This window comes from Cupriavidus sp. 2KB_3 (assembly GCF_052115685.1).
GTDB classification, from domain to species: domain Bacteria; phylum Pseudomonadota; class Gammaproteobacteria; order Burkholderiales; family Burkholderiaceae; genus Cupriavidus; species Cupriavidus campinensis.
Map to the genome: position 1 here is coordinate 112,981 of NZ_JBFRHD010000006.1, position 55,314 is coordinate 168,294.

Sequence of the window (55,314 nt, forward strand, 5' to 3'; positions counted from 1 at the left end):
GTTCTTCCCGCAGTTCCTGCATCCCGAGCAGGGCTCCGTGCTGTGGCAGAGCCTGCAACTGGGCGCGGTGCAGATCGGCGTCAGCGGTGCGGTGAACTTCCTGCTGGTGATGGGGGCGTCCGGGATTACCGCGTTCCTGTCGCGCAGCGAGCGATGGCTGCGCGCGCAGCGCTATGTGATGGGAACGGTACTCGGCGCGCTGGCCATGCGCATCGCGCTGACGGACCGGAAGTAACCCGGCTCAGCGCGTGGCGTAGGGAAAGTGATGCTGCGCCGCCATCTGGGACAGATGGTCGCGCAGATGGCCCAGCTCGGCCGACAGCTGCAGGGTCAGGAACGCAAACGAACTATGGCCGATGGACGGATCGTCCGGGTGCGGCGCTGGCAGGGTGATGTTCTGGCGGACCATGGTCTCGTCGCCGGCTTCCAGCGCGCTGGCCATCTCCAGCAGCAGGTCGCGGATGCAGTGCTCCTCTCCGCAGGCATCCATGCTCTCGGGCGGAATCGTCGCCAGCATCTCCAGCGCGCTGATGCACACCCGCGCGCAGTGCTGGACTTCCTCCAGATCCGCCGGCGGCGTGCCGGTTTCCTTCGCCACCGAGGGGATCAGGCTGCGCAGCTGCACCAGCGGCGGGCCCAGCTTCATCATGGCCTGCTGGCGCTCGCTCTCATCCGCAAAACCCCGTTCGATCTTGGCGTGGACGGCCGCGCAGGCGCGTAGCAGCCCGGCGAGCTTGAAACGCCACGAATACGACGCATAGGCCGGCAGCGCGAACGAGAAGACCAGCGCGATGGCCGTGCCGATCATGACATCGACGGTGCGCCAGAGCGCGTCATAGACGTTCTGGTCGCCGTGGCCGGCCGTGATGACCACCGTAATGCCGGCCAGCAGCGCGATATATCCCCCCTTGCCGACCGCATGGTAGGCCGCATACCCGCACGCCACGGCGATCAGCAGGTAGGTCAGCAGCGGAATACGGAAGTAGCTTTCCTGGAGGATCAGGAACAGGCCAACGAAGGCGCCGATCAGCGTGCCCACCCCGCGCTCGGCGGCGCGGCGGCGGATATTGCCGTGGTGCTGGAGCCCGCCAATGACCACGAGCACCGTGATCGAGGCCCATTCGCCATGCGGCACGTTGATGCCGGTGGTCAGCGCGATGGAGACCAGCAGGGCCAGCGCCACGCGCGTGGCGTGGAAGATGCGGGCCTGGCGGAATCGGCGATCGGGGTCGAACAGCGCGCTTGTTGTATTTCGCAGGGCCTCGAGCATGGGGGCGATCACCTTCGTGGGGCCGGAACCACTCTAGTGTATAGACCCCGGCGCACGATCCGCAACATTCACCGCCTGAGCCGCCGAGCCGCCCAGTGCCGGCTGTCATCTCATTTCATTCAGATCTCATTTAAGTTTGTCTTGGCGCACTTTCGAATTCGTCATATTCGGTACGCGCGCCGATCGCCGCATCGTGTGGGTTCGCGGCATCTGAGCCGATGATTGCAGCCGCCTTGCCTGCCTCCTGTATCGACGTGCTCGACTATGCGTGTTCCCTCGCCATTGCCGTCCCGTACCGTTTCTGTCCGATGTGCCGGTCTGCCCACGCTGATGGGCGCACCGGCACTGGTGTTTTCGCGGTTGTCCGGCACGGAACGGCTGTGCGAGCTGTTCGAATACGAAGTTGAACTGAAAACCCCCGACGCGCGGCATGCGCCGACCGGGCCGGCGGCGAACCTCGACACGCAGGCGCTGCGCGGCCAGGAACTGACGGTTGCGATTGAACTCGACGGCAGCGGCGCCGGGCCAACGCGTCGCACCGGCGCGGGCACGCGGGAGATCACGGGGCTGATTACCGACGTGCGCGGCCCGATCCCGCAGGGCCGGCAGATCGCTTACTGCCTGACGCTGCGCCCGTGGCTCTGGCTGGCCACGCTGACCACGGACTACCGCGTCTTTCAGCAACAAACCGTGGTCGAGATCCTCGACGCGCTGCTCTGCGCCTACGCCTTCCCCGTGGAATGGCGCGTCGACGCGGCGCGCTATCCCAGCCGTGAATACCAGGTGCAGTACGGCGAGAGCGACTTCGATTTATTCCAGCGCCTGACCCAGGAATGGGGCATCTCCTGGCACATCGCGCACAGCGATGGCAAGCACCGGCTGATACTGACCGATGCCAACAGTGCGTTCGCGCCGTACAGCAGCCCCGCCTACCACACCATTCGCTGGCAGCGCAGCGCGGACCGCATCGACGAGGAATGCCTGCACGCATTCGTGCTGCACGACCGCCTCGTGTCCGGCCAATGGGCCAGCTCCGACTACGATTTCGTCAAGCCAGGCGCGGATCTCGCGGTGCGCTCGGCGGCGCCGCTCGATACCGCGCACGCCGAGGCAGAAGGCTATGAGTATCCAGGCGACCATGGCCAGCCCGCCACCGACAACGACCCGTGGCGCGAAGGCGGCCATGTGGCCCGGCTGCGGATGGAGGCCCTCCGCCAGCACGGCAGCCGGGCGAGCGGACGCGGCCACGTGCGCGCCATGGTGCCGGGCTGCACGTTCAGGCTGAGCCATTTCGTCCAGGACAGGGCAAATCGCGAGTACCTGATCCTCGGCGCCGATCTGGAGGTCGAAGATGTGCCCGAAGCGTCGGGCATCGGCCAGCAGTGGCGTTGCGAGGTCGCCTTCACGGCGCAGCCGACGAACGTGCTGTTCCGGGCCGAGCGGACCCAGCCCAAGCCGCGCACCAGCGGCCCGCAGACCGCCACGGTGGTGGGACCGGAGGGCGAGGAGACGTGGACCGACGCGTACGGGCGTATCCGTATCCAGATGCATTGGGACCGGATCGGCCAGCGCAACGCCAACAGCTCATGCTGGGTGCGGGTGTCCTCAGCGTGGCAGGGGGATCGCTTCGGGGCGGTGCACGTGCCGCGCATCGGCCAGGAGGTGGTGGTCGAGCACCTGAATGGCGATCCCGATTGTCCTATCGTCACCGGCCGCGTAGCGAACCGCCTCAATATGCCGCAGTGGCCGCTGCCGGCGCAACACGCGCTGTCCGGCTTTGTCAGCAAGGAATTGCATGGCGAACGCGCCAACGCCTTTGTCCAGGACGATACCCAGGGAGAAATCCAGACCCAGCTGCAGAGCGACCATCAGACCTCATGGCTTGGCCTCGGTTTTTTGACGCGCGTGCTGCACGGCGCCGGGCGCAAGGACAAGCGGGGCGAGGGTTTCGAGCTACGCACGGACGGGCAGGGCGTAGTGCGCGCCCACGGCATGCTGTTGACCACCGAGCGACGTGCCAACGCCAGCGCGCATCACAAGGACCTGGGCGAGACCGTGGAGCGGCTGGCGGTGGCCCGTGCACAGCAGGAAACGCTGGCCGCGCTGGCGCAGCAGCACGCGGCGCAGGACGCGGCCGACCAGGCCGAAGTGGCCAGCGCCATCCAGCAGCAGAACGACGACATCCACGGCACAGGGGTCGCCAACGCGGATGCCGGCAGCTTTCCCGAACTGGCCGCGCCGCACCTTGTGCTTGCCAGCCCGGCCGGCATCGAGGCCACCACGGCGCGCTCCACGCATCTTGCTTCGGGCGAGCATCTGGCGCTCACCAGCGGCGGGCATACCAGCCTGGCCGTGGGCAAGCGGCTGCTGGCCAGCGCGAGCCGGGGCGTGCGGATCTTTATCCAGAGCATGGGGTGGCGGCTGGTGGCGGCCGGCGGCGACATCGACCTGCGCGCGCTGCGCGACAGCATCAACCTGCTGGCCCGGATCGGGATCACGGCCACCGCCGACCGGATCACGCTGTCGGCCCGGCAGCAGCTCGTCATCAGCGGCGGCGGCAGCAGTACCACTTATGACGCGGGCGGCATCACGCATCGCACCGGCGCCGCGTATGTCATTCGCACCGCCAGCTATGCCCTGATCACGGCACAGCGCGGTGCCGCGGCGTTCCCGCCGCCGCGCAAGCCCGGGCAAGGCAATCTCGAACTGTTCAACCACTACGCCAACCGCACCGGCATCGGTGGGGAGTTCCGCGTGGAGGACGCGTTGGGCAAGGCGGTGACCGGCCGCTTGAACGCCAAGGGCTTCGCGGCCGTCGACGGGCTTGCACCGGGCCCTGCCACGGTGCGCTTTGGCAAGGACCCCGCCGATACCTGGGTCGAGGCCAGTCATGTCGGCCAGCCGGCATGGTCGCCGCGCGCGGCAGGGCAGGCGGGCGCCAGCGCGATGGCCGACAGCGCCGCCGGGTTTGTCGCCGGGCAGGTGCTCGCTGCCGCCAGCCGGGCCAGCGAGACCAGCCAGGCACTGCAGATCGCGCAACAGCTCACCACGGCGGTCAAGGGCCTTCCCGATGGGCTCGCGGCATTCGGCCTGTCCGGCGCCCAGGCGCTGCTGGGCCAGGCGATGCCGATCGCGATGCCGACGTTGATGGCGGTGCCGGCGTTGGCCAAGGCCGTATCGCATCCCGCCCGGCCTTCGATGACCACGCCGGGATTTGTCTCCTGATTCCCGCCGAAACCCTCCATCGCCATCACGCCCAGCCATGTCCCAACCGACGCCTTCACCTGCTCCGCGCCCGCCCGAGACAGTAGTGGCCCCGCTCAATACCATCGCCGTGGAGGATGTGGGCCGGGGTGCCGCGCAGGTCGATGCGTGGCTGCGGCAGGCCAGTGGCGGGCTGGTGACGCTGGCGCGCATCCAGGCCGTGGCCGGCGGCTTGCCCGTGGTGGGCAACATCATGGCACTGGTCGATGCGCTCAACGACATCTTCGCGCTGATGCGCAGCCGCTCGCGCGATGTGTTCGACTGGGCCAGCCTGGGGATTAACCTGATCGGCGTCCTGCCGTTGCCACCGGGCATGGCAGCGGCACGCATGAGCCTGCGGCCCACGCTCGCACTGGTTCGTCAGGAACTGCGCCACGCCGCCACGGCTGCTCTCGGAGATGGGTTGATCGAGGTGCTGGTCGGGCATTTGAACGCCACCATCATCGGCGAGCTTGACGATTTTGTGCAGCAGGCGCAGGCGAAGCTGGGCAGCATCCTGGAAGATGCCGGCGCCCTGGGCGAGACGCTGCTGGGCGAAATTGCCGGCGGGATGGAAGCCGTCGCGCTGGGCCGGCTCGACGCCGCCGGCAACGCGCGGTCGGCCCGCACGCAAGCCGGCGTTGCGGCGGAGCAGTTGCTGAACGATCCCCGGGCGGCCATCGGCAATATCTTTGGTGCGGTGTGGGATGCCCACAAGGCGTCGGGCAAGGCGGTGGCCAACACGGCGGTGCGGCTCGCGATGCCCGAGAAGATGCGGCAGCAGGTGGCCGCCAGCGCGGGCGCCCTGCGCGAGATGGGCCCGACACTGCGGGCGCAACTGGCGAAGTTGGCCGACCCGCAAGCCACGCACAGCCTCGGCTGGCTGCTGGCGATACTCAGCCAGGCGGTGGCGCGATGGCGCCAGAAGCGGCGCGCCGGCCAGAGCGCCAATGTCCATCCGAAGTACACCAGCGAGGCACGGCAACGCGCGCAGGATGGCGAACTGGGCGCCATCGGCCGTCAGGCGCCAGCACGGGGCAGCCCCGGCTGCCGAAACTGCCCGGCACCCTCCGGCAGCCGGCGCAGCATCAGCTTCGCCACCGGCGACGAGACGCTGTCGCACACCGATTTCATCCTGCCGGGACAGTTGCCGCTTGCCTGGACGCGTACCTACCGCTCGAGCCTCGCCGCCTACGACACCGGTGTATCGAATCCATGCGGCGCGCGCTGGATCACCCCGTACACCACCCGCTTCGATCAGGTGTCCAAGGGCGTGGTGTATCACGCCGCCGATGGCCGCAGCCATGCATATCCGCTCCCCGAGATTGGCAAGTTCCACCACGATCCGATCGAGAACATCACGCTTGTACGGGTGTCGGAGAACGCGCTGACGCTCGCCCGGGGTTTCGAAGCTGAGGAGACCTACCGCCGCCACGGGCAGCGTTTCCGCCTGACCGGCATCAAGCTGCGCAGCGGCGCGGGCGTGGCGCTGCACTATGACCATCGCGTTCACGGCGACACCGTGCTGTCGGATGTGATCGCCTATCAAGGTACGGCGACGATGGCCCACATCGGCGTCCGCCCCGACGCGGCCGGGCGCATTGCCGAACTGTGGCAGATCGCCGACGGCCAGCTTGTGCGGCAGCTCTCGCGCTATACCTACGACGGCGCGGGCGATCTCGTGATGGCGCAGGACGAGAACGCCGCCCACTGGGACTACACCTACCGGCATCACCTGCTCACGCGCTACACGGACCGCACCGGACGCGGCACGAACCTGCAGTGGCACGGCGACGGCCCCAATGCCCGGGCGGTGCGCGAATGGGCCGATGACGGCAGTTTCGACATCCGCCTGGCGTGGGACCCCGACATCCGCGTGACCTGCGTGACCGACGCGCTCGGCCACGAAACCTCGCATTACTACGACATCCTCGGCTACACCTATCGGATCCGGCATCCCGACGGACGATCCGAATGGTTCTTCCGCGACGACGCCAAGAATGTTGTGCGGCATGTGCGTACGGACGGTGCCGTGGACAGGTTCGCCTACGATGGGCGCGGCAACCTGCTCGAGCACCTGCGCCCGGACGGCAGCGCGGTGCACTACGCCTGGGACGACGGCGACCAGCTCATCGGCATCCGGGATGCCGAGGGCGGGCTGTGGCAGCGCCGCCATGACGACCGCGGCAATCTGATCGAGGAGACTGACCCGCTCGGACACAAGACGGAATATGCCTACAGCCAGACCGGCTTGCTGGTAGAAATACTCGACGCACGGGGCGGGAAGAAGCAGTTGGCCTACACCACCTCGGGGCAACTCGCCAGCTATACCGATTGCTCGGCCAAGACCAGCACCTGGCAGTATGGCGCGCGCGGCGAGCTGGTGACATTCACGAATGCGGCAGGCGAGGCGACCCAGTACCAGTACGAGGCCGGGCAACTGGCCAGCGTCAGCCACCCCGATGGGCGCGCGGAATACTTCGAGCGCGACGCTGAAGGCCGGCTGCTGGCGTACACCGATGCGCTGCACCGGCGTACCACCTGGCACTACAGCGAGGCCGGCCTGATAGCAGGGCGCACCGATGCGGCGGGCCGCACGCTCGGCTACCAGTGGGACAAGCTCGGGCGGCTCATTGCGCTCGTCAACGAGAACGACGCCAGGACCGCGTTCCGCTACGACCCAGTGGGGCGTTTGCTGGAGGAAACCGGCTTCGACGGCAGGACCACGCGCCACTTCCATGAGCCGGCCACGGGCAGGCTGGCACGGAGCGTCGATGCCGGGCAACTGCAAACCACCTACGCCTTCGATGCAGCCGGTCGCCTGATCCGCCGCGAGGCGGGCCAGTTGGATCGACAAGGCCAGGTCAGGCACAGCCAGGCCGAGACGTTCGCCTATGACGGCGACGGCCGCATGATCCTGGCCGAGAACGCGGACAGCCGCCTGCATTGGTTCCATGACGCCGCAGGCAATGTGGTGCGCGAACATCAGCACTACCGGTGCCTTGAGGAGCCGCTGGTGGCGGTCTGGCGGCACGAGTTCGACGCGCTGCACCAGCGCATCGCCACGATCCGTCCGGACGGACACCGCGTGGCCGCGCTGACTTACGGCGCGGGGCACGTGCACGGCGTGATGCTGGATGACCGCGAACTGGTCCATCTGGAGCGCGACGACCTGCACCGGGAGGTGCTTCGCACGCAGGGCAACCGGCTCGCCCATGCGCAGGCCTACGATCCGGCGGGGCGCCTGGTGGAACAGACGCTATCCCACATCGAGGGCGCCCGGGCGGGCCATCGCTTGCTGCACCGCCAGTACCAGTACGACGCGGTCGGGCAGCTATCGGGTATCCGCGACATGCGGCGCGGCACGCTGCGATATCGCTATGACCCAGTGGGCCGGCTGCTCGCTGCGCACAGCGCACTGGGCAGCGAAACGTTCGCCTTCGACCCGGCCGGCAACCTGCTCGACGATCCCGATACGCGCTTGTATGAGGCTACTCCGGCACATGGACGACGGGCCACCGATAGTCGCCTGACCGGCCGCCCGAGGCTGGTGGACAACCTGCTCCGGCAATACGCCGGCACCCAATATCAATGGGACGAACGCGGCAACCTCATCGGACGTCTGGACCATGGCGTGGCGGCCTCCTTCACGTGGGATGCTTTCAATCGGCTGGCCGCCTATCGCCAAGCGGACCTGTCAGTGCAGTACATCTACGACGCGCTCGGGCGTAGGCTCGTCAAGTCGTCCTCCGCCCAGGGCGTCACGCTCTATGGCTGGGACGGCGACCAACTGGCGTGGGAAAGTCGGCCGGACCGGAGCACGCACTATCTGTACGAGCCCGGCACCTTCGTACCGCTGGCCCAGGCGGTACGCCATGACGCCATCGCCCTGCATCGCCAGCCCGACTACGCGGGCGACTACGATATCGACGACGATCCGCTCTGGACCGAGGACATCGCCCCGCAGCCGTTCGACGCCATCGCGTGGTACCAATGCGATCACCTCGGCACACCGCAGGAGCTGACCGACGAGACCGGCGAGATTGCATGGTCTGCGCAGTACAAGGCCTGGGGCGCCGCGCGAGAGGTCATCACCGACGCGGCGCGCAAGGCAGGCATTGCCAACCCACTGCGCTTCCAGGGCCAGTATCACGACCAGGAAACCGGGCTCCATTACAACCGGCACCGGTACTATGATCCGGTAAGCGGGCGGTTTGTGAGCCGGGATCCGATTGGGCTTCGGGGAGGGCTGAACGGGTATGGGTATGCGCCCAATCCAGTGGAATATATTGATCCGCTGGGATTATCAGCTGATGAAAGTACGACGACTTTTTATCATGCAGGAAACATCAAGGGACCGATCGATCCGTCTGAAGGGCGTCCCAATCTGGATTTTAATCCTGCAGGTAAAGGTGGATTTTATGTGACGACAGAGCGGGCGCAGGCGGAGGAGTGGCGATCTCGCAAGCGTCCGAAGATCACGGTATTTTCCGTTCCAGACTCGGAGTTGGCTATGCTTGATATTAAGGTATTCAAGTCTGCTGATGAAGAGTGGGCGGACTTTGTGACGCGCGGGCGAAAAGGCGTGCTTTCACACGGATATGACGCCGTAAGCGGACCCATGGTTGAAAATCCCGGAGACGTAAGACGGAAAGGAGCGTCGCCAAAGCCTATTGGATGCCAGCTGGCGGTTTTCTCCACAAAGGGAGCCTCAGTGTTCGATCGATCCAAGAAGGAAGAGTGCTAGCAGTGTATCTTGACCGAAAGTGCGTGATTTGTGACTAAAAGGATATCAGTAGTGATGGACGAAAGCAAAATAGTTGATGGTATTCTGATTGTTGATGATAATGATCCAAGGCGGTGCGTAATTTTCAATTTCCGAACCTGGGTGGAAATAATCAAGGGGTTGATGGTTCAATACGCCGGAAAAACAGAGAAAGAAGCCGCCTCGATTCTTCTGAACTCGCCTTTGGTGGAGAATGCGTTGCGCAGCTATATGGCAGTTGGTTTGCGTGCCCATGAACTGGATTACCATTGGGCAATGCTTCTGGCACATGGTGAGGGATATTGGCGGAAAGGTATCGATACGGAGGAGCCAGATGGTTATGAAGAGTGGGACGAGCGATACAGGAAAGAGCACGACTTGGAAGAAAGAAATTTCATTTTCTATGATCAAAACTGAATTCTGCATGCCATAGCAAGAAGTGTTCAGTGAGGCTCTCGCCCTACGCCGGCTAGCGAAGGCTTTTGGGATTGGGAAAAGAAATTCAGGAAAGAGCATCGTCTGAAAGACAGGAGATTCGTCTCCAGTGATGAATTGCCGAGGTAGCGTGATAAGCACGCGTATGACTCAAAAGATTATCGGGCGTGATAGAGGAAAGCAAAATCGTAGATGGTATCGTCATCGTTAACGACCGCGACCCCAGAGAAAGTGTGGTTTTTAATTTTCGTACCTGGGTGGCAATAATCCAGGCCATTATGGTGAAGTACGGTGACCTGGGTGACGATCAGGCAAACGCCGTCCTCCTCGCTTCCTCCTTGGTGGAAAATGCGCTGGACGGATATTTGGACGTAGGCCTACGCGCCCACGAACTTGACTATCATTGGGCGATGCTGCTGACTCATGGCGAGCAGTATTGGCGGAGAGGTATTGATTCGGACCCGCCTGAAGGTTTTTGGGCTTGGGAAAAGCAATACAAAAAAGAGCACAACTTGGAAGACAAAAGCTTCGTGTTCTTTCGTAATAGCTAAAAGTCGGCCACAGCCGACATTTTCCCTACGACGGATCCTTAGTCCGCGTCCGCGATACCGCCGACATTACCCCAATCCCCAGCACCACCAAACAGGCAATGCCGATATAAACCGGAGCCAACCCAGCGATGCTGAGGCCCCAGGCGATGCCGCCGACGAGCAGCAGCAGCCCGATGAGATAGAGCGCGAAGGACATGAGTGACACCTCCCAGACAGAAAGTGGTGGCATCCGCGCGTGTCGTGCGGATGCGCCTGACTGTCAATGTAGGCAAGGTGCCTGCCGGCGGGGATCGGTCGATGACCTAGCCTTGCGTAGGCCGGTTCTGACTACCGCCGGATTGGGACCGGCGGTGTGATGCGTATGTAACTCAGCCGGCCGCCAGGCTCACGCCGCTTGCGGCGTTCTGCGCGCGGCCGTCGCGGCCATACATCTCGTTGGGGCCGGCGCCGCCCTGGCGCAGCACCTGGATGGCTTCCTGCGTGAATTCGAGGTGGGCGTTGACGATGGCGCCGTTCAACTCGTTGGCGTCCTTGGCCTTGCTGGCGAAGAACACCACCTTGCGCCACGCCTCAGCCACGGCCGCATCCACCAGCCCGCCCACAAGCAGGCCGCCCGGGCCCACGCGCAGGCCCAGCGCAATCATCTGCGCTTCGCGCGCCGCGGTGGCGCGCGTGAGGCCCTGAGCCAGTTCCATCTTCTGGTTGAGCAGCTCGCTCAACGCCTGGAAATCCTGGCGTTTGATGGCGTCGCGCTCCTCGGCGAGGGTGCGGCCAAATGCGGCGATGGCGTCAGCTTCGAGCTTCAGGGTCTGGATCAGGGCTTGGCTCATGTCAGGGAGTTATTGGCTTTCGCCCTGGCTCAACTCGCGCAGCGAAGCGAGCAAGCCGTCGGCGATCTTGCTGGGATCGATCTTGATCCTGCCCTCCGCGATAGCCTGGCGGATTTCCTCGACCTTCGCGGTATCGATGTCGTCGTCGGTCTCATTGACCAGACGCGAACCGATCTCACGCACTTGCGCGGTCAGCGGGCTGACGCGCACGCCGGTCAGGGCGCCGGAAGTCGCGGACGAGGCGGCACCGTTGGCGGCCGGACGGGCTGCGCTGTCGGTTGCCGCGGCATCGGCGGGCAGGGACGGAGTGGATTGGTTGATCTTCACGGTGAAATCCTTGCTGGGTTCCCTTGGCTTATCGGATGTTCCACCCGGAACTTTAGGGTTTTCGCATCCGGATCAGGGGTGGGGCGGCATTCTCGCATGCGCCGCCTGCGCCTGCTCTTTCTTCCTGCTTCCGCGGGAATCCCGGCGACTACTTCGGGCTTCTTCCGTTAAAAATGTGACGATTACTGCTGCAGCACGACTGTGTCGCCGCTGCGCACGAGGCCGCTGACCACCTGCCCGTTGCGCAGCCGCACCTGTACCGAATTGCCGGTGGCGGCATCGGCGAGCACCTTGCCCTCGCTGGTGAGTTGGAACGAGTCACCTTCGACGGTCACGTTGACGGTCTGGCCGGACTTCACGGCAATCGACTTCTTGAGCAGATCGGTGCGCATGGGCGAGCCGGCCGCGATGCGGTTGGCTGCCACGGCGCCGGCCACTTGTGCTGGATCCGTCACAACGGCGCGCGGCAGCGCCGCCAGGTCGCCCTGACGCACTTCGAGGTCGGCGGCGCTGATGGTCTCGCCGGGGGCCATTGCGCGGGCCGCTACATAGTAATCAGTCAGTACCGAGACCCGGGCCTGCACGTAGCGCGTCCAGGGCCGGTCGCCGCCGCAGCGCACACCCACCGCCACGCGGCCCCACGGGGCGGCGCCGGACGGCAGGAAGGGTTCGGGGTTCTGGCAATCGGGCGCGCGGCCGCCCGAGGGCGGCACCACCTGCACGCTGACCTTGCCCGGCAGGCCGGTGGCCTGGCGCAGCAGGAACTGTTCGACGACCACGCGCACGGGGTCGTCGGCAAACGGGGTGGCAGCCGACGGCATTGCCACCGGCGTGACCTGGGCGGGCGCGGCGACGGACGGCTGGGCCAGCGCGAAGCCGGCCAGCGCCATCAGCCCGGCGGCCTGGCGAGTGAGGTTCATAGGGGTCATCCCAGCAAGGATGGGGGGTGGCCGGCGCGGGCGGGCCCGCGCGATGCCGCCCCACGACATCGGAAATACAACAACGAATCTGTGGGGCAATTGTAGGCAGCCTCGCGCGAAGGGTCGGCGCGAATTGCGCGGATTTCTCGGTCCTATTCGCACGATTGGCGTGACAGGGCGGCCCCTAAGATGGCAACCCTGAAGAAGCCCCGGACCGGCACGCGTATACGCATACCCAGGTCTACGGCAGTTTTCTCCCCGAAGTTGAAGCCAGAGCAGGAAAGGCAGACATGATCGACAGACTCGATGCGGCGTTGCGCTTCCAGCAGGAAGCCTTGAGCCTCCGGACCCAGCGGCAATCGGTGATTGCCTCGAACATCGCCCACGCGGACACGCCGGGCTACAAGGCACGCGATTTCGATTTCGCCAGCACCCTGGCGACGTCGGTGGAGCGCGGCCGCCAGAGCGAAGGCATGACGCTTTCCACCACGCAGAAGCGCCACCTGCCGGGCCAGGCGCCGACTTCGAGCAGCGCCGACCTCGACTACCGCATTCCGCTGCAGTCGAGCATGGACGGCAACACCGTGGAAATGGACACCGAGCGCGTGGCGTTCGCCGACAACACGGTGCACTTCGAAGCCGGCCTGACGGTCATGAGCAGCAAGATCAAGACGATGCTGTCGGCTATCCAGAGCTAACCAGGACCGACCATGCCCAGCATGAACATTTTCGACGTGGCCGGCTCGGCCATGGCCGCGCAGTCGCAGCGGATGAACGTGACGGCCTCCAACCTGGCCAACGCGGACAGCGCCGTGGCGCCGAACGGCCAGCCGTATCGCGCCAAGCAGGTGATTTTCGAGATGGCGCCCACGCCCGGCCAGTCCGACGTGGGCGGCGTGCAGGTGGCCGGCGTCATGGAAGACGCCGCCCCGGCACGTATGGTGCACAACCCGTCGCACCCGCTGGCGGACGCCAACGGCTACGTGACGATGCCCAACGTGAACCCGGTGGAAGAGATGGTCAACATGATATCGGCGTCGCGTTCGTACCAGGCCAACGTGGAGGTGCTCAACACCGCCAAGACCATGATGCTGAAGACGCTGACGATCGGTCAGTAACCCACAACCTTTCGAATCCTTCCAGGAACCGCCGGAACCGACACCATGACGACCACCTCTAACGTCAACAGCAACTCCGCCGTCAATGACGCGCTCAAGGGCGGCAGCTCCAGCGCGGCAGATCTTCAGAACAACTTCCTGAAGATGCTGGTGACGCAGATGAACAACCAGGACCCGCTCAACCCGATGGACAACGCCCAGCTCACCTCGCAGCTGGCGCAGATCAGCACGGTGAGCGGCCTGCAGACGATGAACGAGACCCTGACCGCGCTGCTCTCGCAGACCGCGGCCAGCCGCGCGATGGACTCCGCCAACCTGATCGGCAAGACCGTGATGGTGCCGGGCAACGCGATCACCGTGGCGGACGGCGTGGCCACCAAGATTGGCGTGGACGTGCCGTCCACGGCTGACTCGGTCACCGTGCAGGTGCTGGACAAGAACGGCAACGTGGTCCGCAACATCGACATGAAGGGCCAGACCGCCGGCGTGCACGACATCGCCTGGGACGGCAAGAACGACCAGGGCAACGCCGTGCCCAATGGCGAGTACACCTTCAAGGTGTCCGGCACGGCCGAGGGCAAGGACGTCAGCGCCATCGCGCTGGTCTACGGCAAGGTCCAGTCCATCAGCGGTGACAGCACCGGCGTGCTGGTCGAACTTGGCGACGGCAAGACCGCCAACGTCGACGACGTGCGCCGCATTTCCTGATCCACTTTTACGTATCACCCGGTCCGGCATACGCGCGGGCAATTCACGAACGACAGCCTTATTAGGGGAAAATCATGGGTTTTGGTCAAGGGGTAAGCGGCCTGAATGCCGCCGCGTCCAACCTGGACGTGATTGGCAACAACATCGCCAACGCCAACACGGTTGGCTTCAAGCAATCCACTGCGCAGTTCGCGGACGTGTACGCCGGTTCGAAGATCGGCCTGGGCACGCGCGTGAACGCCGTGGTGCAGTCGTTCACCAACGGCAATATCGCCTCGTCCGGCCGTAACCTGGACGTGGCCATCAGCAACGGCAACGGCTTCTTCCGCCTGACCAACACCGATGGTTCGGTGTTCTACTCGCGCAATGGCCAGATGCAACGCCTGGACGACGGCCGCCTGGTCAACGCCACGGGCCTGCAGGTCACCGGCTACCCGGCCGGCACCACCGCCGGTGGCGTGGCGCCGCAGCCGATCACCATCAGCAACGCCCAGATGCCCCCGCGCGCCACGCAGACCGTGACGGCGCAATTCCAGCTCGACTCGCGCAGCACCGTGCCGGCCACCGCCTTCGCCAGCGCCCCGGGCGCGCTGCCGACATCGGACATGTTCAACTACAGCACGGCGATCAGCGTCTATGACTCGCTGGGCAACAAGCAGCAGGTCACCGCGTACTTCGCCAAGTCGGCCGCCGCGCCGACCGTGCCGGGCGGCACCAACTGGAACATGTACCTGACCGATTCCGCAGGCAACACGCTGGCCGGCATGCCGGTCTCGATGGCGTTTGACAGCAACGGCGTGATGCAGTCGACCACGCCGGCGAACCCGACCCTCGCGCTGCCGGCCGCCAACGGCGCCGCTGCACTGACCGCCAACCTGAACCTGACCGGCTCCACGCAGTTCGGCTCGGACAACGATCCGAAGAAGATCGTGCAGGATGGCTACGCCTCGGGCGCGCTGCTGGGCTTCTCGGTGCAGGAAGACGGCACGATCCTCGGTTCGTACTCGAATGAGAAGACGCTGTCGCTGGGCCAGATCGCCATGGCGACGTTCGGCAACGTGGAAGGCCTGAAGCCGGAAGGTGACAACGTGTGGTCCTCCACCGGTGCCTCGGGCCAGGAACTGCTCGGCACGGCCGGCGGCGCCATGGGCACGCTGAAGTCGAACGCCGTGGAAGAGTCCAACGTGGACCTGTCCGGCCAGCTGGTCAACCTGATCGTCGCGCAGCGTAACTATCAGGCCAACGCGCAGACCATCAAGGCGCAGGACACCGTCCTGCAGACCCTGGTGAACATCTGATACACGCCGATCTCTTCGCCGGAACGCCGACATGGACCGCATGATTTACACCGCCCTCTCGGGCGCCAAGCAGATACTCGACCAGCAGGCCGCGGTATCGAACAACCTGGCCAATGCCTCCACGCCGGCGTTCCGCGCGCAGATCAACCTGTATCGCGCCGTGCCTGTAGTGGGGCAGGAGACGCAGACCCGCGCCTTCACGCTGGCCTCCACGCCGGGTGCCGACATGAAGGCCGGCCCGCTGACGTACACGGGCCGCGACCTCGACGTCGCCCTGCAGGGCAACGGCTGGCTGGCGGTGCAGATGCCCGACGGCTCGGAGGCGTACACCCGTGCCGGCGCGCTGCAAATCTCGGCCGACGGCCAGCTCCAGACCTCGGCCGGCCGGCCGGTGCTGGGCGATGGCGGCGCGATTGCGGTGCCGCCGGGCGCCACGGTGTCCATCGGCACCGATGGCAGTGTGGTGGCACGCGGCCCGGGCGAGGCCGCCAACGGCCTGGCCCAGGTCGGCAAGCTGCGCGTGGTATCGCCGCCGCCCGAAGGGCTGGCGCGCGGTGACGACGGCTACTTCCGCCTGCGTCCCGGCGTGAACGCGCTGGAGCAGGACCCCACGGTGCGCGTGATCTCCGGCGCGCTGGAGGGCAGCAACGTGAATCCGGTGGAGGCGATGGTCGACATGATCGCCAACGCGCGCCGCTTCGAGATGCAGATGAAGATGATTACCGGCGCCGATAGCAACGACCAGCGGGCCAACGCGCTGCTGTCCAACAACTGAAGCGCGCAGCGCTGACACAGAACTCGAAGGAAAACCATGATCCGCTCACTCTGGATTGCCAAGACCGGCCTCGATGCGCAGCAGACGCAGATGGACGTGATCTCGAACAACCTGGCCAACGTGTCCACCACGGGCTTCAAGCGCAGCCGCGCCGTGTTCGAGGAACTGATGTACCAGACCATCCGCCAGCCGGGCGCGCTGTCGTCGGACCAGACCGTGCTGCCCTCGGGCATGCAGCTGGGTACCGGCGTGCGCCCGGTGGCCACGGAACGTATCCACACGCAGGGCAACCCCACGCAGACCGGCAACTCGCGCGACGTGGCCATCATCGGCCAGGGCTTCTTCCAGGTGACGATGCCGGACGGCACCACCACCTACACGCGTGACGGCTCGTTCCAGGTGGACCCGAACGGCCAGCTGGTGACGTCGAGCGGCTTCGTGCTGAACCCGGCCATCACGCTGCCGGCCAACTACACCTCGGTGAACGTGGCCCGCGACGGTACTGTCACGGTGATGCAGCCGGGCCAGACCAACGCCGCCACGGTCGGCCAGATCCAGCTCGCCACGTTCCCGAACCCGGCCGGCCTGGAAAGCCTGGGCGAGAACCTCTACGCGCAGACCGATGCCTCGGGCGCGCCGAACACCACCGTGCCGGGCCTGAACGGCGCGGGCACGCTGCAGAACAACTACGTTGAAGCGTCGAACGTGAACGTGGTCGAGGAACTGGTCAGCATGATCCAGACCCAGCGCGCGTACGAAATCAACAGCAAGGCAGTGCAGACGTCCGACCAGATGTTGCAACGCCTGACCCAGATGGGATGATGGGAGTGACCATGGCCGCCAAGCTGCATCGCCTCGGTGTGTTTGCCCTGTACGCCTTTGCCGGCCTGGCCGTGCTGGCGAGCGGCGGCTGCGCGCTGATGCCGAAGGAGCCCCTCGTGCAGACGCCCACCACGGCACGCGCCGAGCCGCGCGCCGTGGGCGCGCCCACGGGTTCCATCTTTGCCTCGTCCTACGCGGGCAATCCGCTGTTCGAGGACCGGCGGCCACGTAACGTTGGCGACATCCTGACCATCGTGATCAGCGAGAACGTCAACGCCAGCAAGAACTCCGGGACCAATGCCAGCCGCACGGGCAGCACCACGCTGTCGTTCGACGCGGTGCCGCGTGCGCTGGCGGGGCTGTTCAGCGCCAGGTCGAATGCCGACGTCAACGGCAGCAATGCCCTGAAGGCCAGCGGCGGCGCCACCGCCGCCAACACCTTCAACGGCACCATCACCGTCACGGTGCTGGAAGTGCTGGCCAACGGCAACCTGGTTGTGTCCGGAGAAAAGCAGATGGCCATCAACCAGGGGGCGGAGTTCATCCGTTTCTCCGGCGTGGTCAATCCGCGCACGATCACCGGCGACAACGCAGTGCCGTCCACCCAGGTGGCGGATGCACGGATCGAGTACACCGCCAAGGGATACATCGACGAAGTGCAGAACATGGGCTGGCTGCAGCGCTTCTTCCTCAATGTCTTACCGTTCTGATCCCGCCATGTTTCTGCCTCCGATGCCTTTCCACAAGCCAGGCTCGCTATTGGGCACCCCGCCCGGCCTTTCTACCCGCTGGGGTCGCGCGGTCTCTCTTCCTCGCCTGTTGCTCGCGCTCGCGCTGGTCTTCGGACTGGCGGGCGCCGGCACGGCGCATGCGGAACGCCTGAAGAACCTCGTCACGTTCCAGGGCGTGCGTGACAATCCGCTGATCGGCTATGGCCTGGTCGTGGGGCTGGACAACACCGGCGACCAGACCATGCAGACGCCGTTCACCACGCAGAGCATTACAAACATGCTCTCGCAGCTCGGCGTGACGCTGCCCGCCGGCAAGAACATGCAGCTGAAGAACGTGGCTGCCGTGATGGTGACCGCCACGCTGCCGCCGTACGCGCAGCCGGGCAGCCAGCTGGACGTGGTGGTCTCGTCGATGGGTAACGCCAAGAGCCTGCGCGGCGGCACGCTGCTGATGACGCCGCTCAAGGGCGCCGACGGCCAGGTCTACGCCATCGCGCAGGGCAACATGCTGGTGGGCGGCGCGGGTGCGGCGGCCAACGGCAGCAAGGTCCAGATCAACCAGCTGGCCGTAGGGCGCATCGCCAACGGCGCCGTGGTGGAACGTGCCGTCGCGGCCTTCCAGCCCGAAGGCGGCTACATGAACCTGGAACTCAAGGATACGGATTTCGGCACCGCCGAGCGCGTGGTCGACGCCATCAACCGCAACCTGGGCCCCGGCACTGCCGCCGCCATGGATGGCCGCGTGGTCCAGGTGCGCGCCCCGCAGGCGCCGACGGCACGCGTGGGCTTCCTTGCCCGGATCGAGAACCTCGACGTCACCCCGGCCAAGGCCGCTGCCAAGGTCATCCTGAACGCCCGTACCGGTTCCATCGTGATGAACCAGGCGGTTACCGTGGAAGACTGTGCCGTGGCGCACGGCAACCTGTCGGTGGTGATCAACACGCAACCGGTGATCAGCCAGCCGGCCCCGTTCAGCAACGGGCAGACCGTGGTGGCGCCGGTGTCGCAGATCGACCTCAAGCAGGGCGGCGGCTCGCTCCAGATCGTCAAGGCGGGCGCCTCGCTGGCCGCGGTGGTCAAGGGCCTGAACGCGCTGGGCGCCACGCCGGCCGACCTGCAGACCATCCTGGAGGCCATGCGGGCCGCGGGGGCACTGCGCGCGGAACTGGAGATCATCTGATGTCGGGCGCCACGCTTTCCTCGCAGACCGACGTCTCGCAGCGCTTCGCGCTCGATACGCAGGGCTTCGAGGCGCTCAAGAACCAGGCTCGCGCCGGCAACAACCAGAACACCCTGCAGGCAGCCGCCAAGCAGTTCGAGGCTGTCTTCACGCAGATGGTGCTCAAGAGCATGCGCGACGCCACGCCGCAGGACGGCCTGTTCGACAACGAGCAGACCAAGCTCTACATGTCGATGATGGACCAGCAGCTCTCGCAGCAGCTGTCCTCGCGCGGCATTGGCCTGGCCGATGTGATGATCCGCCAGCTGGCGCGGGCCACGGGCACGCAGCTGCCGGACACCATGGCCGCGCCCGGGGTGGGCGGCCGCCAGCAGGATGCCCAGATGGCGGCTCTGCTCGATAGCCGGGGCGCCACCGACGCCGACGGCCCGCCGCCGATCGGCACCGTACTGCCCGGCAACGCGTGGAACCCCACCGCGGGCGTGCGCCAATACCAGGGCCAGGCGGACTGGCAGCAGAACGGCCAGTCGCAACTGGGCCAGCTGCCGGACGACTCCCCCGAACACATCAGCAGCTTCGTCAACCGGCTGGCCGGGCCGGCCATGGCCGCCTCGCGCGCCTCGGGCGTGCCGGCCAAGCTGATTGTCGGCCAGGCCGCGCTGGAATCGGGCTGGGGTCGCCGCGAGATCACCAACCCGGACGGCTCCACCACCTTCAACGTGTTCGGCATCAAGGCCGGCGCGAACTGGAAGGGGCCGACCGCCGAAGTGCTGACCACGGAATATGTCGATGGCCAGCCGCAGAAGGTGCGGGCCCGCTTCCGTGCCTACGGCTCCTACGACGAAGCGTGCGCTGACTACGCGCGGTTGCTGACCACCAACTCGCGCTACGCGGGCGTGGTCGCCGCCAACAGCGCGGAGGAAGCTGCGCACGGCCTGCAACGCGCCGGCTATGCCACCGATCCGGCCTACGGCGAGAAGCTGGTCCGGATCATGAAGAAGGTTTCGACCTGACGGGTGGGCGGCATGGCCTTGCAAACGCCGCCCAATGCCCCGTTTCACGCCTCGCGCGGCCCGCTCTCGGCCGCGCTATTGGCGCTTCCAGACTACGTTTTTACGCAAGTGATCGCTCACAACATGCGCGCCGGGCCATTCGCGGAAACCTCCGATGAGACGCTAAAGTCCCGCGTGGTTCGCGCCGTTAACTTGCTCATCCACCGCCGCCGGCCGCACGCCGAAGGCTACCAACAGATCCGGGGTCAGACACATGTCTCTCTTTAATATCGGTCTTTCGGGCCTGAACGTGGCGCAGAACGCGCTGACGACGACTGGCCACAACTTCAGCAACGCGGCCACCGCGGGCTATACGCGCCAGAACACGATCATCGCGTCGGCGGGCGGCCAGTACACCAGCTCGGGCTTCTACGGCCAGGGCTCCAACACCATTACCGTGCAGCGCGTGTACGACAGCTTCCTGACCGGGCAGCTGCGTGGCGCCACGTCGGCCAGCGCCCAGCTGGCGACGTACGCGGACCAGCTCTCGCAGATCGACAACCTGCTGGCCGACCAGAAGGGCGGTCTCTCGCCGCTGATGCAGAAGTTCTTCGCCGCCGTGCAGGCCGTCTCGGACACGCCGGCGGACCCCGCCGCGCGCCAGAGCCTGCTCTCGGCTTCCCAGGCGCTGGCTGGCCAGATCAAGTCTTCGAGCGACTACTTCAAGCAGCTGCAGGACGGCCTGAACACGCAGATCAAGTCGACGGTGACCCAGGTCAACGACTACACCAAGCAGATCGCGAACCTGAACAAGGAAATCACGCGCATGACCGCCGCCGGCGGTGGCCAGCCGCCGAACGACCTGCTCGACCAGCGCGACCAGGCCGTGGCCATGCTGACCGAACTGGTCGGCGCCAAGGTGGTGGTGCAGGATGGCGGCACGTACAACGTGTTCGTCGGCAATGGCCAACCGCTGGTCATGGGTAGCGATTCGTACGACATGGTGGCGCAGCCGTCGGCTGCCGACCCCGGCCGCATGACGGTGGGCTACACGCTGCTGAGCGGAAACATTATCGAAGCCCCCGAGGGTTCGGTGACGGGCGGCTCGCTCGGTGGCATCCTGAAGTTCCGCTCGGACTCCCTGGAGCCGGCGCAGAACGCCATCGGCCGCCTCTCGCTGGCCATCGGCCAGACCTTCAACAACCAGCACAAGCTGGGCATGGACCTGAACGGCGCCATCGGCACGGACATGTTCTCGCTGGGCTCGCCGGTGGTCTACGCCAACAAGAACAACACCTCGGCGGCGATCGCTTCGGCCACCATCACGAACGCCGGCAACCTGACGACCAGCGACTACGCGCTGAAGTTCGATGGCACAAACTACACGCTGACGCGCCTGTCGGACAACAAAGTGGTGGCCTCGCAGCCGGGCGCCCCGACCGCCGCCACGCCGATGGTCGTCGATGGTGTCTCGATCAGCCTCAGCGCGCCAATGAACGCCAACGACTCGTTCCAGATCCAGCCGACGCGCAACGCCGCCGCCAGCTTCGGCACGCTGATCACCGATCCGGCCAAGGTAGCCGCCGCCTCCCCGGCACGCGCCGACGTCAACAAGAACAACACCGGCACGGGCACCGCCAAGCTCACCAACGTCGCGCAGGGCTTTGCGCTGCTGGCCAACGCACCGATCACGGCCACGTACGACAGCGTGGCGGGTGCCTACACCTTCACCGACTCCACCGGCGCGGTAGTCACCCCGACCAGCACCGCGCCCAACGGCACGGGCACCGATGTGACCTTCAACGGCATGACCTTCACGTTCGACGGCGCGCCGAAGAACGGCGACACCTTCACGCTGGCCAACAACTCCGGCGCCGTGGCCGACAACGGCAACGCGCTGGCGCTCGCCAAGCTGCAGACCGCCAAGACGATCAATGGCACGTCGAGCTTCAACGACGCCTACGCGCAGCTGGTTAACGACGTGGGCAGCGCGACGAAGTCCGCGACCATCGCCTCGACCTCGCAGGACAGCATCACCAACCAGATCTATGTGGCCCAGCAGTCGGTGTCGGGCGTGAACATGGACGAGGAAACCGTGAACATGCTCAAGTTCCAGCAGCTGTACCAGGCCAACGCGCGCGTGATCCAGACGGCCAGCACGCTGTTCGACACCCTCATCGGCATCGGCGCGTAATCGCGGCCGCCAACGATCTCAACGGATACGAAGGAATCTCGCCATGCGCGTCGCTACCTCTACCCTGTACCACCAGGGCCTGGCCTCGATGAACGGCCAGCAATCGGCCCTGCTGCACGTGCAGCAGCAGCTCGGCACCGGCCGCCGCATCCTGACGCCGTCCGACGACCCCGTGGCCGCCACGCGCGCGCTGGGTGTGTCGCAGTCCGGTGCAGTGAATACCCAGTACACCACGTCGCGCAGGCAGGCCACGGCCTCCCTCGGCCTGGAAGACAACACGCTGGCCACCGTCACCACGACGATCCAGAACATCCAGACCATGCTGGTGAACGCCGGTAACGGCACGCTGAGCGACAATGACCGCGCGTCGCTGGCCACCGCGCTGCAAGGCCAGTTCGACCAGCTGATGGGCCTGGCCAACGCCGACGACGGCAACGGCAACTACATCTTCGCCGGTCTGCAGTCCGGCACCGTGCCGTTCTCGCTCAACGCGGCGGGCGGTGCGCTGTACCAGGGCGACACCGGCCACCAGCTGCTGCAGGTGGATGCCGCGCGCCAGATGGAAGCGGGCAACAACGGTTCGGAAGTGTTCCTGAGCGTGACCGGCAACGCCGGCTACGTGCTCAAGGGCAACTCGGCCAATACCGGCACGGGCACCTACAGCGCGATCTCGGTCACGGACCCGACCGACCCGCTGTACGGCCACTCGCTGACGCTGACGTTCCAGACCAATGCCGGCACGGGCAGGATGCAGTACAGCATCATGGACACCACCACCGGTACCGCCGTGGGCACCCCGACGGACTACGCGGAAGGCGTGGCCATCAATGTGGCTGGCGTGTCGTTCTCGGTGAAGGGCGCCCCGGCAGACGGCGACACCATGACCGCCAAGCCCGCGCAGCAGGCCGGCGCGGACGTATTCGCGAACCTGAAGGCCGTGATCGACGCGCTGAAGGCCCCGATCAACACCGGCATGAACCAGGAAGCGGCTAACGCCAACCTGCAGAACGTGATCGCCACGGGCATCCGCCAGTTCAGCAACTCGCTGGACAACGTGCTGACGGTACGCTCGTCGGTGGGCTCGCGCCTGAATGAAATCGACGCGCTGGACACCATCGGCGAGAACCGCGCGCTCTCGAACGCGCAAACGCTGTCGGGCCTGCAGGACCTGGACTACGCGGCAGCCATCAGCGAGTTCTACCAACGCCAGACCGCGCTGCAAGGCGCGCAGCAGTCGTTCATGCAGATCCAGGGGATGAACCTGTTCAAGTTCCTGTAAGGGTACGCCGGGCCGCTTGCCGGCCCGGTTGCCGTGAGGTGGAAACAATGTCTGTGAAGTTGTTTCCCAGCGTATGCAAAATCCGCTGACCCTCTGCGCACTTCTCCTTCGCTCAAGCCGATAGGGCCGGGTTTGCCACGGATTCCAATCGTGGCAACTTCTCAGCCACACGCCTTGACACTGCCAGCACCTGGCGTTTCCGTCCCCGGGGCGGCCGGTCATGTCATAGACCGACCGACACACCCGGCGATCGGGGTTCGTGTCGATCCACGTCGGAAGGGAAATCGTCTAAAATTCATGTGATCCGAAGTGCGCAGACTCCCTTTGCGGTATGCGTATGTGCGCTCCTGTTCGCATCGCCGACCTGCTATTGATTCAGTTATGACAAAACAACTTGTTCGCATGCAAAGCGGCGTCCCCGGGCTGGACACGATCCTTTGTGGCGGCCTGGTGCAAGGAGCTGCCTACATTGTCCAGGGGAGTCCCGGCGCCGGTAAGACTATCCTGGCCAATCAGATTGCGTTCAACCAGGTGGCAAACGGTGAGCGGGTGTTGTACGTCACGCTACTGGCCGAGTCTCATGACCGACTGTTTCAGGCCTTGTCGACCTTCGATTTCTACAATGCGGACGTTGTCGGTCGCGAGATGTTCTACATCAGTCTGTTTAATGTGCTCCGGGATGATGGGCTGGCTACGCTCGTCAATGCGCTGCGCAGCGAACTCGCGCGCCATCGTTGCACGACCTTGATCCTGGACGGCCTGCTGATTGCAAAGGACAAGGCACAATCAGCGCTGGACGTGAAGACCTTCGTGGCAGAACTGCAAAGCCATGCCGCGTTTACCGGCTGCACGGTCCTGTTTCTGACCAGTGCCCACGTCGAGGACGGCAGCCCCGAGCACACCATGGTTGACGGCGTCATCCAGCTCAAGGAAGAACTGGTTGGTATCCGCACTGTGCGCCAGTTGCGCATCTCAAAGTCGCGCGGTAGCCCGGCACTTGGGGGATTGCACCAATACAGAATCTCCCAATCCGGCATCGACGTGTACCCGCGCCTGGAAGCACTCCTCGGAACACCCTCGACCGAAGAATGGCTCGAGCAGGAGCGCATGGAGACTGGCGTGCATGGGTTGGAGCAGCTGCTTGGTGGCGGCCTTCCCCCAGCTTCAGTCACGCTGCTGATGGGACCGGCCGGCAGCGGCAAGACGACTTTCGGGCTCAACTTCCTGAGTCTCGCAACGCCGGAGAAGCCTGCTCTTTTCTTTGGCTTCTATGAATCGCCGCAACGATTGAAGGCCAAGGGCCGGGCACTTGGTATCGATGTGGACGCCCTTGAGCGTTCAGGTGCGCTCATCATTCTCTGGAACCCGCTGACGGAGAACCTGCTCGATTCGCTCGGGCATCAGCTTTTGGATACGGCGCGTCGGCGTCGCGTGCATCGGTTGTTCATTGACGGCATTACAGGATTCCAACGTGCCGCGGTGTATCCTGCAAGGCTGATCGAGTTCTACACCGCCCTTGCCAACGAACTGCGCGCCTTGAACGTATCGACCATCGCAACACTCGAAATGCGCGACCTCAACGGTCTTGCCGGTACGGATCCGCTACCCGAATACACCAGCCTGATGGACAACCTTGTGCTGCTCCGACAGGCTGGCTTGCGCGGTGAACTCCGCAGGTTCATTGGCATCGTCAAGATGCGGGACAGCGCTTTTGACACAGCCTTCCACGACGTTATCATTGGTCCTGGCGGCTTGCAGGTTGCGAATCGGCTGATCCTGCCAGGTGACGCCGGAGAACGTGATACTGGCGTAGCTTCAACCGGTGCTCAACCGTCCACTGGCTCCTGAAACATGGCAACCGTAGTTGTCATCGACGACGAAACCATGAATGCCGATGCGCTGGCGTTCATGCTTGCTGCTGAGGGGCTGGAAGTCAAGACTGCCGCAGACGGCGAAGCCGGCCTTCGCCTGATAGCCGAAGTGAAGCCAGATGTAATAATCACTGATTTCATGATGCCAGTCATGACGGGGCTGGAACTCGCAAAGGCAGTTCGCGCCAATCCCGCCCAAGCACACATCCCCGTGATTCTACTGACAGCCGCACAATCCGAAATCGGTCGTCGGCATCCCGAATTGTTCGATGCGGTATTCGAGAAACCTTGCTTGCCGAGGGAAATTATCTCCGCAGTACTTCGCCTCCTGGGAGTTGCGAGAAAGCCCTGAAGCGGACCCTGCCGGGAGCCCTCCCAGGCAGCGCGCAGTCGAGAGGGATCTTTGTCGGCGGCAAGGGGTAGCGTGCGTTGCCCATAGGGCAACGATCTTGTGTAAGGATTGCTGTTCCTCGAACAGAATTTCCAGCCAACAATCCTCCCCAACAACCGTTCTCGCATCGATGCGAGAAGGTCTACAGTGGAGGACGACATGCAGGACCAAGGACTACCCCCCGCCAAACGCTGGATGGCGCTTAGTGCCGTCATCCTGGGGATGATGCTGACCGGCGCACCGGCGTCCGCTGCCGACGCGTTTCCCACCAAGCCAGTATCGATGCTGGTTGCATTCCCTCCGGGGGGACCCGCTGATGTTCTGGCGCGGGCCATGCAACCGGCGATGGCCAAGGCACTCGGCCAGCCAGTGGTCATCGAGAATCTGCCCGGCGCTGGCGGCGCGCTGGCAGTGCAGCGGCTGCTGAGCCGTCCGGCCGACGGCTACACGCTGATCATGGGCTCGCCCAACGAGGCTATCCTGACGCCCCTGGCGCTTGCCAGCGCCAGGTACAGGTCGGAGGACCTGGCCCTGCTGGCGCCGGTCTCGAACCACCCGCTCGTCGTGATGACGCGCAGCGACCTGCCGTACAACTCGCTTGAACAGATCATCGCGGCCGGCAAGTCGGCAGGCAGCAAGAGCCTGACCTTCGGCAATCCGGGCTACGGGACCATGTACCACATCGTCGCCGAATACATGGCTCAGCTGACCGGCGCCAAGATGCTGCAGGTGCCGTACAAGGGCGCCACCCCAATGCTGGCAGACCTGACCGGTCGCCAGATTGACATGACGATCTTGCCAAACCTCGGTGCCTCCACGCAGTTGCTGGAGACGCACAAGATCAAGGCGGTTGCGGTGCTGGACACGCAGCGCATGCGAACCCTGCCCGACGTGCCTGCCATCTCCGAAACCAGCGTCGCGCGCAAGACCGAGTTCGTGTATTCGATATGGCTGGGCGTCATGAGCAAGGCCGGTGTCCCGGTGGAGCGTGCCCGCGTATTGGCGGACGCCTCGCAGCAGGCGCTGCGGTCGCCCGAGCTGATCAAGGCGCTCGAGCTCTCCGGCGTGCAGCCGATGAAGCCCCAGACGCTTGAGGCCTCCGCGAAGTTCTACGTCGACGAGACCGATAGGCTCAGGAAGATGGCCGCCTCGATCAAGCTGACGCCTCAGTAATTCCACCCTTCACGGCCGTTCGCATGGCGGCGCCGGTGCCGGCGCTCGCGTCGCTGGGTGGGCGGCCACCTGGGACGCCACGTCCCACGGAAAACACGCGTTCACCAGTAGCCCAGCACCTTCCACCAGACGGTGCCGACCACCGCGAAGATCAGCAGTTCGAGCACGCACATCGCAAACCCGACGCGCCACCAGTTCCCCATCGTGACAAAGCCGCTGCCGAAGATGATTGGCGAGGTGCCCGTCGCATAGTGGGTCAGCGTCATCATGATCGCCGACCCAGCTGCCATCAGCAGCATGAACGGCACCACATACGCGGGCGGTATCAGATGGACGCCTACCGTCAGGAAGGCGAGCATCATCGCACTGATATGGGCCGTCGTGCTGGCGAACAGGTAGTGCGAGAACACGAAGGCTGCAACCAGGATCGCGGCCGTGCCGCCCCAACCGATGCCGCTGGCCACGATCGCGTTGCTCATGCCGGTTGAGAACCACCCGATCACACCCTGCTTGTTCAGCTGTTCGGCCAGCATGATCAGCGCGCCAAACCATATCAGCGTGTCCCAGGCGCTTTTTTCGGACAGCACGTCGTCCCAATCGATGGTGCCCGTAATGATCAGCACGAACAAGCCGACGAAGGCGACCACCGTGGGGTCCAGCGTGAGCGCCGGGCCGAACACCATCGCCGGAATGTTGGCCCACAGCAGCAGCAGGAGCGCGAAGGTGAAGATCATGACCCTTTCCTTTGGCGACACCGGGCCCATCTTCGCCATTTCGGCGTGCGCATACTCCACCGCATTGGGTGTGGCCTTGAGCTCCGGCGGCGACAGGACATAGATCACCATCGGCATCACCAGCATGCATAGCAGGCCGGGCAGCAACATGCATAGCGCCCAGCTCATCCAGCTCAGATGCAGCGCCTGATTGGTTGCCTTGGCGATGTAGTCCACCACCAGTGGGTTCGGGGCGGTGGCGGTCACGAACATGGCCGAGGAGATCGGGTTGGCGTGATAGTTGACCAGCGCCAGGTAGGTGCCGACCTTGCCCTCGGTGCCTTTGGCCGGGTCCGAGTCGAATGCCGTGGCGATCGACTTCATGATCGGGTGCACGATGCCGCCACCGCGCGCGGTATTACTCGGTGTGAACGGCGCCAGCACCAGCTCGCAGGCGGCCAGCCCATAGCCGATGCCGATCGTGCGTTTCCCCATCAGGGAGATGAACATCAGGCCGATACGGGTGCCCAGGCCGGTCTTCTTCACGCCGCGGGAGATCAGAATGGCCACCACGATCAACCAGATCAGCGGACTGTCGAAGGCGGTCAGCGCATCGGCGATGGCTCCCTTGGACGAGGTGGAGGTCACCTGCGACAGCGAAAGCACCACGATGGCCATCATCGCCATCACGCCGATGGGCATGACCTTCAGGATGATCGCCACGATGGTTGTCAGAAAGATAGCAACCAGACCCCAGGCCTTGGGCGTGAGCCCCTCTGGCACGGGCCACAGCAGCAGGGTGACCAGCACGACCGTGGCGATCAGGGCGGGGCCGAGTCGAAACGGGACTACGCTGTTGAAATAACGGAACGCCGCCTTCAGTCTTGTCAGCATCGTGCGATCCTTCCCAGATGAGTAGGGCCCGGTCCGTGCGCGAGTCAACTTGAACGTAGGGCAGAAGCCGAGCAGGCCGGCACATCACCTCTGCTTATGGTTTATATGACTTTTTCGGCAGAAGTGCCAGCGTGACGCCGACGCCGCCAGACGCGCGGTGGAAAGTGGCCAGCAGCGGGGCGTTGAGCCACTCAACGCCCACCCCTGCCTGGGTCATCCCGCTGGTCAGTCCAGCTTGATGCCGACGGTCTTCACAACCTTGTCCCACTTCTGCGCGTCGCGGTTCACCAGTTGCGTGAACTCCACCGGGCCCAGCGCGCCGGGCTCCATGCCCTGCTTGGCGATCGAATCGCGGATGGAAGGTTGCGCCACCACGGCGGCGATCTCCTGCGCGAGGCGGTTCACCGTCGGCATCGGCGTGCCGCCCGTGGTGAAGACGCCGTACCACGACACCACTTCATAGCCGGGCACGCCGGACTCGGCGATGGTCGGCACGTTCGGCATGGTTTCCACGCGCTTGGTGCTCGTCACGGCGAGGATGCGCACCTTGCCGGAATCGGCCCCCGCCTTGGCCGATGGCAGGCTCGCGAAGGTCATCTGTGCCTGACCCGCCATCACATCCTGCATCGCCGGCGCATCGCCGCGATAGGGGATGTGCGTGATGGAGACCCCAGCCATGCTCTTGAACAGTTCGGCCGACAGGTGCGAGATCGTGCCATTGCCCGGCGACGTGACATTGAGCTTGCCCGGATTGGCCTTGGCGTAGGCGAGCAGCTCCTGCACGCTCTTGACCGGCAGGTCATTGTTTACGACCAGCGCGTTGGCGGACTTGGCCACCAGCGAGACCGGCTGCACGCCCTTGACGGGGTCGTACGGCAGCTTGCTGTAGATGGATGGCGCGATCGCCTGGCCACCCACGGAGCCCAGCAGCAGCACCGAGCCATCCGGCTTGGCGCGCGCCATCTCGGCGGTGGCGATGGTGCTGCCGCCGCCCGGCTTGTTCTCCACCACGATGGTGGTCTTGGTGTTCAGCTGAAACTGCGTGGCGACCGTGCGGGCGATGACATCGTTGCCGCCGCCCGGCGCGAAGCCCACCAACATCCGCATCGGGCCCGGCGGCAAGTCCTGGGCCATGCCGTGGGTTGCGGCCAGGGCGAGGGCGAGAATGGGGACGATCTTGGAATACACCATGGTTGATTCTCGATAAGGGGGTTGAGGAGTGCTCTCAGGATGTCGTCGCTGTGCTGGTTCAACTGGCGGGACGCGGGATGCAAGGCAGAGCCCGGTGCTCGCTTCTGTTTTCATGTTGTTGGGGACTGCGCTTTACTTCTTGAATCGGACCACGGCGTCCCGCGACGCCTGGGTCTGCGGCAGCGTGGCGATCTCGCCGAGCGTCACCGGCTTGGTGGGAAACCGCAGCCGGTAATAGCCCACGTCACGCGGATGGCGCTGTTGCTCGTCGGCGATCAGTTCGGTCACGGTCAGCCCGCAGAGACGGCCCTGGCACGGCCCCATGCCGCAGCGCAGGAACGCCTTCAGCTGGTTTGGGCCCTGACAGCCGATGCGCGCGGCGTGGCGCACCTGTTCGGCGGTGGCTTCCTCGCAGCGGCAGACGATGGTGTCGCCCACGGGGCGGCGGAACTGCGGCAGTGGGCGATACAGCACCTCGAAGAACTCGCGGCCCCGCGTGGCGCGTGCGAGCGCCGCGTGATGCGATGCGGCCTTGCCGTCGCGCGTTGCCTTGTCGATGCGGCCCAGCGCGGCAGCGGCATGCAGGGCGGCGATGCGGCCCCGATGCTCGGCGGCGACGGCACCGGCGATGCCCGCACCATCCCCGGCGATGCTCACCTGCGGCATCGACGTCGCGCCCCATGCGTCCACCTTCGGCTCCCAGCAGTCCTGGCGCTCGTTCCAGACATGTTCGGCGCCGATGGCGCGCGACAGGTTGGTATTCGGCACCACACCCTGATGCAGCAGCAGCTGATCGACCGCCATGCTGTGGCGCTGGCCCGCAGCCTGATAGCGCAGTTCGGCGACCTGGCCGCCGGCGCCGGCGATGGCTTCAAGCGCCGTCACGCCGCTCACGATCGGCACGGCCTTGCGGACCGCGCGCAGCAGCTTCAGTCCCTTGCCCAGATAGGGCGAACGAAGGAAGCCCCAGGCATGCGGCAGCGCCTTGCGCCATTGGGCGCTATCAGTCGTCTCGAGGATGGCCTCGAGCTTCACGCCGGCGTTCAGGTATTGGTAGGCAAGCAGGTAGAGCAGGGGACCGCCGCCCGCCAGCACCGTGCGCCCTTCGGGCACCACGCCCGAGGTCTTCAGCAGGATCTGCGCGGCGCCGGCCGTGATCACGCCGGGCAAGGTCCAGCCCGGAATGGGGAACGGCCGCTCCTGCGCGCCGGTGGCCAGGAGGATGTGGCGGCAGTGCAGCAGCGCGGCCTGTGGGTCCTGGCCGGGCTGGGCCACCGAATACGCGACCTCGAAGCCGGCGCCCCGGCCATCGCCATCGCCATCCGTACCCGTATCCGTGCCCGTACCCGGGTGCGCGTCGAGCGCGTTGACCGACCATACCGTTGCCGCCGGGAGATGGCGTGCACCGCTCCTGGCAAACGGCTCCAGCAGGCTCAGGCCGTGCCAATAGTCCTCGCCGAGGATCGCGCGGTTCTGCACCGGGGTGCTGCTGATCGCGCGGTAGATCTGTCCGCCCGGGGCCGGTTGCTCGTCGATCAGTACCGTCGACAGGCCCAGCGCGGCAGCTTCGGTTGCCGCGGCCAGCCCGGCAGGGCCGGCGCCGACCACGAGCAGGTCGCACGTAGTGGTAGCGATCTCGATGCTCATGCCGCTACCTCGCGCGCGCCGTGCTGGCGTTCCACGGTCATGCCATCGCGCACACGCGCCATGCAGGCCTGCTGGTTGGGCCGGCCGTCGATGCGGACCAGGCAGTCGTAGCAGATGCCCATCATGCAATAGGGGCCGCGTGCGGCGCCGGAAACGGCCGTGTCGCGGCAGGCCAGCACACCGGCGGCGAACAGGGCCGCCGCCACGCTGTCGCCTTCCCGGCATTCCAGCGCGGTGCCGTCCACGGTGACCCGTACCTTGCGATCCTTCGCTTGCAGGACGGCCGCGTCAATGCGTCTGAACATGGAATCTCCGGGTCGAAAAGGTGGCCAGCTCGGGTGGCAGCTCGCCAGCGGCGATCATGGGGGCGAGGTGCATCGCGTGCGTGGCGGCCAGCGTGACGCCGCTATGGCAGGTGACGATGAACGCGCCGGGGTGCGTTGCCGATTGTTCGTAGACCGGGAAGCCGTCCTTGGCGCGCACGCGCAGCGCGGACCAGGCGCGTACCGCGCGCACGTCGCGCAGCGCGGGCAGCGTGCGCACGGCACGGTCGGCCAGCGTGGCCAGTATGGGCAGTGTGGTGACCTGTTCGGCGTAGCCCGCCTCCTCCTGGGAGTCGCCCACCAGCCAGCTGCCCTCGTCGTTCTGGCGCAGCGTGACCATGGGCGTGTCCAGCAGGCGGCGCGTGCGTTCGAGCACCAGGATCTGGCCGCGCTGCGGGGCCATCGGCAGGTCGATGCCCACCATGCGGCCCAGGTCGCCGTTGCGCAGGCCGCCGGCCAGCACGATCTTGCGCGCCCGCACGGTGCCATTCGGCGTGGTCAGCACGAAGTCGCCGCCAGGCTGCTGCACGATGTCCGTGACGCCGTGGTGCGGCAGGTACTCGACCCCGCTGGTGCTGAACGCGGTATGGAAGGCGCGCAGCAGCTTGAGCGGATTGACGATGCCATCGTGCGGCGTCCAGATCGCCCCGGTGACATCGGGGCCCAGGCCGGGCACGAGCGAAGCGGCCTGGTGATGATCCAGGAACTTCCATTCGTAGGGCTCCACGCCGGGCTGTGACATCAGCGTGTTGACCCAGGCCAGGCGCGCCTCGATCTCGTAGTCGCCCATCAGCGGCGTCAGTCCGCCTTTTTGTTCGAGGGCCACGTCGATGCCGGTCTCCTGCAGCAGGCCGGCTGCAAGTTTTGGCCACAGCCGCGTGGAGTTCAGCGTCCAGCGGCTGTACGCGCCCATGCCGTAGCCCTTGCTCTGCAGCCAGACCAGGCCGAAATTGCCGCGCGACGCGCGCAGGGCGATATCGCCCTCGTCGAGCACGGCGATCGTGCCCACGCTGCTGCGCAGGCCGTAGGCCACGGCCGAGCCGACCAGGCCGCCGCCGATGACGGCAACGTCGAACACGGGGAGTCGGGAGGTGGAGGCTGCGGTCATCTGCAGCGCCTTCCGTGAGGGGATTGCGGGCCTTGGGCCCTGCTGGAAATCATGTCTGGTACTCGCAAGCATCATGAAAACACCAGCCGAAACAGCGGTGTGTCAGTGCGAGCCAGTATGCGGAGCGCGCGCCGCGCGCGCAAATACGAGTCTGTCAGGCGTCTATACGAAAACCTGATAGCCCCGGTGGCAGGGATGCGGTTTCGGCAGCGATGAGTTCCTTCAGCCGCTCGATAAAGCGGTCCACCAGCACGTTGGCGGGCCGGTTCCGGGCCAGCAGGAGGTAGCTGACGAACGGTATACGCGGCCGGAATGGCCGGACCACCACCTCGGCTGCGTGCATGCGGGCGACCAGCGGATTGACGATGCCCACGCCCAGCCCCAGCCCGACCATCTTGCAGATGGTGGCCCCGTAGGGGGTCTCGAAGTGCATGACACGCCGGTCGTCAGCGGCGAACGCCGCATCCACGGCGGCGCGCAGGCCATCCCCGTGACTCATCGAGATAAAGGACTCGCCGGCCAGGTCGGCGGGCGTGATGACGTCCAGACTGGCCAGGCGATGGCCGGGCGGCAGCACGCAGCAGCCCGCGAGTTCGGCCACGGGCTGGGCATCGGTGACGGCGGCGGGGGGCAGGAACGATACCAGCCCAAGGTCGCAGTAGCGGCTGCCGACGCTGTCTGCTACCAGCTGCGTACTGCCGGTTTCCATGGCGACGTTGACGCCGGGGTAGTCGGCATGGAACCGCTGCAGCACCAACGGGAGCACGGTCATGGCCAGCGAGGGGACCGTGGCGATGCGCAGCCGGCCCTTGCCGAACTGGCGAATGTTGCGGGCGGCGTCCTTGAGCGTGTCCAGGCCCACGAAGGCGCGTTCCACTTCGCGCAGGAAAGCCAGGCCCTCCTCGGTGGGAATCAGGCGGCCGGCGCTGCGCGTGAACAGCGTCAGTCCCGTGGACGATTCCAGCTGCGCGATCAGCCGGCTCACATTCGGTTGCGACGTGTACAGCTCGGTGGCCGCCGCGGTCATCGAGCCGGAGCGCATCACGGCCTGGAACGCACTGATTTCCTTGAACTTCATGCCGGGGTCTTGGGAGGGCGGGGACTAGCGGGCGATGGTATACCAGATCCGTATGGGTCTGGATCGAATTCCCGCAGGATCACATCCCCTCGCGCTCCAGCCAGTCACGGAACCGCGCCACCAGTTCATCGCCCAGTTTCTCGTCCGGCACGTAGGAGCAATAGCTGCGCGACGGCAGGCGAGGGCCGGTAAACGGGGCGACCAGGCGGCCAGAGGCCAGGTCGTCGGATACCAGCGCCGTCGGCCCCATGGCGATGCCGATACCGTCGATGGCCGCCTGCAAGGTCAGGTAGAAGTGGTCGAAGGTCAGCGTGGCCGCCGGCCGCAGGGCGGGGATCTGGGCGCTCGCCAGCCAGTCCGGCCAAAGCCGCGGCAGGCTGGAGGTGTGCAGCAAGGTGTGGTGCCGCAAGTCGCCCGGCTGTCGGAGCGGCAGACGCTGCAACAGCGCCGGGCTACAGACCGGCAGCCGCTCCTCGGTCAGGAACGGGCGCATCGCGTAGCCGTAGAACGTGTCCGGGCCCCCTCGGATGATGAGGTCATGGTCGTCCTTCAGGCTCTCCAGTGGCCCGTTCGACGTCTCCACCTTGATCTCCACATCGGGATGCCCGGCGCGGAATTTCGCCAGCCTCGGCACCAGCCAGCGCAGGGTGAAGGTGGCGGGCGCGTTGACGGACAGGGTCCGGGAGACCGGCCCCGGCACCCCGTAGCGCGCCGTGGCCTGCGCGAGCTGCTCGAACAAGGGGCCGATTCCCGCCAGATAGGCTTGCGCCGCCGGCGTCAGCGTCACGCGGCGGTTATGGCGTTCAAACAGCGCGGCGCCCAGCCATTCTTCGAGCAGGCGCACCTGCTGGCTCACCGCCCCGTGCGTGACGTGCAGCGCGGCGGCGGCTTCCTTGAAGCTGCCGAGCCGGCCCGCCGCCTCGAAGGCCCGCAAGGCATTGAGCGGCGGCAATACCCGTTTCATATGCAATAGTTTTTCTAACGCGATTTGCCAATTTATCTGGTTTGTCGTGCCGCTTCAAGATAGATATTCTTTGGCATCTCCCGCTCCCTCCCAACCCCAATGCTCAGCTATACCGGCGGTATCGTGCTCCTGGCCGCCATGCTTCACGCGAGCTGGAACGCCATGCTGCACGGCAACCGCGACCGGTTCCTGTCGATGACGTGGATGAGCATCGCCATCGCGGCCGTCGCCACGCTCGTCGTCCTGCGCAATCCCTTGCCGGCCAGTGCCGCCTGGCCCTATATCGTCGCGTCGGGGCTCGTGCATATCGTCTACAACGTGAGCCTGGTGCGGTCGTATCGCCGCAATGACCTGGCGCTGGCGTACCCGATTGCGCGCGGCTCGTCGCCGCTGCTGGTCACGCTTGGCGCCGCGCTCTTCGCGGGCGAGGCGATCGGCCCCTTGCGGGCGCTTGGCGTCGCGATGGTCTCGGGCGGCATCATCGTGATCGCGCTGCAGGGCCATCGCGCATCGCGCGCAGGGGCGCTGGCCGCGCTGACCACCGGGGCGATGATCGCGCTCTATACCGTCATCGACGGCATCGGCGTCAGGTTGTCCGGCGGCCAGCCGCTCAGCTACACCGTGTGGATGTTTCTGTTCTACTGGCTGATGCCGGTGCTGTTCGTCGCGGTGCGGGGGCTGGCGCCGCTTTGTGCACCGGTGCGGTCCCAGCCGCTGGCGGTGGGTTCGTCGCTGGTCGGCGGGCTGGTGTCGATTGCCGCCTATGGCATCGTGATCTGGGCGCTGCAATCGGGTGCGATGGGCGCGGTCTCGGCGTTGCGCGAGACCAGCGTGGTCTTCGCGGTCTTGATCGGGCGGGTCTTCCTGCGGGAAACGGTCAGCGGCACGCGCTGGCTTGCCTGCATTGTCGTGGCGGCCGGCGCGGTCTGCCTGGGGCTTTGAGCCTGCCACAATGGTTAATCAATCGTCACATGAGGATGCGCAAAACATGAATAACGTCCTGCAGGCACCGCTGATACTGATCACGGGTGGCAGCCGTGGCGTGGGCGCGGCCACCGCGCGCCTTGCCGCCGCACAGGGCTACGACGTGGCGATCAGCTACGTTGCCAACGAATCCGCCGCGCTGGCGGTGGTGGCCGATGTGGAAGCGCTGGGGCGCCGGGCCTTGGCCGTGCGCGCGGATAGCGCGGACCCCGGGCAGGTCGCCCAGCTGTTCGCCGCCATCGACCAGACGTTCGGCCGGATCGACGTGCTGGTGAACAACGCCGCCATCCTCGCGCGGCAGTCCCGGCTGGAGGATCTCGATTTCGCGCGGATGCAGCGCATCTTCGCCGTCAACGCCATCGGCCCCATGCTCTGCGCCCAGCAGGCGGCCCGGCGCATGTCCCAGCGTCACAACGGGCGGGGCGGCGTGATTATCAATATCTCGTCGGGCGCGGCGCGGCTCGGCAGTCCGAACGAATATGTCGACTACGCGGCGTCCAAGGGCGCCCTCGAGACCTTTACCACCGGCTTTGCCAAGGAAGTTGCGCGGGAAGGGATACGCGTCAACTGCATCCGCCCCGGGCACATCTACACCGAGATGCACGCCAGCGGCGGCGAGCCGGGACGGGTGGATCGCGTCAAGGACTCCATCCCCATGGGTCGGGGCGGCCAGCCGGAAGAGGTGGCCCGCGCGATCCTGTGGCTGGCCAGCGCCGACGCGTCCTACAGCACCGGCACCTTCCTCGATGTCACGGGCGGGCGGTGAGCAGGCGCGCCAACGGGTGGCGGACCACGGGGCTACGGGGCTACGGGGCTTGGGCTTAGGCTTGGGCTACGGCTTGGACAGGCTGTGCATCAGGCGCCGGAAGTCCTCAGGACATTGCGCCTTCAGCCGCTCCAGGCTGGTCCTGAGCTGACCGACCCGGTCGGACTGGGTCTCGGCCTTGATCTGGCGGATCTGTTCGGCCAGTTCCAGGAACGCCTTCAGCGCGGCCCTGCTGTCGGGGTCGTCGGCAGGCTTCTGGTGTTTGACCAGGACTTCCAGGGCGTCCATGATGCGGCCGAGCTGGCGGCCATAGCTGTTTTCCGAGAGGATGCGGCGCTCCATGCCGGGGTCCCTCGAATTGTCCTCCGAGACAATGTAGGTATCCCCAAAGCGCCAGTTCGGCAGAATCGGCTGACTCAGCCATGGCGACACGAAGTAGCGCGAGCAGTCCTGCATCAGCTGTCGCGTGGAACTGGACCACGCATCAAAGACGTTCGGGGCAGGGTCATCGTGCGCGGTCGGCATGGTCGAGTTCCTTTAAGTGCGGGGTCGGTCGTCCAAAAACTATAGAAGACCGCGCGGGGTTTCGCCCGCCAGGATGGCGGACGCCAGCCACGGCTGGGGCAGGGGATACGGTGTAGTATCGGTGCCCGAACCCGTCTCAGTTTGGAGAGCAAGATGATCGTTTTCGTTACCGGCGCCACCTCAGGATTCGGCGCCGCCATTGCCCGTCGTTTCGCCACGGCGGGCCATCGCGTGATTGCGGCCGGACGCCGCGCGGACCGGCTGGCCGAGCTGGCCGACGCGCTGGGCCGCGACAAGGTATTGCCGCTGATCCTCGATGTCCGCGACCGCGAAGCCGTGGCCGCTGCCGTGGCCGCGCTGCCGCCGGAGTTCGCCGAGATCGACCTGCTGGTCAACAACGCCGGCCTGGCACTGGGCCTGGAGCCGGCGCAGCAGGCTGACCTGGACAACTGGGACACGATGGTCGACACCAACGTGAAGGGCCTGATGTATATGACGCGCGCCGTGCTGCCCGGCATGGTGGCGCGCAACCGTGGTCACGTGATCAACATCGGCTCCACCGCGGGCGCCTATGCCTATCCGGGCGGCAACGCCTACGGCGCCACCAAGGCGTTCGTGCGCCAGTTCTCGCTGAACCTGCGCGCCGACCTGCAAGGCACCCGCGTGCGTGTGACCGACGTGGCGCCGGGCCTGGTGGGCGGCACCGAGTTCTCCTCGGTGCGCTTCAGCGGCGATCAGGCTCGCGTGGAGAAGGTCTACGAAGGTGCGGACGCCCTGACGCCGGACGACATCGCCGAAACCGTGTTCTGGGCCGCCACGCTGCCCGCGCGCGTCAATATCAACTTCGTGGAAGTCATGCCGGTCACCCAGTCGTTCGGGCCGCTGGCGATTCATCGGGAGTAGGGCGCCCTTACGTCACCTCGATCGTCCCTCCCATGTCTTCGTGGCCGGTGCCGCAGAAGATGTCGCACAGGAACCGGTAGGTGCCGGGTTTGCCGGCAGTCAGGGTGACCAGCACCGTGCGGCCGGGTGGCAGGTCGGCGCGCACATGGAAGTCCGGGGCGCTGAAGCCCATCATGACGTCTTCGGCCGTCAGCGCCAGGATCACGGTTTCGCCCGACTTGAGCGCGATCCGGTCGGGCAGGAAGACGAAGCGGCGCGCCCGTACCGGAATCACGCGCGGGGGCGCCGCATCCCCGCGTGCTGTGACGCCGGCCAGCGTGCCAGCCAGCGCGCCGGCCAGCATCCATCCCAATACCGTGCGACGGCCGCTCGCCGTGGGGGTGTTCATCGCCTCAGACATCGCGCTGCACCGGTTGCTCGGTCAGGCCGAACGCCTCCGGCGCGGGCGTGGCCTTGACCGTGCGCCACCCCAGGCCGCGATAGGGCTGGCCCGGGTCCCAGGCCACCGGCGTGCGCTTGGGCTGCGAGCCGGCCGGCGGCAGCGGAAACATCAGCGAGCGCGCCGCGTGATGGGCGATATGCCCGGTCATGTGGTGGTGTTCCTGATGGATATGCCCGTAGAACACGGTGACGTTGCGGTACGGCATCAGCTGGGCCACCACGGCCTCGCCGTCGCGCGTGGCCCAGTCCCATTGCGGATAGAGATCGAACAGCGGCCGATGCGTGAAGACCACGATGCGCGCCTCGCGCGACTGCTTGCGCAGGTCGTCGGCCAGCCACGCGCGCTGGGTCTCACCGACCTGGCCGGCCGGGTCCGAGACGTTGTCCAGCACGATGAAATGCACGCCCTTGTGATCGAACGTGTAGTGCGTGGGCCCGAACAGCTCGCGATAGGCGGCCCCGGCGTCCAGGCTCGCGTCGTGCTCGCCCGGCATCAGCCACACCTTGCCGGCGCGCAGCGGGGCGATCAGGTCGCGGAACTCCCGCAGGCGGCGCCGGCGCTCGTTCGGGTCGTCGGTGGTATGGGTCAGGTCGCCGGTGAACATGATGAAGTCGGGTGGCGCCGGCAGCGCATTCACGGCCGCCACCGCCTTGGGCAGCGTCCCGCGCGCGTCGGGATTCGGCGGCCCTTCGAAGCCCCAATGCGCGTCCGATAGCTGCACGAACACGAATTCCTCGTCCCGCCCCGCCGCCCAGCCGGGCAGCGCCGATGCAAAGACGGCGCCTCCGGCCGCGCCAGCCAGGCGCAGGATGTCCCGCCGCCTCCATTTTCCGTCCATGATTGCCTCCGTCGGTCTCGCGGGCATGGCGGTCGCACGCCCCACCCCTGTCATACCGGGCGGGGCCGCCAAATATTCCCGGCGCCGGCGCGCGGGAATAGAATCGGTGCAGCGCCGGTATACAGGAGACCGCCTTGCGCCATCCGCCCGATTCGCCCGATTCGCTCGATACGTCCGATTGCCCCGATGTGACTGCATTGCCCGATCGCTCCGTCCGGTCTGAGGACTGAGGTGGACGCCCCCGCCACGCGCCGCCGCTTCGACGCCCTGGTGCTGCCGCACCTGGACGCCGCCTACAACCTCGCCCGCTGGCTGTGCGGCAACACGGGCGATGCGGAGGACGTGGTGCAGGAGGCGTTTCTCCGCGCGTTCCGGCTGTTCGGCAGCTTCCGGGGCGACCAGCCGCGGCCCTGGCTGCTGGCCATCGTCCGCAATACGTGGTTCACGACCTGCGAGAAGCGCCGGGGCGCGGCGGAAACGGACTATGAGGAAGGCGAGATGGACACCGCGCTGCCAGACTGGCATGGCGCCGCCACGGACCCGGAGCAATGGCTGATGCGCGAGGAGGACGTGCGGCTCGTGCATGCGGCGCTGGCACGGTTGCCGGTGGTCTTTCGTGAAGTCATCGTCCTGCGCGAACTGGAGGAGTTGCACTACCGCGATATCGCGCGCATCGCGCAGATACCGGTCGGCACGGTGATGTCCCGACTGGCACGGGGCCGGCGCATGCTGGCCGCCACCGTCACGGCGCTGCGTGACGAGGCGCCGATGGCCCCCGCGCCGGCGGATCGCCAGGACCTTTCGGACGCACCACCCGCTCACCCCGCCGGAGAGACGAAACATGGATTGCCATGACGCGCAGCTGCTCCTGCAGGCCTGTGCCGACGGGGAAGTCGGCGCGGCAGACAGTGTGCGGCTGGAACGACATCTTGAAAACTGCGACCAGTGCGTGGCCTGCCTGCGCAATCTTCAGGCGCTGCGCGCGGCCACGCGCCACGGCGCGCACTATCACCGCGCGCCCGCCAGCCTGCGCGCGCGCATCGTGGCCGCGCTGCCCGGCGATGCGGCCGTGCCGCAGGACGACCTCGCGCCGCCCGCGCCGGAAGGCTGGCGCCGCTGGTTCACGTGGTCGCCCGCCATCAACGCGGCCATGGCCTGCGTCACGGTGTTTGCCGTCGGTCTGGGCCTCCAGCAGCACGCCATGCGGCAGTCCCCGGCAGAAGGCATGGCCGACGCCGTGGTGACGAGCCATGTGCGCGGCCTGATTTCGAACCACGCCATCGATGTGGCGTCGTCCAATATGCATGTGGTGAAGCCGTGGTTCAACGGCCGTGTCGACTACGCGCCGGAGGTCCGCGACCTGGCGAGCGCCGGGTTTCCGCTGCTGGGCGGCCGGCTCGACTATGTGCAAGGCCATCGCGTGGCCGTGCTGGTCTATCGGCGCGACGGGCATCCGATCGATGTATTCGTGCTGCCGGAAGACCCGCATGGGGCGGGCGGCAGCGGCGAAGCCGTGCAGCAGGGCTACCAACTGCAGCGCTGGGCGGCACGCGGCATGCAGTATTGGGCCGTCAGCGATGCCTCCGCGACCACCCTGCGCGCCTTCGTGCAGGCATGGCGCAACGCGGAAGCGGTTGCGCCATGAGCCCCGTTACGCGGTAGCGACGCTCAGCGTGACGTCGATATTGCCGCGCGTCGCCTTCGAGTACGGGCAGATGGCATCGGCGCGGTGCGCCACGGCTTCAGCGGCCTCTTGCGCCACGCCGGGCAGGTTCACGTGGATGCGGCCCTGCAGGAAGTAGTCTGCGCCAGCCATGCCCAGGTCCACCTCGATCTCGACCGACAGGTCGGCCGGCACCGCCACCTTCAACTCCTTGGCCGCAAGGCCCAGCGCGGCGATATAACAGGCCGACCACGCGCCGGCGAAGAGCTGTTCAGCCGTCGGGTGGGACTGCACCGCTTCATAGGCATAGGTCGGCGCCGTCTGGTTGCCGGGCGTGGTGAGGTGGATGTCGACGTTGCCGTGATGGCGCGGGCCGCCCTTGCTGCCGGTGGTGTGGGTCTTGCCGGTGAACAGTACTTTTTCGATCTTGGTCATGATGGGTGAGGGTCTCTCTGAAACTAGTGTGGTTTAACAAATCGCATGCGATGTAATCGCATGCGCTGCATAATGGTTCACGAGACCGGGCAAGTCAAGGCGTTTGTGTAGCGCGCGTGAAGAAACCCGGCCCACGGCGCAGTGGCGCGGCGGGGTAGGCGCTCAGCGCTTACGATTGCGTCGCATACGATGTATTCTTTGCCATCGGCACGACACGACGAGGAAGCAGATGAAACCCATTGATGAGACAAGCGCCGCGGATACCCCGCTGTCGGACTTCCTGTGCTTCGCGGTCTACTCGACGAACCTTGCCTTCGGCAAGCTCTACCGGCCCGTACTGGACAAGCTCGGGCTCACCTATACCCAGTACGTCACCCTGGTGGCGCTGTCGGAGGCGGACGGGCAGACCGTCAGCGGCCTCGGCGAAAAGCTCTTCCTGGAGTCGAACACGCTGACGCCCATCCTCAAGAAGCTGGAAGCGATGGGCCATGTCGAACGCAAGCGCGACCCGGAGAACGAACGGCAGGTGCGCGTGAGCCTGACCAAAAGCGGGCGGCGCGTGCGCGAGAAGGCGGCCAGCACCGACCTGATGTCGGCATGCGGTCTGACGCCGCAGGCCTTTGCCAAGCTGCAGAAGGAAGTCATTGCGCTGCGTGACAACATCGTGCACGCCGTCACGGACGAGACGTAGCGTCAGTGCCGCTGGAGTGAACGCCAATCCTCTGGCATGATCGGCCATCATTGTCGCGATGGTTTCTCGCGGCCCCGGGGATCGGTACACATGATTGAACGCTTGGCGGAAGACGCGATCCTGACGCTGGCGGACAGCTTGCCAGACACGGTGTTCCTGGTCGACAAGGCTGGGAGGATCCGCTACGTCAATGCCCAGTGCGCGGAGAGCCTGGGCTTGTCCCAGGCCGCCATCATCGGCCAGGCCATGATCGAACTGGTGGCGCCGCGTGACCGCGACCGGACCCTCCGTGAAGCGGGCGAGGTGATGGCGGGGAGCAGGCGGACGGGGTTCGAGAACCGCTACCAGCACCGCGATGGTAGTGACGTTCACTTCTCATGGTCCGCCCGCTGGCTAGAGGCGCATCAACTGCGCTTTGGCGTGGCGCACGACGTCACCAGCCTGAGGCAGCCCACCTGCGACCACCTGATTCCCGCCGCCTTGCTGAATGTGTTGGAGCCCTGCGAGCAGCAGGTACTGCTGTTGCTGCTGACGGCGGCCTCCGAGAACCAGATCGCCGCACGGCTGGGCCTGACGGCATCCACCACGCAGGCGCATGTCGCCAACGTCTTCGCCAAGCTCGGCGTGCGCGGGCGCATGGGGCTGATGAGCCTGTGCCTGCGCGGCATGGAGCAGGCCTGAAGCAGGCCCTGAAGCGGCCCTGAAGCGGCCCCGGCGAGGTCAGGCCGCAGCCGAGTTGTCTTCGTTGTTGCGGCCCTGCAGCGGAAAGCGTGTGCGGAACATCGGCGATGCCAGGCTGGCCAGCGCGAGTTCGTCGGCGGCGGCCAGCAGGTCGGGGCCCAGTGCGGTCATGCGTGCCTCGGTCAGCCGCACGGCCGGTCCGGCGATGCTCAGCACGCCAATCGGCTCGCGCTCCTTGCGCTTGACCGGCGCGGCCATCGCCGTCATGCCGGGCGCGAACACCTCGTTGATCATCGCAAAGCCGCGCGCGCGGCTCTCGTGCAGCATCGTCAGCAGCGCCCCGATGGTGGTGGGCGCGTTCGGACCATATTCCTCGGGCGACCCGAAGCCCTGCCGCGTGACCAGTTCGATGGCGCGCTCGTCGCTCATGGTCAGCATCCAGGCGTGGCCGGACGCGCTGCAAGACAGCCGGGCGTCCATGCCCATGTCGGGGTCGTAGCGCAAGCCGTGCCGGGCGCCCTGCGCCTTGGCCACCCACGTCAGGTGCTCGCCATCCACGATGGCCAGGCGCACCAGCTCCCCCGAAATCTGTGCCAGGCGGTCCACCAGCGGCTGGGCGATATCGACAATGCCGGTGGCGCTCAGGTAGCTCAGGCCGATGGACGCCACGCGGGCGGTCAGCGCGTAGTCGCCATGATCGCGGAGCTGGCGCACATAGCCGCAGCGCACCAGCTCGTTCAGCAGGCGGTGCGCGGCGCTCTGCGGGATTTCCAGTTCCTGCGCGATGGACGCCAGCGGCACGCCTTCCGGCTGGGTGGCGAGGTGTTCCATCACGGCAAGCGCGCGTTCGAGTACTCCGGCCATATCGAATGAGTGTGGTGTCTGGGCGATGGGATGGGCTAGATACTAACCCCAAGTGGAAACTGATTCCATGTGGAATAGTATTCCACTCACTGCGGGGGAGCCATCGGGATCGGCCCCAATACCTGGCCATCCCCCAAGAAAAAAGACAATCGAGGAGACAAGGCATGAGGAAGACCATTCTTCGGCTGGCGCTGGCCGCCGCGCTGGGCACCATCGCCGCCACGGCCATGGCGCAGGACATCCAGGAGCGCACCATCCGCTTCGGCCATCTGAACAATCCCGACCATCCGGTCAGCTTCGGCGTGAAGAAGTTTGGGGAGCTTCTGGCCGCCAAGAGCGGCGGCAAGCTGAAGGTGAAGGAATTCCCGGCCTCCCAGCTGGGCAACGAGATGCAGCAGCAATCGGCCTTGCAGGGCGGGGTGCAGGAGATGTCGGCGCCGGCCTCCACCTCGCTGGCGGGCATCGTCAAGGAGTTCGGCCTGATCGACCTGCCGTTCTCGGTGAGCAGCTTCGAGCAGGCCGACGCGCTGCTGGACGGCCCGCTCGGCAAGGCGCTGATCGCCCGGTTGCCCGAGAAAGGGCTGGTGGCGCTGGGCTTCTGGGATCTGGGCTTCCGCAACGTTACCAATTCCAAGCGCCCGATCGCCCGGCCGGAGGACTTCGAGGGCCTGAAGATCCGCGTGATCCCGAACCCGGTGTTCCTGGACACCTTCAAGGCGTTCAAGGCCAACCCGGTGCCAATGCCGTTCGCGGAACTGTACGGCGCGCTCGAATCCAAGGCGGTGGATGGCCAGGAGAATCCCTTCGCGGTGATTCTTTCGAACAAGTTCTATGAAGTGCAGAAGTACGTGAGCGCCACCAACCACGTGTACGCCGCCAATATCGTGCTGGTCAGCAAGAAGTTCTGGGACAAGCTCTCGCCGGCCGAGCAGAAGATGATGAACGAGGCTGCCGACGAAGCGCGCGTCTACCAGCGCCAGGTGAGCCGCGCCGCCGCGCAGAAGGCCGTGGGCGAGCTGCGCGCGAAGGGTATCCAGTACAACGATGTCACGCCGGCGGAACGTGCGCGCATGCAGCAGGTGGTCAAGCCGGTCACCGACCATTTCATGGCCAGCTACGACCCGGCCATCGTGAGGCTCTACAACGACGAGATCCGGCGTATCCGCAAGTAAGCGCATCGCCCCTGCCATCCCTGACGCCCCCCACATCATGAAAATCCTCGTTCTGCACGGCCCGAACCTGAACCTGTTCGGCCGCCGGGAGCCGCACATCTACGGCACCACCACGCTCGACCAGATCAACGAACGCCTGGCGGCGCTGGCCGCCGAACTGGGCGTGGAGCTGGCCACGATCCAGTCGAACCACGAGGGCGCGCTGATCGACTTCCTGCACGACCACATCGACGCCGCCCAGGGCGCCCTGATCAATCCCGCGGGGCTGACCCAGCACGGCGTGCCGCTGCACGATGCGATCAAGGCCATGCCGTTTCCCTCGCTGGAAATCCATATGTCGAACATCGCGGCCCGGGAAACCTGGCGCGCGCATTCCATCATCTCGCCGGCGGTGAAGGGCACTATCCAGGGCCTCGGCGTGCATTCCTACCTGGCGGGGCTGCGCGCGCTGGTCGGGCTGGTCTCCGAAGCCACGTCCTAGGCGGCACGGGTCATCATGGGTCGCCTGATCGATGGAATCTGCCGCGTGCTGGAGGCCGGCATCGCCCTGCTGCTCGCGGTGATGGTGGTACTGGTGTTCGGCAATGTGGTGCTGCGCTATGGCTTCAACTCGGGCATTACGGTGTCGGAGGAGGTGTCGCGCTGGATGTTCATCTGGCTCACGTTCCTGGGGGCGGTCATCGCCCTCAAGGAACGCGGGCACCTGGGGGTGGACATGCTGGTCGGCAAGCTGCCTGCCTGGGGCAAGAAGGTCTGCCTGGTGGTCAGCCAGGTACTGATGCTCTATATCGTGGTGCTGCTGTGCAAGGGCAGCTGGGACCAGGCGGTCATCAATCTCGACGTGACGGCCCCGGTGACCGGCGCCTCGATGGCGATTGTGTACGCCGCCGGCATCGTGTTCTCGGTGCTCGCGGGCGTCATCATCGCCCTGGATCTCTGGCGCCTGCTGTCCGGGAGGCTCGCCGAGGACGAACTGGTCATGGTGCAGGAGTCCGAGGAAGCGGTACAGATGAAGCAGATTCTCGACCAGGCGGACGCGGTGGATGCCGCGGACCTCGGCAGCACCGGGAGGCGCGCATGACCATCACCGTCTTTATCGGCTCGCTGCTGGGCGCCATGCTGATCGGCATGCCGATCGCCTTCGCGCTGCTGGCCAGCGGCGTGGCGCTGATGTGGCACCTGGACATGTTCGACGCCCAGATCCTGGCGCAGAACGTGATCGGCGGCGCCGACAGCTTCCCGCTGCTGGCAGTGCCGTTCTTCATGCTGGCTGGCGAGATCATGAACGTGGGCGGGCTGTCGCGCCGCATTGTCGATCTGGCGCTGGCGCTGGTCGGGCATATCAAGGGCGGGCTGGGCTACGTCACCATCATGGCCGGGTGCCTGCTGTCGGCGCTCTCCGGCTCGGCCGTGGCGGACGCCGCCGCGCTGACCGCGCTGCTGCTGCCGATGATGGTCAGCGCCGGCCACAAGAAGGAAACGGCGGGCGGGCTGATTGCCGCCACGGGCGTGATCGGGCCCGTGATTCCGCCAAGCATCGGGCTGGTGATCTTTGGCGTGGCCGCCAACGTGTCCATCTCCAAGCTGTTCCTCGCTGCCATCGTGCCGGGTTTGCTGATCGGCGTGGCGCTGTGGCTCACCTGGGCCTGGCTGGCGCGGCGCGAGCACCTGGAGCCGCCGCCGCGCAAGTCGCGCACGGAGATCCTGGCGGCGTTCCGCCATGCGCTGTGGGCGTTGATGCTGCCGGTGATCATCCTGGTCGGGCTGCGCATGGGCGTGTTCACGCCCACGGAGGCCGCCGTGGTGGCGGCGGCGTATGCCCTGTTCGTGTCGATGGTGGTTTACCGCGAGCTGAGCTTCGCCCAGTTGCGCGGCATCTTCGTCACGGCGGCCAAGACCAGCGCCGTGGTCATGTTCCTGATCGCGGCGGCCATGGTCAGCGCCTGGCTGATCACGGTGGCGGACCTGCCGTCCAAGGTGGTGGAGCTGCTCCAGCCGTTCATGGGCAACAAGATCCTGCTGATGGCAGCGATCATGGTGCTGGTGATGATCGTCGGCACGGCCATGGACATGACGCCGACCATCCTGATCCTGACCCCGGTGCTGATGCCCGTGATCAAGGCAGCCGGCATCGATCCCGTGTACTTCGGGGTGATGTTCATCATCAACAACTCGATCGGACTGGTCACGCCGCCCGTGGGCACGGTACTGAACGTGGTGGCCGGCGTGGGACGCATGAAGATGGACGAGGTCACCCGGGGCGTGGTGCCGTTCATGATCGCCGAGTTCGCCATCATGTTCCTGATGGTGGTGTTCCCGGCGCTGGTGACGGTGCCGGCGAAGTTGTTCGGGGGGTGAGGGGGCAGGTGGGACGGAATGCGGACAATGTAATAATGATGTATTGCCATCCGCTAAGCACATCCCTCGAATGCCAACCAACGAGCCCACCACCAAGCGAACCCGGACGAAGCGCAGCGCGGACGCCACGCCCGCCGCTGCTGAAGGCGCAAAGAAGGGAGACAGCGCGGGCGACGAGTCCTCGCTGAGCGTCGCTGTGTGTCGATGAGGGCTCAGCCCCCCGCCAGAGGCGCCACGGTCGCGCCGTGGATGTGGTGCTTCTGCAGCGCCGCCGCCACCGCGCCGGACGCCTTGCGCTCCTCGACAAACGACGCCAGGAAGGACGCCGCCGCGTCGCCGCGAGACTTCGGCACACCCATCGCCTGACGAATCACCATGAAGCGCTCGTCCAGCAGGCGCAGGTTGGGCAGGCCCCGGATATCGGCCTCCAGCTGCTGGCGGACCCCGGCGGCCACGTCGAGATCCTGTTCGAGGAAGGTGCGCACCACCTCCTGCGACGACGGCGCATGCACGATCTCTGCATGCTGGAGTTCGCGGGACAGGAACAGGTCGTAGGCGCTGCCCTTGCCGACCACCACCCGGGTGCCGGCGTGGTCCACGTCCGCGTTGGTGTGCACCGGCGAGTCGTTATGCACGAGGTAGTAGCCCTCGATCAGCACGTAGGGCTCGGTGAAGGCGATGCTGGCGCCGCGCTTGGGGTCGATGGCGAAGAAGCCGATGTCGGCCTGCTCGTTCGCCACCAGATCGACCGACTTCCCGGCGGTTTCCACCACCACCAGCTCGAGCTTCACGCCCAGCCGCTCGGCCAGCGCGCCGGCCAGGTCCACGGATACGCCGCCAGCGCCGCCGGCGCCGCCAGCGGCGGGAACGTCAACGCGGTGCGCAAGAATCGGATTGCCCAGGTTGATCGCGGCACGCAGCACGCCGGTCGGGGCGAAGGCGTCCAGGAGTGGCTTGTCTACGGTCATGGGGTTGGAGTCGGGAACCTACGTTGGGGGAGGGTGCCGGCCCGCAGCGGTGCGGGCGTGGGGGCCATTGTATCGCCGCGTATCGGCGCCCGGCGTTCGTACACCGGCATACAGAACCGCCCCCGGCCCGATACACGCGCCACACACCGGCGCGATGCAATGGCGACTCCCTCCACTGCATCGCAAAGGCTTCTCATGACCTCCACCCGCACCCCCGCCCGTACCTCCAGCCGCACCCTTGCCGCCGCCGCCCTGCTGATCGGCGCGGGGCTCTTTCAGGCCGCGCACGCCCAGAACGTCGGCCTCCACCGTACGGACCTGGTGCAGAGCGACCTGAGCACGCCGGGGCGCGAAGCCGTGCAGGTGCGGGTGGACTTCGATCCGGGCGCCGTCTCGATCAAGCATGCCCATCCGGGCGAGGAAATCGCCTACGTGCTGGCGGGCGAACTCGAATACCAGCTGGAGGGCCGCGCGCCGGTGACGCTGAAGGCCGGCGAGGCGCTGTTCATCCCGGACGGCACCGCGCACGTGGCGAAGAACGTGGGGCGTGGCAAGGCATCGGAGCTGGCGACCTATGTGGTCCGGAAGGGCGCGCCGCTGGTCTCGCCGGTCAAGTGACGTTCAGGGCACGCCAAAGTCACGCGCAAATCAAGGTCACGGCGCGTCCCTACAGGTCGCGCGTCCGGGGAATGATCACCGCCTGCCCATGCAGCACGCCGTCGGCGTCGATCAGCTGCCACAGGGTGGCTTCCTCGATCATGAAGCGCTTGCCGGTGCGGGTGATGCGCACGCCGGTGTAGCCGGTTTCGTAGCCCACGCGCTGCACGCGCGCCAGGAACGCCTGCCGCTCGGCCTGATTGGGTGGCTCGGCAGACAGCCGGGACGGCAGCCGCGTGATGGCCGCCCAGTCGTACTCGAAACGCTGCTGGGCGGCCAGGTTGCCGTAGACGAAGACCGGATCGGGCGCGGTGTTGTGGGCGAGTATCGCGAACGGCGCTTCCTCGTAGAGCCAGCGGGCCGCCTTGGTGGCCGGCATCGGCTCCGGCACCAGTGCGCGGCCCAGCAGCCGCTGGTAGCTATCGGCCAGAAGCTGGTAGTAGGCGGCGTCGCCGGGCTCGCGGGGAGTAAGTATCGAAGACATAAGCGTAAAGCGGAAGGAAGGGAGCCAAGACAGCCGTCAGGCCGGCTGGTCGATGGACTGGCCGATCCGCCACAGCACCCCGGACGGATCGTCAATCGTGAAGTCGCGCATGCCCCAGGGCCGGTCCTCGGGCGGGTTCACGCGCACGCCGTAGCGCGCGCCCAGGTCCTGGGTCACCACGTGCTGCCACCAGGCCTCCACATCCACCACCAGCAGCGACATCATCAGGTTCTCGGCGAACGGCTTCTCGTAGAAGCGCGTCAGCAGGAAGCTTGAGCGCCCGGCGTGCAGGTAGGCCATCTCGTCGCTGCCCCAGGCCTCCGTGAAGCCGAGGTCGAGGTAGAAGCGCTTCGACAGGTCGAAATCCCGCGCCGGCAGAAACGCCTTGATCTCGATGGTGTCCATGTTCGCGGTCATCGCCGGCTCCCAGGTTGAACAGAGGTTTAACGGACGGAGCGGGCGATGATAGCGCGGCTTCAGAAATGGTGTCGCATGCCCACCATCACGCCGATGCGGGTGGTGTCGTCCACATCCGTGGCCGGCGTGCCGGCCCAGTATTCGGTCTCCCGCCCCACCGCGCCGCCGCGCGCATGCACGATATCCGCCTCCACATAGACGCTGGTGCGTTTGGAGAGCGCGTAGTCGCCCACCAGCGCGATGCTGTCCGCGTTGCCGCCGCCCAGCCGCACCGGGGTGTCCTGGAACTGCGTGGTCACGTTGCCAGACTGCTGGTAGCGGTAATAGGCGCCCGAGACGTGAAACGCCGGCGTGAGCTGGTAGCCGAGCCCGACGAACGAGATGGCGAAGCGCGCGTCGCCGGCGGACTCGCGCCGGCCCATGTGGCCGAGGTAGGCCGTAGCCTTGCCGAACGCGTAGGAGCCCCCCACCGAGTAGTTGCGTAGCGTGTTGGCGCCATCGTCGCTGCGGCGCTGGTCGTAGGCCACGCCGAGCACCACCGGGCCCTGCTGGTATTTCACCCCGCCGCCGAGCGTGGTGCCGCGCCCCATGCTGCCGGCCTGCTCGCCGGCGCCGTAGTCCAGCTGCACGGAGAACGGCCCCACGGTGCGCTGGTAGACCACGCTGTTGTCGATGCGGTAATCCTGGAAGAAGATGTCCCCGCCGATGTAGAGCGGATCGGACCAGAAATTGCCCCAGCCCTGGTCGAGCGGGTCGAACGCCCAGCCGATGTTGTTGAGGGCGTTGTACTGGCGGCCGAAGGTCAGGCTGCCCCAGTCGCCGCTCAGGCCCACCCAGGCCTGCCGGCCGAACAGCGCGTTGTAGGCGGTGCGGCCGTCGTCGCTGGCGAAGCCGCTTTCCAGCTGGAAGATGGCGTGCTGGCCGCCGCCCAGGTCTTCATCGCCCTTCAGGCCCCAGCGGCTGCCGACCATGCCGCCCGAGACCAGCGCGGCCTGGTCGTTGTGATGACCGTCGATGTTCGACGTATAGCGCACCGCCGAGCTGACGATGCCGTACAGGGTCACGCCCGGTGCGGCGTGGGCGGCGACGGGCAGGAGCCCGGCCGCAAGCAGCCAAAGGCTGGCTGGCTTCTTCATTGCGTTGTCCTCCGGAAAACGGATCCGCCCGCGGCACACGCACGCGTGCCCCGGGAGGGTGGAGTCAGACAAACTGCCTGAGGGATTCAGTCCTGCGCGCGGTCCCCGATGGGTCGCCGACGGGTTCCCGGAAGGGTTCCCGGATAGGTCTCCGATGGGGGGCGCAGGTCAATGACCGGGCGGCTGCGCGCGATGGGCGGCGCAGTCCCCGGAGCGAAGGTGAAGCAGAGGGGTGTTTGCCGGGCAAATGATGCTGGGAGGGGCTGGATGCAGCGGCGCCCCGGCCGGCAGAACGGGGCGTAGTTTACCGCATGCGCGGGGAAGCCCCGCGAAAGTGACGATTACGTTGCTATTCCACCATCAGCCGAAGGTGAACGCATAAGCCTGCACGCCCGGATCGAGGAAGCGGATCTCGAACGTGTGGTCGCCAACTTCGCCCGCCTGCCGCACCAGCTGGTAGAGCCGGGTTTGCGTGACCGCGCCATTGCCATTCTCGTCGGTGTCCGCGCCATGGCTGGTGCCAGGCGGCTTGCCGTCGATGGTCACCTGGAAGCGCACCGCCTGGCCATTCGCTGCCGGGCCGAGCACAAGGTGCAGGTCGCGCGCATGGAAGCGATAGGCGATGGTGCCGTTGGCCCGGTCAAGTGTCGCTTGCTCCGCTCCCACGGTCCAGCGGCCAGACAGCCCCCAGCTGTTCAGGTCCAGCTTGCCGACCGTGTAGTCGCGCGCCGCATCGGGCCGCAGGCCGCCGGGGGAGGCGAAGTTGGTAGCCTGCTGGTAGCCGACATAGGTCTCGCCCGACCGCACGTTGTTCAGGTCCGGCATGGCCTGCGCGCCGCGCGCCTCCGGGGCGACCAGCCCGCTGGCCACCGACTTGTCGCCGGCCTCTGCAAGTAACGCCTGAATCACACGTTCCGACGTTGCATAGCCACCTTCGCCGAACTGGTGATGGCGGATATTGCCGCGACCATCCACGAAATACGCCGCCGGCCAGTAGCTGTTGTCGAAGGCTTGCCAGATCTTGTAATTGCTGTCGATGGCCACCGGGAAGCCGATGCGGAAGTCCGCCACCGCACGGCGCACGTTCTCGGGCTGCTTCTCGAACGCGAACTCCGGCGTATGCACGCCGATCACGGTCAGGCCCTGGTCCTTGTACTTGTCCGCCCAGGCGCGCAGGTAGGGCAGGGAGCGGATGCAGTTGATGCAGGAATAGGTCCAGAAGTAGACCAGCGTGACCTTGCCCTGCAACTGCTCCCGGGTGATCGGGGCCGAGTTGAGCCATTGCACCGCGCCATCCAGCGCCGGCAGGCGGCCTTCGACCGGCAGCGGGGGCAAGGCACCCGGCACACCGCCCGGGAAGCCCACGCGGACGTCGTTGGCGGCCAGCAGCATGCCGTCATTGGTGTGGTTGGCGTTGCTAGCGGTATTAGCGGTATTGGCGGCATTAGCGCCGTTTTTTGCGGCCTGCGACGGCATGTCGCGGGCCTTTTCCACCGCATTGAGCAGCGCCTGTTCGATTCCGGTGGTGCTACCGGCCGACAGCCGCGCCAGCAGTCCGGTGTCCGTGCCGGTGCCGATGATCGCCACGCCAGCCAGCACGCCCACGCCCAGGCCGCGCCGCAGCCACTCGCCGGCGCCCATCGACCGCTTCATCGCCGCAAAGACCCGGCCGCCGATGCCCAGCGCCACGGCCAGCGAGCTGGCAGCACCCGCCGCGTAGGCGGCCAGCAGCAGCGACGTCTCCACGCTGGCGCCATTGAGCGCCGCGCCGGTCAGCACCAGGCCAAGGATCGGCCCGGCGCAGGGCGCCCAGAGCATGCCGGTGGCTACGCCGAGCAGCAGCGAGCGCCATACCGTGGAGGTGTCGCCATCACCGGCCAGCCGGTTGCCGAGTGCCACCACGGGTCTGGCCAGCCGGTCCGCCAGTGCGGGCAGCAGCAGGCTCGCGCCGAAGATCGTGAGCAGGACCAGCGCGGCGTAGCGCCCCACCTGATTGGCCTGCACCACCCAGGCGCCGCCCACCGAGGCCAGCGAGGCCACGGCGGCAAAGGTCAGCGCCATGCCGGCCAGCATCGGCAGCGTGCTGCGCACGAAGGGCTGGCCGGCGCGGGCGAACACGAAGGGCAGCACCGGCAGGATGCACGGGCTCAGGATGGTGAGTGCGCCACCTATATAGGCAAGTATCAGCAGGGTCATGATTGGCATCCGGTAGGAAGATTGGCTTGCCTCGATCAGACCCGCTGCGCATATCGCCGATGTGTCGCCAGCGCGGCTGGGCGTATGCCACTGTGGCGAGGCCGTCGCCAGATACAGAGTGATACATGGCGGCGGCCGGCGGGCTCGCCGATCGGCCCGGTAGCGTCCGATTTGCCCGCTTTGGTCCGTTCCCGTCACCCGAATCCCGCCGGATCGGGGTCCTCCCCCCTCCGTCCCGCCCCCTTTTTGTACGCCTTTGTATCTGGCTCCCGCAGCGATACGTGCCCTGACAGTAAGGCCCCCAAATCGCTACGGGCGCGATACGTCCGTCGACTTAAATGCATTCCGTGGCAGCGCGGCAAGCGAACAAACCAGACGCACCGCAACCCGCCTCGCAATACCTGAATGACTACCGAACCCAAACTTCAAGGAAATACGATCATGACCTCCATCGCCAAGCGCCTCGTTCTCGCCGTCGCCCTCGTTGCCGCCGCTGCCGGCGCCCAAGCCGCCGTGACCGGCGCCCGTGATGTCTACACCGACGGTGCCCGCTCGGTGCAGGAGCCGCGCAACCCGTACAGCGACGGTGCCCGCTCCGTGCAGGACGCCCGCAGCCCGTACAGCGACGGCGCCCGCAACGTCGACCCGTTCACCGATGGCGCCCGTAATGTCGATCCGTACACGGACGGCGCCCGCATCGTGGCCGGCCTGGACCGCACCGGCGTCTCCGCCGACCCGGCACGCACGGTCGACCCCTACCTCGACGGCGCCTACGCCTGATTCGCCTGATTCACCTGATTCACCTGATTCACCTGATCCGCCCGACTGGATCCACGCATTTCAACCCGCAAACTGGAAAACGACATGACCCGTATCGAAAACGTCCTGTACACCGGCAAGGTCCACATCACCTCCGGCGGCCGTGACGGCGCGGCACGCAGCGACGACGGCCGGCTGGACATCAAGCTGGCCTCGCCGGGCACCCGCGGCATCGGCACCAACCCGGAACAGCTGCTGGCCGCCGGATGGTCCGCGTGCTTCATCGGCGCCATGGGCATTGCGGCCAAGGCCCGCAAGGTGCAACTGCCGGGCGATACCGCCGTGGACGCCGAAGTGGACCTCGGCAAGGCCGGCGATGCCTACCTGCTGCAGGCGCGCCTGAACGTGAGCCTGCCGGGCGTGCCGCGCGATGTGGCGCAGGCGCTGGTGGAGACGGCCCACCAGACCTGCCCGTACTCGAAGGCCCTCACCGGCAACATCCATATAGAGATCAATCTGGTCTGATCGGTCCGATCTGGTTGGATGGCAGTCCCGCGCAGCGTTCCTTTGCCAGGACGCTGCGATCCGCATTTCATGACTGCCGCGCTGCCGATGGATCGCCTACAGTGGACTTCACGCCGCCGTTTCGCGGCGGAGCCTGGCCCGCAGGGCTACCCCCGCCGGGCGGATGCCCGTCCGCCCGGCCCAGGTCTTCCATTGGAGCGCATGATGACCAAAACGTATAACCGCCTGGACAAGTCCCAAGCCGCCGTGCTGCTGGTGGACCATCAGGCCGGCCTGATGTCGCTGGTGCGTGATATCGAACCCGACAAGTTCAAGAACAATGTGCTGGCGCTGGCCGACTGTGCCAAATACTTCGGCCTGCCCACCGTCCTGACCACGAGCTTCGAGGATGGCCCGAACGGCCCGCTCGCCCCGGAACTGAAGACGATGTTCCCCGAGGCGCCGTTCATTCCGCGCCCCGGCCAGATCAACGCCTGGGACAACGCCGACTTCGTCGCCGCCGTGAAGGCCACCGGCAAGAAGCAGCTGCTGATCGCCGGCGTGGTCACCGAGGTCTGCGTCGCCTTCCCGGCACTGTCGGCCATCGAGGAAGGCTATGACGTCTTCGTGGTCACCGATGCCTCCGGCACCTTCAACCCGATCACGCGGGACGCGGCCTGGCAGCGCATGACCCAGGCCGGCGCGCAGCTGATGAGCTGGTTCGGCGTGGCGTGTGAGCTGCACCGCGACTGGCGCAATGACATCGAGGGGCTCGGCACGCTGTTCTCGAACCACATTCCCGACTACCGCAACCTGATCACGAGCTACACCACGGTCAAGGGCAGCAAGTAAGCCGCCCTGATTTCGCCGATGGGACGGCGCCGGCCCGGGCCGTCCCGCGCCGTCCCGCGCCCGGGGCGCTAGGCTTCGCGCAGCGCCCCGAACGCTTCGGCGAGATGGTCCACCAGCGCCCGGACCGACGGCAGCAGGCCGCGCCGGGAGGGGAAGACCGCGTGCAGGATTTCGGGCCGGGGCGCCCATTCCGGCAGCAGCCGTACCAGCGAACCCTCGGCCAACTGC

The 55,314-nt window shown here is 66.3% G+C and carries 57 protein-coding genes (2 of these 57 cut by a window edge); 34 read left to right on the top strand and 23 right to left on the bottom strand.

Annotated features, from left to right (window positions below; genetic code table 11):
- Positions 1-235, top strand: partial view of a LysE family translocator gene (locus AB4120_RS08000; protein ID WP_149138697.1) — the final stretch only. 398 nt of this gene lie to the left of the window's left edge; 235 of the gene's 633 nt are visible here — the last part of the coding sequence; its start codon lies off the left edge, out of view; its stop codon occupies positions 233-235.
- A gap of 6 nt (positions 236-241) precedes the next feature.
- Here AB4120_RS08000 and AB4120_RS08005 read toward each other — a convergent pair whose 3' ends face one another.
- Positions 242-1,270 (bottom strand): FUSC family protein, encoded by a 1,029-nt coding sequence (locus tag AB4120_RS08005; RefSeq protein WP_144199910.1) that lies wholly within the window; start codon positions 1,268-1,270, stop codon positions 242-244.
- A 330-nt stretch (positions 1,271-1,600) separates the two neighbouring features.
- On the opposite strand from AB4120_RS08005, the gene AB4120_RS08010 reads away from it, so the two are divergent.
- From AB4120_RS08010 to AB4120_RS08025, 4 genes are all read left to right on the top strand, one after another.
- On the top strand, positions 1,601-4,495 hold the full coding sequence (locus AB4120_RS08010) for a type VI secretion system Vgr family protein (protein ID WP_262389734.1): 2,895 nt from the start codon (positions 1,601-1,603) through the stop codon (positions 4,493-4,495).
- An 85-nt stretch (positions 4,496-4,580) separates the two neighbouring features.
- Entirely contained in the window at positions 4,581-9,260 is a 4,680-nt protein-coding gene (locus tag AB4120_RS08015) for an RHS repeat-associated core domain-containing protein (protein ID WP_441642128.1), read from the top strand.
- A 54-nt stretch (positions 9,261-9,314) separates the two neighbouring features.
- Positions 9,315-9,695, top strand: coding sequence for a hypothetical protein (locus AB4120_RS08020; RefSeq protein ID WP_262389736.1), 381 nt, complete (start codon positions 9,315-9,317; stop codon positions 9,693-9,695).
- A 185-nt stretch (positions 9,696-9,880) separates the two neighbouring features.
- Positions 9,881-10,264, top strand: a complete 384-nt coding sequence (locus AB4120_RS08025) for a hypothetical protein (RefSeq protein ID WP_149138700.1) — start codon at positions 9,881-9,883, stop codon at positions 10,262-10,264.
- A gap of 25 nt (positions 10,265-10,289) precedes the next feature.
- Here the strand turns inward: AB4120_RS08025 and AB4120_RS08030 are convergent, their stop codons facing one another.
- The 4 genes from AB4120_RS08030 to flgA form a co-directional block, all read right to left on the bottom strand.
- Entirely contained in the window at positions 10,290-10,460 is a 171-nt protein-coding gene (locus tag AB4120_RS08030) for a hypothetical protein (RefSeq protein ID WP_187645215.1), read from the bottom strand.
- Between the two features lie 172 nt (positions 10,461-10,632).
- Complete coding sequence (locus tag AB4120_RS08035) at positions 10,633-11,094, bottom strand: flagella synthesis protein FlgN (RefSeq protein ID WP_144199920.1); 462 nt, start codon at positions 11,092-11,094, stop codon at positions 10,633-10,635.
- Between the two features lie 9 nt (positions 11,095-11,103).
- Positions 11,104-11,421 carry a flagellar biosynthesis anti-sigma factor FlgM gene (gene flgM / locus AB4120_RS08040; RefSeq protein WP_149138701.1) on the bottom strand — a complete coding sequence of 106 codons (318 nt, stop codon included), beginning with the start codon at positions 11,419-11,421 and terminating at the stop codon, positions 11,104-11,106.
- A gap of 182 nt (positions 11,422-11,603) precedes the next feature.
- On the bottom strand, positions 11,604-12,341 hold the full coding sequence (gene flgA, locus AB4120_RS08045) for a flagellar basal body P-ring formation chaperone FlgA (protein WP_149138702.1): 738 nt from the start codon (positions 12,339-12,341) through the stop codon (positions 11,604-11,606).
- 290 nt (positions 12,342-12,631) lie between these two features.
- Here flgA and flgB point away from each other — a divergent pair, with 290 nt between their 5' ends.
- From flgB to AB4120_RS08115, 14 genes are all read left to right on the top strand, one after another.
- The gene (flgB, locus tag AB4120_RS08050; protein WP_144199926.1) at positions 12,632-13,039 is read left to right on the top strand and encodes a flagellar basal body rod protein FlgB; all 408 of its coding nucleotides are present in this window, start codon (positions 12,632-12,634) and stop codon (positions 13,037-13,039) included.
- 12 nt (positions 13,040-13,051) lie between these two features.
- Entirely contained in the window at positions 13,052-13,459 is a 408-nt protein-coding gene (gene flgC / locus AB4120_RS08055; protein WP_092295836.1) for a flagellar basal body rod protein FlgC, read from the top strand.
- A 45-nt stretch (positions 13,460-13,504) separates the two neighbouring features.
- Positions 13,505-14,167, top strand: coding sequence for a flagellar hook assembly protein FlgD (gene flgD, locus AB4120_RS08060; RefSeq protein ID WP_144199928.1), 663 nt, complete (start codon positions 13,505-13,507; stop codon positions 14,165-14,167).
- A 74-nt stretch (positions 14,168-14,241) separates the two neighbouring features.
- Positions 14,242-15,465: a flagellar hook protein FlgE gene (gene flgE, locus AB4120_RS08065; RefSeq protein WP_149138703.1), complete on the top strand. Its 1,224-nt coding sequence runs from the start codon at positions 14,242-14,244 to the stop codon at positions 15,463-15,465.
- Positions 15,466-15,496: 31 nt separating this feature from the next.
- Positions 15,497-16,240 carry a flagellar basal-body rod protein FlgF gene (gene flgF, locus AB4120_RS08070; protein ID WP_149138704.1) on the top strand — a complete coding sequence of 248 codons (744 nt, stop codon included), beginning with the start codon at positions 15,497-15,499 and terminating at the stop codon, positions 16,238-16,240.
- A 36-nt stretch (positions 16,241-16,276) separates the two neighbouring features.
- Entirely contained in the window at positions 16,277-17,062 is a 786-nt protein-coding gene (gene flgG / locus AB4120_RS08075) for a flagellar basal-body rod protein FlgG (RefSeq protein WP_144199935.1), read from the top strand.
- An 11-nt stretch (positions 17,063-17,073) separates the two neighbouring features.
- Positions 17,074-17,772 carry a flagellar basal body L-ring protein FlgH gene (flgH, locus tag AB4120_RS08080; RefSeq protein WP_244844726.1) on the top strand — a complete coding sequence of 233 codons (699 nt, stop codon included), beginning with the start codon at positions 17,074-17,076 and terminating at the stop codon, positions 17,770-17,772.
- A gap of 7 nt (positions 17,773-17,779) precedes the next feature.
- A complete protein-coding gene (locus AB4120_RS08085) occupies positions 17,780-18,973 on the top strand; it encodes a flagellar basal body P-ring protein FlgI (protein WP_144199937.1) in 1,194 nt (397 codons plus the stop codon).
- Positions 18,973-19,986 (top strand): flagellar assembly peptidoglycan hydrolase FlgJ, encoded by a 1,014-nt coding sequence (gene flgJ / locus AB4120_RS08090; protein ID WP_149138705.1) that lies wholly within the window; start codon positions 18,973-18,975, stop codon positions 19,984-19,986. Before AB4120_RS08085 ends, flgJ begins: the two co-directional genes overlap by 1 nt.
- Positions 19,987-20,239: 253 nt before the next feature.
- Positions 20,240-22,159 carry a flagellar hook-associated protein FlgK gene (gene flgK / locus AB4120_RS08095; protein ID WP_149138706.1) on the top strand — a complete coding sequence of 640 codons (1,920 nt, stop codon included), beginning with the start codon at positions 20,240-20,242 and terminating at the stop codon, positions 22,157-22,159.
- A gap of 43 nt (positions 22,160-22,202) precedes the next feature.
- Positions 22,203-23,438: a flagellar hook-associated protein FlgL gene (gene flgL / locus AB4120_RS08100; RefSeq protein ID WP_149138707.1), complete on the top strand. Its 1,236-nt coding sequence runs from the start codon at positions 22,203-22,205 to the stop codon at positions 23,436-23,438.
- A 381-nt stretch (positions 23,439-23,819) separates the two neighbouring features.
- Positions 23,820-25,286, top strand: a complete 1,467-nt coding sequence (locus tag AB4120_RS08105) for an ATPase domain-containing protein (protein WP_149138708.1) — start codon at positions 23,820-23,822, stop codon at positions 25,284-25,286.
- A gap of 3 nt (positions 25,287-25,289) precedes the next feature.
- A complete protein-coding gene (locus tag AB4120_RS08110; RefSeq protein WP_149138709.1) occupies positions 25,290-25,661 on the top strand; it encodes a response regulator in 372 nt (123 codons plus the stop codon).
- 108 nt (positions 25,662-25,769) lie between these two features.
- The gene (locus tag AB4120_RS08115; protein WP_441642129.1) at positions 25,770-26,873 is read left to right on the top strand and encodes a tripartite tricarboxylate transporter substrate binding protein; all 1,104 of its coding nucleotides are present in this window, start codon (positions 25,770-25,772) and stop codon (positions 26,871-26,873) included.
- Positions 26,874-26,974: 101 nt separating this feature from the next.
- On the opposite strand, the gene AB4120_RS08120 is transcribed toward AB4120_RS08115, so the two are convergent.
- From AB4120_RS08120 to gcvA, 7 genes are all read right to left on the bottom strand, one after another.
- Complete coding sequence (locus tag AB4120_RS08120; RefSeq protein ID WP_149138711.1) at positions 26,975-28,480, bottom strand: DASS family sodium-coupled anion symporter; 1,506 nt, start codon at positions 28,478-28,480, stop codon at positions 26,975-26,977.
- Between the two features lie 225 nt (positions 28,481-28,705).
- On the bottom strand, positions 28,706-29,671 hold the full coding sequence (locus AB4120_RS08125; protein ID WP_262389737.1) for a Bug family tripartite tricarboxylate transporter substrate binding protein: 966 nt from the start codon (positions 29,669-29,671) through the stop codon (positions 28,706-28,708).
- A gap of 132 nt (positions 29,672-29,803) precedes the next feature.
- Entirely contained in the window at positions 29,804-31,318 is a 1,515-nt protein-coding gene (locus AB4120_RS08130; protein ID WP_262389738.1) for an FAD/NAD(P)-dependent oxidoreductase, read from the bottom strand.
- Entirely contained in the window at positions 31,315-31,623 is a 309-nt protein-coding gene (locus AB4120_RS08135; protein WP_262389739.1) for a (2Fe-2S)-binding protein, read from the bottom strand. Before AB4120_RS08135 ends, AB4120_RS08130 begins: the two co-directional genes overlap by 4 nt.
- A complete protein-coding gene (locus tag AB4120_RS08140) occupies positions 31,607-32,749 on the bottom strand; it encodes an NAD(P)/FAD-dependent oxidoreductase (RefSeq protein WP_441642130.1) in 1,143 nt (380 codons plus the stop codon). The genes AB4120_RS08135 and AB4120_RS08140 overlap by 17 nt, the downstream gene beginning before the upstream one ends.
- Before the next feature lie 154 nt (positions 32,750-32,903).
- The gene (locus AB4120_RS08145) at positions 32,904-33,827 is read right to left on the bottom strand and encodes a LysR substrate-binding domain-containing protein (RefSeq protein ID WP_144199954.1); all 924 of its coding nucleotides are present in this window, start codon (positions 33,825-33,827) and stop codon (positions 32,904-32,906) included.
- A 79-nt stretch (positions 33,828-33,906) separates the two neighbouring features.
- Positions 33,907-34,791 (bottom strand): transcriptional regulator GcvA, encoded by an 885-nt coding sequence (gene gcvA / locus AB4120_RS08150; RefSeq protein ID WP_441642131.1) that lies wholly within the window; start codon positions 34,789-34,791, stop codon positions 33,907-33,909.
- A gap of 99 nt (positions 34,792-34,890) precedes the next feature.
- On the opposite strand from gcvA, the gene AB4120_RS08155 reads away from it, so the two are divergent.
- Together AB4120_RS08155 and AB4120_RS08160 are read left to right on the top strand one after the other, a co-directional pair.
- Entirely contained in the window at positions 34,891-35,733 is an 843-nt protein-coding gene (locus AB4120_RS08155; RefSeq protein ID WP_149138714.1) for a DMT family transporter, read from the top strand.
- A gap of 46 nt (positions 35,734-35,779) precedes the next feature.
- On the top strand, positions 35,780-36,541 hold the full coding sequence (locus tag AB4120_RS08160; RefSeq protein ID WP_149138715.1) for an SDR family oxidoreductase: 762 nt from the start codon (positions 35,780-35,782) through the stop codon (positions 36,539-36,541).
- Positions 36,542-36,607: 66 nt separating this feature from the next.
- Here the strand turns inward: AB4120_RS08160 and AB4120_RS08165 are convergent, their stop codons facing one another.
- Entirely contained in the window at positions 36,608-37,066 is a 459-nt protein-coding gene (locus AB4120_RS08165) for a hypothetical protein (RefSeq protein WP_149138716.1), read from the bottom strand.
- A 153-nt stretch (positions 37,067-37,219) separates the two neighbouring features.
- On the opposite strand from AB4120_RS08165, the gene ydfG reads away from it, so the two are divergent.
- The gene (ydfG, locus tag AB4120_RS08170; RefSeq protein ID WP_149138717.1) at positions 37,220-37,969 is read left to right on the top strand and encodes a bifunctional NADP-dependent 3-hydroxy acid dehydrogenase/3-hydroxypropionate dehydrogenase YdfG; all 750 of its coding nucleotides are present in this window, start codon (positions 37,220-37,222) and stop codon (positions 37,967-37,969) included.
- A gap of 7 nt (positions 37,970-37,976) precedes the next feature.
- Here ydfG and AB4120_RS08175 read toward each other — a convergent pair whose 3' ends face one another.
- Together AB4120_RS08175 and AB4120_RS08180 are read right to left on the bottom strand one after the other, a co-directional pair.
- Positions 37,977-38,369 carry a cupredoxin domain-containing protein gene (locus AB4120_RS08175; protein ID WP_392388525.1) on the bottom strand — a complete coding sequence of 131 codons (393 nt, stop codon included), beginning with the start codon at positions 38,367-38,369 and terminating at the stop codon, positions 37,977-37,979.
- Positions 38,362-39,249 carry a metallophosphoesterase family protein gene (locus tag AB4120_RS08180; protein WP_149138718.1) on the bottom strand — a complete coding sequence of 296 codons (888 nt, stop codon included), beginning with the start codon at positions 39,247-39,249 and terminating at the stop codon, positions 38,362-38,364. The genes AB4120_RS08175 and AB4120_RS08180 overlap by 8 nt, the downstream gene beginning before the upstream one ends.
- A gap of 231 nt (positions 39,250-39,480) precedes the next feature.
- Between AB4120_RS08180 and AB4120_RS08185 the strand changes: the two genes are divergently transcribed.
- On the top strand, positions 39,481-40,104 hold the full coding sequence (locus AB4120_RS08185) for an RNA polymerase sigma factor (RefSeq protein ID WP_149138719.1): 624 nt from the start codon (positions 39,481-39,483) through the stop codon (positions 40,102-40,104).
- Positions 40,091-40,894, top strand: coding sequence for an anti-sigma factor family protein (locus AB4120_RS08190; RefSeq protein WP_149138720.1), 804 nt, complete (start codon positions 40,091-40,093; stop codon positions 40,892-40,894). The genes AB4120_RS08185 and AB4120_RS08190 overlap by 14 nt, the downstream gene beginning before the upstream one ends.
- 6 nt (positions 40,895-40,900) lie before the next feature.
- Here AB4120_RS08190 and AB4120_RS08195 read toward each other — a convergent pair whose 3' ends face one another.
- A complete protein-coding gene (locus tag AB4120_RS08195; protein ID WP_149138721.1) occupies positions 40,901-41,347 on the bottom strand; it encodes an Ohr family peroxiredoxin in 447 nt (148 codons plus the stop codon).
- Between the two features lie 229 nt (positions 41,348-41,576).
- On the opposite strand from AB4120_RS08195, the gene AB4120_RS08200 reads away from it, so the two are divergent.
- Together AB4120_RS08200 and AB4120_RS08205 are read left to right on the top strand one after the other, a co-directional pair.
- Complete coding sequence (locus tag AB4120_RS08200) at positions 41,577-42,038, top strand: MarR family winged helix-turn-helix transcriptional regulator (protein WP_149138722.1); 462 nt, start codon at positions 41,577-41,579, stop codon at positions 42,036-42,038.
- 90 nt (positions 42,039-42,128) lie between these two features.
- The gene (locus AB4120_RS08205) at positions 42,129-42,719 is read left to right on the top strand and encodes a PAS domain S-box protein (RefSeq protein WP_187645216.1); all 591 of its coding nucleotides are present in this window, start codon (positions 42,129-42,131) and stop codon (positions 42,717-42,719) included.
- Positions 42,720-42,758: 39 nt separating this feature from the next.
- On the opposite strand, the gene AB4120_RS08210 is transcribed toward AB4120_RS08205, so the two are convergent.
- Positions 42,759-43,583 (bottom strand): IclR family transcriptional regulator, encoded by an 825-nt coding sequence (locus AB4120_RS08210; protein ID WP_149138723.1) that lies wholly within the window; start codon positions 43,581-43,583, stop codon positions 42,759-42,761.
- Positions 43,584-43,747: 164 nt separating this feature from the next.
- Between AB4120_RS08210 and AB4120_RS08215 the strand changes: the two genes are divergently transcribed.
- From AB4120_RS08215 to AB4120_RS08230, 4 genes are read left to right on the top strand one after another with little or no spacing between them, the layout of a single operon-like run.
- A complete protein-coding gene (locus AB4120_RS08215) occupies positions 43,748-44,755 on the top strand; it encodes a TRAP transporter substrate-binding protein (protein WP_149138724.1) in 1,008 nt (335 codons plus the stop codon).
- A gap of 37 nt (positions 44,756-44,792) precedes the next feature.
- Complete coding sequence (locus AB4120_RS08220; protein ID WP_149138725.1) at positions 44,793-45,236, top strand: type II 3-dehydroquinate dehydratase; 444 nt, start codon at positions 44,793-44,795, stop codon at positions 45,234-45,236.
- 15 nt (positions 45,237-45,251) lie between these two features.
- The gene (locus tag AB4120_RS08225) at positions 45,252-45,836 is read left to right on the top strand and encodes a TRAP transporter small permease (protein ID WP_441642132.1); all 585 of its coding nucleotides are present in this window, start codon (positions 45,252-45,254) and stop codon (positions 45,834-45,836) included.
- On the top strand, positions 45,833-47,113 hold the full coding sequence (locus AB4120_RS08230) for a TRAP transporter large permease subunit (RefSeq protein ID WP_441642133.1): 1,281 nt from the start codon (positions 45,833-45,835) through the stop codon (positions 47,111-47,113). Before AB4120_RS08225 ends, AB4120_RS08230 begins: the two co-directional genes overlap by 4 nt.
- Before the next feature lie 212 nt (positions 47,114-47,325).
- On the opposite strand, the gene AB4120_RS08235 is transcribed toward AB4120_RS08230, so the two are convergent.
- Positions 47,326-48,081, bottom strand: coding sequence for an ABC transporter substrate-binding protein (locus tag AB4120_RS08235; RefSeq protein ID WP_441642134.1), 756 nt, complete (start codon positions 48,079-48,081; stop codon positions 47,326-47,328).
- 195 nt (positions 48,082-48,276) lie between these two features.
- Between AB4120_RS08235 and AB4120_RS08240 the strand changes: the two genes are divergently transcribed.
- A complete protein-coding gene (locus AB4120_RS08240; RefSeq protein ID WP_149139371.1) occupies positions 48,277-48,699 on the top strand; it encodes a cupin domain-containing protein in 423 nt (140 codons plus the stop codon).
- 49 nt (positions 48,700-48,748) lie between these two features.
- Here AB4120_RS08240 and AB4120_RS08245 read toward each other — a convergent pair whose 3' ends face one another.
- The 4 genes from AB4120_RS08245 to AB4120_RS08260 form a co-directional block, all read right to left on the bottom strand.
- Complete coding sequence (locus AB4120_RS08245; protein WP_149138726.1) at positions 48,749-49,222, bottom strand: MEKHLA domain-containing protein; 474 nt, start codon at positions 49,220-49,222, stop codon at positions 48,749-48,751.
- A 36-nt stretch (positions 49,223-49,258) separates the two neighbouring features.
- Positions 49,259-49,639: a VOC family protein gene (locus tag AB4120_RS08250; RefSeq protein WP_149138727.1), complete on the bottom strand. Its 381-nt coding sequence runs from the start codon at positions 49,637-49,639 to the stop codon at positions 49,259-49,261.
- 59 nt (positions 49,640-49,698) lie between these two features.
- Positions 49,699-50,775, bottom strand: coding sequence for a porin (locus AB4120_RS08255; RefSeq protein WP_441642135.1), 1,077 nt, complete (start codon positions 50,773-50,775; stop codon positions 49,699-49,701).
- Positions 50,776-51,135: 360 nt separating this feature from the next.
- On the bottom strand, positions 51,136-52,971 hold the full coding sequence (locus tag AB4120_RS08260) for a cytochrome c biogenesis protein DipZ (RefSeq protein WP_441642136.1): 1,836 nt from the start codon (positions 52,969-52,971) through the stop codon (positions 51,136-51,138).
- Between the two features lie 438 nt (positions 52,972-53,409).
- Here AB4120_RS08260 and AB4120_RS08265 point away from each other — a divergent pair, with 438 nt between their 5' ends.
- The 3 genes from AB4120_RS08265 (at position 53,410) to ycaC (ending at position 55,086) form a co-directional block, all read left to right on the top strand.
- Positions 53,410-53,751, top strand: a complete 342-nt coding sequence (locus AB4120_RS08265; protein ID WP_144200079.1) for a hydroxyquinol 1,2-dioxygenase — start codon at positions 53,410-53,412, stop codon at positions 53,749-53,751.
- Positions 53,752-53,835: 84 nt separating this feature from the next.
- The gene (locus tag AB4120_RS08270) at positions 53,836-54,255 is read left to right on the top strand and encodes an organic hydroperoxide resistance protein (RefSeq protein ID WP_149138729.1); all 420 of its coding nucleotides are present in this window, start codon (positions 53,836-53,838) and stop codon (positions 54,253-54,255) included.
- A gap of 204 nt (positions 54,256-54,459) precedes the next feature.
- Complete coding sequence (gene ycaC / locus AB4120_RS08275) at positions 54,460-55,086, top strand: isochorismate family cysteine hydrolase YcaC (protein WP_149139372.1); 627 nt, start codon at positions 54,460-54,462, stop codon at positions 55,084-55,086.
- Between the two features lie 68 nt (positions 55,087-55,154).
- On the opposite strand, the gene AB4120_RS08280 is transcribed toward ycaC, so the two are convergent.
- Positions 55,155-55,314, bottom strand: partial view of a LysR family transcriptional regulator gene (locus tag AB4120_RS08280; RefSeq protein ID WP_149138730.1) — the final stretch only. The gene runs 746 nt beyond the window's last position; only the last 160 of its 906 coding nucleotides appear in the window; its start codon lies off the right edge, out of view — the gene reads right to left on this strand; the stop codon is at positions 55,155-55,157.

Bases quoted from the DNA above. Each gene is read 5' to 3' on its own strand.
- AB4120_RS08250 (WP_149138727.1), bottom strand. From the start codon at position 49,639: ATGACCGCGAACATGGACACCATCGAGATCAAGGCGTTTCTGCCGGCG.
- flgA (WP_149138702.1), bottom strand. From the start codon at position 12,341: ATGAACCTCACTCGCCAGGCCGCCGGGCTGATGGCGCTGGCCGGCTTC.
- AB4120_RS08230 (WP_441642133.1), top strand. From the start codon at position 45,833: ATGACCATCACCGTCTTTATCGGCTCGCTGCTGGGCGCCATGCTGATC.
- ydfG (WP_149138717.1), top strand. From the start codon at position 37,220: ATGATCGTTTTCGTTACCGGCGCCACCTCAGGATTCGGCGCCGCCATT.
- AB4120_RS08145 (WP_144199954.1), bottom strand. From the start codon at position 33,827: ATGAAGTTCAAGGAAATCAGTGCGTTCCAGGCCGTGATGCGCTCCGGC.
- flgK (WP_149138706.1), top strand. From the start codon at position 20,240: ATGTCTCTCTTTAATATCGGTCTTTCGGGCCTGAACGTGGCGCAGAAC.
- AB4120_RS08195 (WP_149138721.1), bottom strand. From the start codon at position 41,347: ATGACCAAGATCGAAAAAGTACTGTTCACCGGCAAGACCCACACCACC.
- AB4120_RS08210 (WP_149138723.1), bottom strand. From the start codon at position 43,583: ATGGCCGGAGTACTCGAACGCGCGCTTGCCGTGATGGAACACCTCGCC.
- AB4120_RS08240 (WP_149139371.1), top strand. From the start codon at position 48,277: ATGACCTCCACCCGCACCCCCGCCCGTACCTCCAGCCGCACCCTTGCC.
- AB4120_RS08030 (WP_187645215.1), bottom strand. From the start codon at position 10,460: ATGTCCTTCGCGCTCTATCTCATCGGGCTGCTGCTGCTCGTCGGCGGC.
- AB4120_RS08190 (WP_149138720.1), top strand. From the start codon at position 40,091: ATGGATTGCCATGACGCGCAGCTGCTCCTGCAGGCCTGTGCCGACGGG.
- AB4120_RS08200 (WP_149138722.1), top strand. From the start codon at position 41,577: ATGAAACCCATTGATGAGACAAGCGCCGCGGATACCCCGCTGTCGGAC.
- AB4120_RS08105 (WP_149138708.1), top strand. From the start codon at position 23,820: ATGACAAAACAACTTGTTCGCATGCAAAGCGGCGTCCCCGGGCTGGAC.
- AB4120_RS08180 (WP_149138718.1), bottom strand. From the start codon at position 39,249: ATGGACGGAAAATGGAGGCGGCGGGACATCCTGCGCCTGGCTGGCGCG.
- AB4120_RS08220 (WP_149138725.1), top strand. From the start codon at position 44,793: ATGAAAATCCTCGTTCTGCACGGCCCGAACCTGAACCTGTTCGGCCGC.
- flgJ (WP_149138705.1), top strand. From the start codon at position 18,973: ATGTCGGGCGCCACGCTTTCCTCGCAGACCGACGTCTCGCAGCGCTTC.
- AB4120_RS08005 (WP_144199910.1), bottom strand. From the start codon at position 1,270: ATGCTCGAGGCCCTGCGAAATACAACAAGCGCGCTGTTCGACCCCGAT.
- AB4120_RS08160 (WP_149138715.1), top strand. From the start codon at position 35,780: ATGAATAACGTCCTGCAGGCACCGCTGATACTGATCACGGGTGGCAGC.
- flgG (WP_144199935.1), top strand. From the start codon at position 16,277: ATGATCCGCTCACTCTGGATTGCCAAGACCGGCCTCGATGCGCAGCAG.
- AB4120_RS08135 (WP_262389739.1), bottom strand. From the start codon at position 31,623: ATGTTCAGACGCATTGACGCGGCCGTCCTGCAAGCGAAGGATCGCAAG.
- AB4120_RS08085 (WP_144199937.1), top strand. From the start codon at position 17,780: ATGTTTCTGCCTCCGATGCCTTTCCACAAGCCAGGCTCGCTATTGGGC.
- AB4120_RS08010 (WP_262389734.1), top strand. From the start codon at position 1,601: ATGGGCGCACCGGCACTGGTGTTTTCGCGGTTGTCCGGCACGGAACGG.
- AB4120_RS08155 (WP_149138714.1), top strand. From the start codon at position 34,891: ATGCTCAGCTATACCGGCGGTATCGTGCTCCTGGCCGCCATGCTTCAC.
- AB4120_RS08165 (WP_149138716.1), bottom strand. From the start codon at position 37,066: ATGCCGACCGCGCACGATGACCCTGCCCCGAACGTCTTTGATGCGTGG.
- AB4120_RS08235 (WP_441642134.1), bottom strand. From the start codon at position 48,081: ATGACCGTAGACAAGCCACTCCTGGACGCCTTCGCCCCGACCGGCGTG.
- AB4120_RS08260 (WP_441642136.1), bottom strand. From the start codon at position 52,971: ATGACCCTGCTGATACTTGCCTATATAGGTGGCGCACTCACCATCCTG.
- AB4120_RS08020 (WP_262389736.1), top strand. From the start codon at position 9,315: ATGGACGAAAGCAAAATAGTTGATGGTATTCTGATTGTTGATGATAAT.
- AB4120_RS08205 (WP_187645216.1), top strand. From the start codon at position 42,129: ATGATTGAACGCTTGGCGGAAGACGCGATCCTGACGCTGGCGGACAGC.
- AB4120_RS08035 (WP_144199920.1), bottom strand. From the start codon at position 11,094: ATGAGCCAAGCCCTGATCCAGACCCTGAAGCTCGAAGCTGACGCCATC.
- flgB (WP_144199926.1), top strand. From the start codon at position 12,632: ATGATCGACAGACTCGATGCGGCGTTGCGCTTCCAGCAGGAAGCCTTG.
- AB4120_RS08255 (WP_441642135.1), bottom strand. From the start codon at position 50,775: ATGAAGAAGCCAGCCAGCCTTTGGCTGCTTGCGGCCGGGCTCCTGCCC.
- flgH (WP_244844726.1), top strand. From the start codon at position 17,074: ATGGCCGCCAAGCTGCATCGCCTCGGTGTGTTTGCCCTGTACGCCTTT.
- flgE (WP_149138703.1), top strand. From the start codon at position 14,242: ATGGGTTTTGGTCAAGGGGTAAGCGGCCTGAATGCCGCCGCGTCCAAC.
- flgD (WP_144199928.1), top strand. From the start codon at position 13,505: ATGACGACCACCTCTAACGTCAACAGCAACTCCGCCGTCAATGACGCG.
- AB4120_RS08175 (WP_392388525.1), bottom strand. From the start codon at position 38,369: ATGTCTGAGGCGATGAACACCCCCACGGCGAGCGGCCGTCGCACGGTA.
- AB4120_RS08225 (WP_441642132.1), top strand. From the start codon at position 45,252: ATGGGTCGCCTGATCGATGGAATCTGCCGCGTGCTGGAGGCCGGCATC.
- AB4120_RS08120 (WP_149138711.1), bottom strand. From the start codon at position 28,480: ATGCTGACAAGACTGAAGGCGGCGTTCCGTTATTTCAACAGCGTAGTC.
- AB4120_RS08270 (WP_149138729.1), top strand. From the start codon at position 53,836: ATGACCCGTATCGAAAACGTCCTGTACACCGGCAAGGTCCACATCACC.
- AB4120_RS08215 (WP_149138724.1), top strand. From the start codon at position 43,748: ATGAGGAAGACCATTCTTCGGCTGGCGCTGGCCGCCGCGCTGGGCACC.
- flgL (WP_149138707.1), top strand. From the start codon at position 22,203: ATGCGCGTCGCTACCTCTACCCTGTACCACCAGGGCCTGGCCTCGATG.
- gcvA (WP_441642131.1), bottom strand. From the start codon at position 34,791: ATGAAACGGGTATTGCCGCCGCTCAATGCCTTGCGGGCCTTCGAGGCG.
- AB4120_RS08245 (WP_149138726.1), bottom strand. From the start codon at position 49,222: ATGTCTTCGATACTTACTCCCCGCGAGCCCGGCGACGCCGCCTACTAC.
- AB4120_RS08110 (WP_149138709.1), top strand. From the start codon at position 25,290: ATGGCAACCGTAGTTGTCATCGACGACGAAACCATGAATGCCGATGCG.
- flgC (WP_092295836.1), top strand. From the start codon at position 13,052: ATGCCCAGCATGAACATTTTCGACGTGGCCGGCTCGGCCATGGCCGCG.
- AB4120_RS08125 (WP_262389737.1), bottom strand. From the start codon at position 29,671: ATGGTGTATTCCAAGATCGTCCCCATTCTCGCCCTCGCCCTGGCCGCA.
- flgF (WP_149138704.1), top strand. From the start codon at position 15,497: ATGGACCGCATGATTTACACCGCCCTCTCGGGCGCCAAGCAGATACTC.
- AB4120_RS08130 (WP_262389738.1), bottom strand. From the start codon at position 31,318: ATGAGCATCGAGATCGCTACCACTACGTGCGACCTGCTCGTGGTCGGC.
- ycaC (WP_149139372.1), top strand. From the start codon at position 54,460: ATGACCAAAACGTATAACCGCCTGGACAAGTCCCAAGCCGCCGTGCTG.
- AB4120_RS08140 (WP_441642130.1), bottom strand. From the start codon at position 32,749: ATGACCGCAGCCTCCACCTCCCGACTCCCCGTGTTCGACGTTGCCGTC.